Source organism: Sphingomonas sp. jy18 (genome assembly GCF_056931895.1).
Window position 1 is genome coordinate 56,681 of sequence record NZ_JBXPBT010000006.1, and the last position, 54,727, is coordinate 111,407.

General features: G+C 66.7%; 56 protein-coding genes, 2 tRNA genes and 1 pseudogene (1 of these 59 only partly in view). 24 read left to right on the forward strand and 35 right to left on the reverse strand.

What is annotated here, in order from left to right:
* Positions 1-27 precede the first annotated feature (27 nt).
* The 9 genes from AC0QC4_RS13880 to AC0QC4_RS13920 form a co-directional block, all read right to left on the reverse strand.
* The gene (locus AC0QC4_RS13880) at positions 28-459 is read right to left on the reverse strand and encodes a hypothetical protein (protein ID WP_483660503.1); all 432 of its coding nucleotides are present in this window, start codon (positions 457-459) and stop codon (positions 28-30) included.
* A 166-nt stretch (positions 460-625) separates the two neighbouring features.
* Positions 626-844, reverse strand: coding sequence for a helix-turn-helix transcriptional regulator (locus AC0QC4_RS13885; RefSeq protein WP_483660504.1), 219 nt, complete (start codon positions 842-844; stop codon positions 626-628).
* Positions 845-921: 77 nt separating this feature from the next.
* Positions 922-2,016: a hypothetical protein gene (locus AC0QC4_RS13890; RefSeq protein WP_483660505.1), complete on the reverse strand. Its 1,095-nt coding sequence runs from the start codon at positions 2,014-2,016 to the stop codon at positions 922-924.
* A gap of 265 nt (positions 2,017-2,281) precedes the next feature.
* A tRNA-Lys gene (locus tag AC0QC4_RS13895) sits at positions 2,282-2,357 on the reverse strand.
* 166 nt (positions 2,358-2,523) lie between these two features.
* A complete protein-coding gene (gene rodA, locus AC0QC4_RS13900; RefSeq protein ID WP_483660506.1) occupies positions 2,524-3,639 on the reverse strand; it encodes a rod shape-determining protein RodA in 1,116 nt (371 codons plus the stop codon).
* Positions 3,636-5,612 carry a penicillin-binding protein 2 gene (mrdA, locus tag AC0QC4_RS13905; RefSeq protein WP_483660507.1) on the reverse strand — a complete coding sequence of 659 codons (1,977 nt, stop codon included), beginning with the start codon at positions 5,610-5,612 and terminating at the stop codon, positions 3,636-3,638. Before mrdA ends, rodA begins: the two co-directional genes overlap by 4 nt.
* Positions 5,609-6,130 (reverse strand): rod shape-determining protein MreD, encoded by a 522-nt coding sequence (locus AC0QC4_RS13910; RefSeq protein WP_483660508.1) that lies wholly within the window; start codon positions 6,128-6,130, stop codon positions 5,609-5,611. The genes mrdA and AC0QC4_RS13910 overlap by 4 nt, the downstream gene beginning before the upstream one ends.
* The gene (mreC, locus tag AC0QC4_RS13915; RefSeq protein ID WP_483660509.1) at positions 6,127-7,035 is read right to left on the reverse strand and encodes a rod shape-determining protein MreC; all 909 of its coding nucleotides are present in this window, start codon (positions 7,033-7,035) and stop codon (positions 6,127-6,129) included. The genes AC0QC4_RS13910 and mreC overlap by 4 nt, the downstream gene beginning before the upstream one ends.
* Positions 7,036-7,055: 20 nt before the next feature.
* A complete protein-coding gene (locus AC0QC4_RS13920; protein WP_483660510.1) occupies positions 7,056-8,102 on the reverse strand; it encodes a rod shape-determining protein in 1,047 nt (348 codons plus the stop codon).
* 193 nt (positions 8,103-8,295) lie between these two features.
* Here AC0QC4_RS13920 and mutL point away from each other — a divergent pair, with 193 nt between their 5' ends.
* Both mutL and AC0QC4_RS13930 read left to right on the forward strand, forming a co-directional pair.
* Entirely contained in the window at positions 8,296-10,140 is a 1,845-nt protein-coding gene (gene mutL, locus AC0QC4_RS13925; protein WP_483660511.1) for a DNA mismatch repair endonuclease MutL, read from the forward strand.
* On the forward strand, positions 10,140-10,811 hold the full coding sequence (locus tag AC0QC4_RS13930) for a DsbA family oxidoreductase (protein ID WP_483660573.1): 672 nt from the start codon (positions 10,140-10,142) through the stop codon (positions 10,809-10,811). Before mutL ends, AC0QC4_RS13930 begins: the two co-directional genes overlap by 1 nt.
* Positions 10,812-10,922: 111 nt before the next feature.
* Here the strand turns inward: AC0QC4_RS13930 and AC0QC4_RS13935 are convergent, their stop codons facing one another.
* The 5 genes from AC0QC4_RS13935 to AC0QC4_RS13955 all read right to left on the reverse strand — a co-directional run bounded on the left by AC0QC4_RS13935 (position 10,923) and on the right by AC0QC4_RS13955 (position 17,154).
* A complete protein-coding gene (locus AC0QC4_RS13935) occupies positions 10,923-12,137 on the reverse strand; it encodes a cation:proton antiporter (RefSeq protein WP_483660512.1) in 1,215 nt (404 codons plus the stop codon).
* 209 nt (positions 12,138-12,346) lie between these two features.
* Complete coding sequence (locus AC0QC4_RS13940) at positions 12,347-12,826, reverse strand: MaoC family dehydratase (protein WP_483660513.1); 480 nt, start codon at positions 12,824-12,826, stop codon at positions 12,347-12,349.
* Between the two features lie 169 nt (positions 12,827-12,995).
* Entirely contained in the window at positions 12,996-14,567 is a 1,572-nt protein-coding gene (locus AC0QC4_RS13945; RefSeq protein ID WP_483660514.1) for an alkaline phosphatase D family protein, read from the reverse strand.
* A gap of 212 nt (positions 14,568-14,779) precedes the next feature.
* Complete coding sequence (locus AC0QC4_RS13950) at positions 14,780-15,775, reverse strand: aldo/keto reductase (protein ID WP_483660515.1); 996 nt, start codon at positions 15,773-15,775, stop codon at positions 14,780-14,782.
* Between the two features lie 83 nt (positions 15,776-15,858).
* Positions 15,859-17,154 carry a dicarboxylate/amino acid:cation symporter gene (locus tag AC0QC4_RS13955; protein ID WP_483660516.1) on the reverse strand — a complete coding sequence of 432 codons (1,296 nt, stop codon included), beginning with the start codon at positions 17,152-17,154 and terminating at the stop codon, positions 15,859-15,861.
* Between the two features lie 116 nt (positions 17,155-17,270).
* On the opposite strand from AC0QC4_RS13955, the gene AC0QC4_RS13960 reads away from it, so the two are divergent.
* Positions 17,271-18,851 (forward strand): long-chain-fatty-acid--CoA ligase, encoded by a 1,581-nt coding sequence (locus AC0QC4_RS13960; protein ID WP_483660517.1) that lies wholly within the window; start codon positions 17,271-17,273, stop codon positions 18,849-18,851.
* Between the two features lie 21 nt (positions 18,852-18,872).
* Here the strand turns inward: AC0QC4_RS13960 and AC0QC4_RS13965 are convergent, their stop codons facing one another.
* Positions 18,873-19,640: a sulfite exporter TauE/SafE family protein gene (locus AC0QC4_RS13965; protein WP_483660518.1), complete on the reverse strand. Its 768-nt coding sequence runs from the start codon at positions 19,638-19,640 to the stop codon at positions 18,873-18,875.
* 103 nt (positions 19,641-19,743) lie between these two features.
* The gene (locus AC0QC4_RS13970) at positions 19,744-20,676 is read right to left on the reverse strand and encodes a LysR family transcriptional regulator (protein ID WP_483660519.1); all 933 of its coding nucleotides are present in this window, start codon (positions 20,674-20,676) and stop codon (positions 19,744-19,746) included.
* Between the two features lie 107 nt (positions 20,677-20,783).
* Here AC0QC4_RS13970 and AC0QC4_RS13975 point away from each other — a divergent pair, with 107 nt between their 5' ends.
* From AC0QC4_RS13975 to AC0QC4_RS14025, 11 genes are all read left to right on the forward strand, one after another.
* Positions 20,784-21,125 carry a hypothetical protein gene (locus tag AC0QC4_RS13975; protein ID WP_483660520.1) on the forward strand — a complete coding sequence of 114 codons (342 nt, stop codon included), beginning with the start codon at positions 20,784-20,786 and terminating at the stop codon, positions 21,123-21,125.
* Between the two features lie 201 nt (positions 21,126-21,326).
* Positions 21,327-22,796, forward strand: coding sequence for a coniferyl aldehyde dehydrogenase (locus AC0QC4_RS13980; RefSeq protein ID WP_483660521.1), 1,470 nt, complete (start codon positions 21,327-21,329; stop codon positions 22,794-22,796).
* Between the two features lie 52 nt (positions 22,797-22,848).
* Positions 22,849-22,933, forward strand: a tRNA-Leu gene (locus tag AC0QC4_RS13985).
* A gap of 66 nt (positions 22,934-22,999) precedes the next feature.
* The gene (locus tag AC0QC4_RS13990; protein WP_483660522.1) at positions 23,000-23,632 is read left to right on the forward strand and encodes a hypothetical protein; all 633 of its coding nucleotides are present in this window, start codon (positions 23,000-23,002) and stop codon (positions 23,630-23,632) included.
* A 13-nt stretch (positions 23,633-23,645) separates the two neighbouring features.
* Positions 23,646-24,041: a hypothetical protein gene (locus AC0QC4_RS13995; RefSeq protein WP_483660523.1), complete on the forward strand. Its 396-nt coding sequence runs from the start codon at positions 23,646-23,648 to the stop codon at positions 24,039-24,041.
* A 155-nt stretch (positions 24,042-24,196) separates the two neighbouring features.
* Positions 24,197-24,403 (forward strand): 30S ribosomal protein S21, encoded by a 207-nt coding sequence (rpsU, locus tag AC0QC4_RS14000; protein WP_483660524.1) that lies wholly within the window; start codon positions 24,197-24,199, stop codon positions 24,401-24,403.
* A gap of 81 nt (positions 24,404-24,484) precedes the next feature.
* Complete coding sequence (locus AC0QC4_RS14005) at positions 24,485-25,288, forward strand: FKBP-type peptidyl-prolyl cis-trans isomerase (RefSeq protein ID WP_483660525.1); 804 nt, start codon at positions 24,485-24,487, stop codon at positions 25,286-25,288.
* 78 nt (positions 25,289-25,366) lie between these two features.
* Positions 25,367-25,924, forward strand: a complete 558-nt coding sequence (locus AC0QC4_RS14010; protein ID WP_483660526.1) for an FKBP-type peptidyl-prolyl cis-trans isomerase — start codon at positions 25,367-25,369, stop codon at positions 25,922-25,924.
* A gap of 10 nt (positions 25,925-25,934) precedes the next feature.
* Complete coding sequence (gene thiS, locus AC0QC4_RS14015) at positions 25,935-26,138, forward strand: sulfur carrier protein ThiS (RefSeq protein ID WP_483660527.1); 204 nt, start codon at positions 25,935-25,937, stop codon at positions 26,136-26,138.
* Positions 26,139-26,257: 119 nt separating this feature from the next.
* Complete coding sequence (locus AC0QC4_RS14020; protein WP_483660528.1) at positions 26,258-27,040, forward strand: thiazole synthase; 783 nt, start codon at positions 26,258-26,260, stop codon at positions 27,038-27,040.
* Positions 27,041-27,104: 64 nt separating this feature from the next.
* Positions 27,105-27,287, forward strand: a complete 183-nt coding sequence (locus AC0QC4_RS14025; RefSeq protein WP_483660529.1) for a CsbD family protein — start codon at positions 27,105-27,107, stop codon at positions 27,285-27,287.
* A 217-nt stretch (positions 27,288-27,504) separates the two neighbouring features.
* Here AC0QC4_RS14025 and yghU read toward each other — a convergent pair whose 3' ends face one another.
* Both yghU and AC0QC4_RS14035 read right to left on the reverse strand, forming a co-directional pair.
* Positions 27,505-28,380, reverse strand: coding sequence for a glutathione-dependent disulfide-bond oxidoreductase (gene yghU, locus AC0QC4_RS14030; RefSeq protein ID WP_483660530.1), 876 nt, complete (start codon positions 28,378-28,380; stop codon positions 27,505-27,507).
* 148 nt (positions 28,381-28,528) lie between these two features.
* Entirely contained in the window at positions 28,529-29,068 is a 540-nt protein-coding gene (locus AC0QC4_RS14035) for a (2Fe-2S)-binding protein (RefSeq protein WP_483660531.1), read from the reverse strand.
* Between the two features lie 342 nt (positions 29,069-29,410).
* On the opposite strand from AC0QC4_RS14035, the gene AC0QC4_RS14040 reads away from it, so the two are divergent.
* A complete protein-coding gene (locus AC0QC4_RS14040; protein ID WP_483660532.1) occupies positions 29,411-29,743 on the forward strand; it encodes an Mpo1-like protein in 333 nt (110 codons plus the stop codon).
* On the opposite strand, the gene AC0QC4_RS14045 is transcribed toward AC0QC4_RS14040, so the two are convergent.
* Complete coding sequence (locus tag AC0QC4_RS14045) at positions 29,740-30,306, reverse strand: chlorite dismutase family protein (protein WP_483660533.1); 567 nt, start codon at positions 30,304-30,306, stop codon at positions 29,740-29,742. The genes AC0QC4_RS14040 and AC0QC4_RS14045 overlap by 4 nt on opposite strands.
* Positions 30,307-30,359: 53 nt before the next feature.
* Positions 30,360-31,481: a beta-ketoacyl-ACP synthase III gene (locus AC0QC4_RS14050; protein ID WP_483660534.1), complete on the reverse strand. Its 1,122-nt coding sequence runs from the start codon at positions 31,479-31,481 to the stop codon at positions 30,360-30,362.
* 164 nt (positions 31,482-31,645) lie between these two features.
* On the opposite strand from AC0QC4_RS14050, the gene AC0QC4_RS14055 reads away from it, so the two are divergent.
* Positions 31,646-32,197, forward strand: a complete 552-nt coding sequence (locus tag AC0QC4_RS14055; protein WP_483660535.1) for a hypothetical protein — start codon at positions 31,646-31,648, stop codon at positions 32,195-32,197.
* Positions 32,198-32,222: 25 nt separating this feature from the next.
* Here the strand turns inward: AC0QC4_RS14055 and AC0QC4_RS14060 are convergent, their stop codons facing one another.
* The 7 genes from AC0QC4_RS14060 to hisG form a co-directional block, all read right to left on the reverse strand.
* On the reverse strand, positions 32,223-33,110 hold the full coding sequence (locus AC0QC4_RS14060) for a transcriptional regulator (RefSeq protein WP_483660536.1): 888 nt from the start codon (positions 33,108-33,110) through the stop codon (positions 32,223-32,225).
* Complete coding sequence (locus AC0QC4_RS14065; protein WP_483660537.1) at positions 33,107-34,342, reverse strand: GNAT family N-acetyltransferase; 1,236 nt, start codon at positions 34,340-34,342, stop codon at positions 33,107-33,109. Before AC0QC4_RS14065 ends, AC0QC4_RS14060 begins: the two co-directional genes overlap by 4 nt.
* Before the next feature lie 156 nt (positions 34,343-34,498).
* Positions 34,499-36,643, reverse strand: coding sequence for a sodium-translocating pyrophosphatase (locus AC0QC4_RS14070; protein ID WP_483660538.1), 2,145 nt, complete (start codon positions 36,641-36,643; stop codon positions 34,499-34,501).
* A gap of 378 nt (positions 36,644-37,021) precedes the next feature.
* Positions 37,022-37,909 carry a thiamine-phosphate kinase gene (gene thiL, locus AC0QC4_RS14075; protein WP_483660539.1) on the reverse strand — a complete coding sequence of 296 codons (888 nt, stop codon included), beginning with the start codon at positions 37,907-37,909 and terminating at the stop codon, positions 37,022-37,024.
* Positions 37,910-38,020: 111 nt separating this feature from the next.
* Positions 38,021-38,497 carry a transcription antitermination factor NusB gene (gene nusB / locus AC0QC4_RS14080; protein ID WP_483660540.1) on the reverse strand — a complete coding sequence of 159 codons (477 nt, stop codon included), beginning with the start codon at positions 38,495-38,497 and terminating at the stop codon, positions 38,021-38,023.
* A gap of 139 nt (positions 38,498-38,636) precedes the next feature.
* A complete protein-coding gene (gene hisD / locus AC0QC4_RS14085; RefSeq protein ID WP_483660541.1) occupies positions 38,637-39,920 on the reverse strand; it encodes a histidinol dehydrogenase in 1,284 nt (427 codons plus the stop codon).
* Positions 39,920-40,561: an ATP phosphoribosyltransferase gene (hisG, locus tag AC0QC4_RS14090; RefSeq protein ID WP_483660542.1), complete on the reverse strand. Its 642-nt coding sequence runs from the start codon at positions 40,559-40,561 to the stop codon at positions 39,920-39,922. Before hisG ends, hisD begins: the two co-directional genes overlap by 1 nt.
* Before the next feature lie 39 nt (positions 40,562-40,600).
* Here hisG and AC0QC4_RS14095 point away from each other — a divergent pair, with 39 nt between their 5' ends.
* A complete protein-coding gene (locus AC0QC4_RS14095; RefSeq protein WP_483660543.1) occupies positions 40,601-41,677 on the forward strand; it encodes a DUF2332 domain-containing protein in 1,077 nt (358 codons plus the stop codon).
* Positions 41,678-41,812: 135 nt separating this feature from the next.
* On the opposite strand, the gene AC0QC4_RS14100 is transcribed toward AC0QC4_RS14095, so the two are convergent.
* From AC0QC4_RS14100 to AC0QC4_RS14115, 4 genes and pseudogenes are all read right to left on the reverse strand, one after another.
* Positions 41,813-42,733, reverse strand: coding sequence for an alpha/beta fold hydrolase (locus AC0QC4_RS14100; RefSeq protein WP_483660544.1), 921 nt, complete (start codon positions 42,731-42,733; stop codon positions 41,813-41,815).
* Positions 42,730-43,098 carry a nuclear transport factor 2 family protein gene (locus AC0QC4_RS14105; RefSeq protein ID WP_483660545.1) on the reverse strand — a complete coding sequence of 123 codons (369 nt, stop codon included), beginning with the start codon at positions 43,096-43,098 and terminating at the stop codon, positions 42,730-42,732. The genes AC0QC4_RS14100 and AC0QC4_RS14105 overlap by 4 nt, the downstream gene beginning before the upstream one ends.
* Before the next feature lie 100 nt (positions 43,099-43,198).
* A complete protein-coding gene (locus AC0QC4_RS14110) occupies positions 43,199-44,533 on the reverse strand; it encodes an ABC1 kinase family protein (protein ID WP_483660546.1) in 1,335 nt (444 codons plus the stop codon).
* Between the two features lie 59 nt (positions 44,534-44,592).
* Positions 44,593-45,359: pseudogene (locus AC0QC4_RS14115) on the reverse strand (IS5 family transposase).
* 90 nt (positions 45,360-45,449) lie between these two features.
* On the opposite strand from AC0QC4_RS14115, the gene AC0QC4_RS14120 reads away from it, so the two are divergent.
* A complete protein-coding gene (locus AC0QC4_RS14120) occupies positions 45,450-45,731 on the forward strand; it encodes a hypothetical protein (protein WP_483660547.1) in 282 nt (93 codons plus the stop codon).
* A gap of 28 nt (positions 45,732-45,759) precedes the next feature.
* Here the strand turns inward: AC0QC4_RS14120 and AC0QC4_RS14125 are convergent, their stop codons facing one another.
* Genes AC0QC4_RS14125 through AC0QC4_RS14135 form a run of 3 tightly spaced genes read right to left on the reverse strand, consistent with a single transcriptional unit; the run spans position 45,760 to position 49,049 of the window.
* Complete coding sequence (locus tag AC0QC4_RS14125; protein ID WP_483660548.1) at positions 45,760-47,079, reverse strand: MFS transporter; 1,320 nt, start codon at positions 47,077-47,079, stop codon at positions 45,760-45,762.
* Between the two features lie 42 nt (positions 47,080-47,121).
* Positions 47,122-47,829, reverse strand: a complete 708-nt coding sequence (locus AC0QC4_RS14130; protein ID WP_483660549.1) for a hypothetical protein — start codon at positions 47,827-47,829, stop codon at positions 47,122-47,124.
* Positions 47,829-49,049, reverse strand: a complete 1,221-nt coding sequence (locus AC0QC4_RS14135; protein ID WP_483660550.1) for an NADP-dependent isocitrate dehydrogenase — start codon at positions 49,047-49,049, stop codon at positions 47,829-47,831. Before AC0QC4_RS14135 ends, AC0QC4_RS14130 begins: the two co-directional genes overlap by 1 nt.
* A 191-nt stretch (positions 49,050-49,240) precedes the next feature.
* Here AC0QC4_RS14135 and AC0QC4_RS14140 point away from each other — a divergent pair, with 191 nt between their 5' ends.
* On the forward strand, positions 49,241-50,029 hold the full coding sequence (locus AC0QC4_RS14140) for a phosphatidylserine decarboxylase (RefSeq protein ID WP_483660551.1): 789 nt from the start codon (positions 49,241-49,243) through the stop codon (positions 50,027-50,029).
* Positions 50,030-50,031: 2 nt separating this feature from the next.
* Entirely contained in the window at positions 50,032-50,877 is an 846-nt protein-coding gene (locus AC0QC4_RS14145; RefSeq protein ID WP_483660552.1) for a CDP-alcohol phosphatidyltransferase family protein, read from the forward strand.
* Here AC0QC4_RS14145 and AC0QC4_RS14150 read toward each other — a convergent pair.
* Positions 50,831-51,064: a hypothetical protein gene (locus tag AC0QC4_RS14150; RefSeq protein ID WP_483660553.1), complete on the reverse strand. Its 234-nt coding sequence runs from the start codon at positions 51,062-51,064 to the stop codon at positions 50,831-50,833. The genes AC0QC4_RS14145 and AC0QC4_RS14150 overlap by 47 nt on opposite strands.
* 255 nt (positions 51,065-51,319) lie before the next feature.
* Between AC0QC4_RS14150 and AC0QC4_RS14155 the strand changes: the two genes are divergently transcribed.
* From AC0QC4_RS14155 to pyrH, 4 genes are all read left to right on the forward strand, one after another.
* Positions 51,320-52,402, forward strand: a complete 1,083-nt coding sequence (locus AC0QC4_RS14155) for a 50S ribosomal protein L11 methyltransferase (protein WP_483660554.1) — start codon at positions 51,320-51,322, stop codon at positions 52,400-52,402.
* A gap of 147 nt (positions 52,403-52,549) precedes the next feature.
* Positions 52,550-53,365 carry a 30S ribosomal protein S2 gene (rpsB, locus tag AC0QC4_RS14160; protein WP_483660555.1) on the forward strand — a complete coding sequence of 272 codons (816 nt, stop codon included), beginning with the start codon at positions 52,550-52,552 and terminating at the stop codon, positions 53,363-53,365.
* A gap of 180 nt (positions 53,366-53,545) precedes the next feature.
* Positions 53,546-54,469, forward strand: coding sequence for a translation elongation factor Ts (gene tsf, locus AC0QC4_RS14165; protein WP_483660556.1), 924 nt, complete (start codon positions 53,546-53,548; stop codon positions 54,467-54,469).
* A gap of 169 nt (positions 54,470-54,638) precedes the next feature.
* Positions 54,639-54,727: the 5' portion of a UMP kinase gene (gene pyrH / locus AC0QC4_RS14170; RefSeq protein ID WP_483660557.1), read on the forward strand. Its footprint extends 643 nt past the window's final position; the window shows 89 of its 732 coding nt (coding positions 1-89); it begins with the start codon at positions 54,639-54,641; its stop codon lies beyond the right edge, outside the window.

Here is a 54,727-nt window from a genome sequence, read left to right on the forward strand (position 1 = left end):
TCCGATCCTGTTGTCTTCCCGGTAAAGCTATCCATGGCTGGCCTCGCTTTTCTGTGCGGACAGGCCCGCGGCGGCGGCCATCTGGCGAAGGGCAATCGGGTCGTCGATCTTGCGGTCGCGCTGCGGCCGTGTGGGTTCGGCCTCGCCAAGCAGGCCCTTCTGAATCAGCCACCGGAAGGCCGTCGCATCGATCACCTTGCGCAGTTCGGCATGCAGTTCGGCCGCTTCGACTGGCCCAAGACTGAGCCAACCTTTGGGGCTGACAATCATCTGCGCGCCCATCGGAAATGGCTGGCCGTCGATTTCGTAGACAGGGCCCTCCAGATAAATCCAGATATCGTCGCCCTTCAGAATAGCGGCGCGCGGACGCTCGCCCAGGAAGAAGGGACGGATCGCATACTGGAAGGCCGCGCCGTCGATGGTGTCGGCAAACAGCCGGTCCGCCAGCGGGACGAGCACATCGGCAAGGCATCGCGGTATCTGGACGGTATGCGAAATGTAGCGGTGGTGGTGGGTGGTCCGATTGAAAAAGGGCATGGGTCATCTCCGCCGGACAGACAGGTCCGGCGTGCTGGGGCATCAATGTGCCGATGAAACGGGAAGGGGAGGGGGCCTTGGCGGCTAGCTAGCCGCGCCGGTTGTACCGGGTCGGCAGCGCCTCGATGTAGCGCTGGACGTCCGAGGCCTTGAAGCGCACGCGACCACGCCGCACTCCGAACTGGCACGGCTGCGGAAAGTCGGGAACTTCGTCGATATATTTGTAGATGGTCGCGCGGCTGTTCACCGAGATGAGCGCCATCAAGGCCTTCATCGAGACCAGTCCGTCGGGTTCTGCAGGTGGCATGTCAGTTCTCCTTTCGCGGGATTGCGAAAGGTCAGGCTGACAGCCCGGTGCCGGTCACTCGAGATGCCTATCGAAGATTATTGCAATAACAGGCGATATTGTTCGTCGCCATGCTCCGCTGGGTCGTAGGAGATGTCGGTGAACGCGGTCTTCACATTGGCATATTCACCGGTGCCGCCTATCACCGATTTGATCCATTGGATGGAATTGGAAGAGTTCAGCCCGGCGTAGCCATCGGTATTGGATGCGACCTTTTCGCCAATAGCGGTTGCAACGTCGACGATCTCCATCTGCGGATCATCCAGCCAGATGCGTCGGGCCAACAGAATTGCGATGACGTATTTCTTGATCTGGTGCGATTTGACCGTAGGTCGGGCCTCGCACAGCGCCGTGTCCTCGAAAATGCGCAGGCGGATATCGAAGTCGGTGTCATCGAAGGCACATGGCCAACGCTCCGTCGAAGAGGAGCTGCCAATGGGCTCGCTCGCATTTGCGAGCGGTGAGGCGGCGACCGGGGAGACCTTCTCTCGTTGGTCGACATCCGCGTTGCCGTGATCCGGGTCCGTCGGGGCAGGGGGCGTGCCATGAGCCGGAGCTTCGCTCAAAACCTGTGATGACGATCTGCTGACCGTCAGCCATTCGGGATAACGCACCCGGATGCGACCCTTCGACCCACGTGTTGGCAGCTGCCGTATTTCCTCCCGTTCCGAGAATAACAGCACTGCCCAGGGGTTCTGCAGAAACTCTTTCTCAACTGCATTGCCGCCCTGATCGTGCAGCGGTTCAGGCATTCCTGATGCCCGATCGAGGTAATCCCGGAGCGGGCGCAGCTTCGGGTCATTCAACGGAGCGCGCGACGACCAATCGAGAATGCTTGCCTGGACCAACAAGGGTGCTCGCCGGAGAAGGATGAAGCCCCCTGCAAAGAACGCCGTCGTTGCAAGTGCCGGCCCATCGCTAAGGTCAGTTATGGCCGCGAGGCCTAGTGAAGCGACAGAAGCGGCGCCGGTCATCCAGCTTGCCTTGCTCAGCCATTCGATGTGCCGGTCAACCCATCGCTCGCAATCGGCAAGCGCGGCCCGGATTTGAGCGCGTCCCTGAAGGAGATCGTCAGGGCAAAGCTGATCCGCAAGATCGTCAAAGATGATCCAGGAATTCGCGAGCCCGGCCACGGTTCAGCGTCCGCGCCGCCTGGCTGGCCAAAACTGGCTGAAAGATAAGGGTTGGGTGCCTCGCTTCATGGCCCGAAGCTACCACGGTTCCCCGATCAGTAAAGTGTTCGTGATTCGCCTTTTGGTGGTCGCTGTTCAACCGCGTTCAGGGCTGTTTTTCAACGTCCAAGCGGGCGGGGTGGAACCTATACGGAACCTAGAGCCACCTTCCAGGTTCCACCCTGTCAGAGGGTATCTCGTAAAACCTTGGATTTTCAGGGATTTTTGGTGGACGCACTAGGGCTCGAACCTAGGACCCGCTGATTAAGAGTCAGCTGCTCTACCAACTGAGCTATGCGTCCCCGACCATGAACCGCGGGGCCCTTGGTGGGGCCCGGTCATTGAGAGAGCGGGCCGCTAGCATAGTCGCATGGGGGATGCAACTGCATGAGCTGGGCTTTTTTGCTGCCGGCTCGCCTTTGCACCGGATTGGCGCCGCCGGGCCGCGCGCGTCCGTTGCCGCACCGGTCAGCGCAGACCGCCGCCGCTCAGCTTGCTCTGCCGGTCGATGCCCATCAGCAGGCCGACGCAGATCATCACGGTCAGCATCGACGATCCGCCGTGGCTCATGAACGGCAGGGGGATGCCGACCACCGGGGCCAGCCCCATCACCATCAGCAGGTTGATGGCGATGTAGAAGAAGATGGTCATCGTCAGACCGCCGGCGGCGAGTCGGCCGAAGCGGCTCGGGCTGCGGTCGGCGACCCGCCAGCCCCAGCGCAGCAGCAGCATGAACCCGGCGATCAGCAGCAGCCCGCCGAGCAGACCCCATTCCTCCGCCATCGTCGCGAAGACGAAGTCGGTGTGGCCCTCGGGCAGATAGTCGAGATGGCTCTGCGTGCCGTTGAGGAAGCCTTTGCCGAACAGGCCGCCGGAGCCGATCGCGATCTTGGACTGGGTGATGTGATAGCCGGTGCCCAGCGGGTCGGCCTCCGGATTGAGGAAGATCAGCACCCGGTTGCGCTGGTAATCGTGCAGCAGCGAATAGAGCACTGGCAGGGCGGCGAGCCCGGCCAGCCCGGCCCCGACGAACAGGCGCATTGGCAGGCCGGCCAGGAAGCAGACGGTAACACCGCCGACCGCGATGGCGATGGCTGTACCGAGATCGGGCTGCAGCATGACGAGGGCGAACGGCAGGCCGATCAGCACAGCAGCCGGCCACAGCGCCTGCCAGCTGCGGATGTGGCCCGGCGGCAGCATCGCATAGAAATGGGCCAGCGCGATCACCACGCCGGGTTTCATGAATTCGGATGGCTGCAGGCGCATGAAGCCGAGTTCGAGCCAGCGCTGGCTGCCACCCTTGACCGCGCCGAGCAGTTCCACACCGAACAGCGCGACCAGAATCGCGATATAGCCGGGCAGGGCGAGCGGCCGCAGCAACTGTTCGGGCACGTAGGAAATGACGATCGCCATCGTCAGGAATATCAGGAAGCGGATGCCATGCTGCGCCGCCCAGGGGGAAAAGCTGCCCCCGGCGGCTGAATAGAGCACCAGCACGCCGAACCCGCAGATCAGGAACAACAGGCCGATCGGCTTCCACGGCAGCGCACCGGCGATGGCGGCGGGGACGAGCGTGCGGTTCATCGCGTTTCCCCGTCGGCGGCGGTGTCGGCGGGCGGAGTCGGCAGCGTCGAGACGCCTCGCGCCGCGGCCTGCACTGCGGCATAGCGGCGGGCGAGCCGCTCGCTCGGCGTGCCGCCCCAGCCGGCTTCCAGCTCGGTCAACGCCGCCAGGGCCTTCTCCCGGTCATAGAGGAAGGTGAAGACATCCTTGGCGACCGGGGCCGCGGCGCGTGCGCCGCCGACGCCATGCTCGATCACCACCGATGCGGCATAGCGCGGGTTGTCGACCGGGGCGAAGCAGACGAACAGGCCATGATCGCGCGAGCGCCACGCGCCGCCCTTGCCATTGCCGCGGTTGAGGCCGCGCACCTGCGCCGTTCCGGTCTTGCCGGCCAGCGCGACATTGGGGATCTCGAGACGGCTGCGGGTCGCGGTGCCCGCGCCATTGACCACCATGTCCATGCCCTGGCGGGCGACGGCGAGATGCTCGGCCGGAAACGGCAGCGGCGGGGCATTGTGTGCGGCCTCGCCCAGCAGCAGCCGGGGCTGCAGCATCCTGCCGCTGGCGATGCGCGCGCTCATCACCGCCAGTTGCAGCGGGCTGACCGAGACATAGCCTTGGCCGATGGTGGCATTGAGCGTGTCCGACTGCGACCATTCCTGGCTGAACCGCCGCTGCTTCCACGCGCTGTCGGGAATGGTGCCGTAGCGCTGGCTGGTGCCTGGCAGGTCGAACTCCTGGCCCAGACCCAGGGTCTTGGCGACCGGCGCAATGGCATCGAAACCGATGCGGCGGCCCATCGAGTAGAAATAGGTGTTGCAGCTCTTGGCGATGGCATGGGTCATGTTCATCGTGCCATGGCGGCCTAGGCAGCGGAAAAAGCGGTTGCCCAGCCGGTAGCCGCCGGGACAGAAGACCGTCTCCTCGGGGTCGATGCCGTGCGCTTGCAATGCCAGCACCACCATCGGCTTCAATGTCGACCCCGGCGGATAGAGGCCGCGCATCGCCTTGTTGAGCAGCGGGATGCGCTCATCCTCGTTGAGCATCGCCCACTCGAGCCGGCCGATGCCGTCGGTGAAGCTGTTGGGGTCGAACGCCGGCATCGAGACCAGCGCCATGATGCCGCCGGTCCAAGTGTCGATGACCACCATCGAGCCCGATTCCAGCCCGATGCGCCGCGCGGCAAAGTCCTGCAGGTCGGCATCGATGGTCAGTTGCAGCGTGCTGCCAGGCTGGTCGCCCTGCGTTTCGAGCTCGCGCACCAGCTTGCCACGGGCGGTCACCTCGGCACGGCGGGCCCCCGGGCGTCCGCGCAGCTCCGCCTCGAAATCCTTTTCGAGCCCGTCCTTGCCTACCTTGAAGCCCGGGGTCAGCATCAGCGGATCGCGCCGTTCGGCATATTCCTCGGCGCTCGCCGCGCCGACATAGCCGATCAGATGCGCGACCGACGGCCCTGCCGGATAGCTGCGCACGAACCCGCGCGCCGGCACCACGCCGGGCAGTTCGGGCAGGTTGACCGAGACAGCCGCGAACAGCGTTTCACTAAGGTCCGCCGCCACCTCGACCGGCTGCGCGCCGCCGCTCGCCTCGATATCACGGCGGATGCGGTCGACACGGTCGGGTTCGAGAGAGAGGATCGAGGACAGGCGGGAGAGCACCGCATCCTGATTTTCGAGCCGGTCGGGAATGATGTCGACCCTCAGCGCCACGCGATTGTCGGCGAGCGCCTTGCCATAGCGGTCGACGATCCAGCCGCGGCGCGGCGGAATCAGCGTCAGATTGACCCGGTTGCTCTCCGACAGCAGCGCATAACGCTTGTTGTCGACGATCGAAATGTAGCTCATCCGCGCCGCCAGCAGGCCGCCGACCCCAAGCTGCGCCCCGCCGATCAGCATCGCGCGGCGGCTGAACGACATGCGCTGCATGCCTTCGGTCATCAGCGGCAGCGCCTGCTGCGGCCGCCGCTTGGCGGAGCGGGAGAATGGCAGTTTCATCGCCGCAGCCGCCACCGGTCGAGCCGGCCGACCAGCAGCATCGCCGCTGGCAGGGTGAACCAGGCGATGACGACTTGCGGCATCACCAGCGGCAGTACGGCGGCGCCGCTGCCGGCCTGCGCCAGCGCCGCGCCGGCGAACAGGATCAGCGCTATCGCCAGCGCGCCGATCACCCAGTCGATTCGATAATCGCGCCAGACGATGCGCGCGTCGAGCGCGTCCATCGCCAGCAGCGCTATGGTCCACAGCGCCATCGCGCTGCCCGGCGGCTGGCCGGAGAAGAGATCGTCCCACAGGCCGAGCGGAATGCCGATCCACACCGGCCACAGGTCCGACCGCATCAGTCGCCAGGACAGCAGCATCAGCAGCCCGAACGGCGGCAACAGCGCGCTGTCCAGCATGAAGGGCAGGGCGGTCAGCATCGATGCCAGCGCTACCGATATCGTCGGCAGCCAGGCGATGGATGTCAGCGCAGCATCGGGCTGTTCGTCGCGGGTGGAGAGGCCGCGGCGATTCATGGGGCGCCTGCCGGCACCGTGGCCGGCGCCGCCTCGTCGCTCGGCGGGGGAAGCGCTTCGTCTATCCCCGATGCCGGTTCGACCAGCACGGCCACGGCCGATTCAGGTACCGCCAGCGGGCGGGCGAGCGCGCCGTCTGCGGTCAGCCGCACGACCTGGGCCACCGGCGTGCGCGGCTGGTAGAGACCGCCGCTGCCCGACGTGACGATGATGTCCCCCACTTTGAGCACCGATCCGGCGCTGTTGAGGGTGCGGATGTCGAGCAGATCGTCGCCGCGCCCATTGACCAGTACCGCCAGCCCATCGCGCGCCCGCCGTGCGGGCACGACATTGCGGCTGTCAGTGATCAGCAGCACGCGTGAGACGCTGGGTCCGACATCGAGCGTGCGCCCGATCAGACCGGAGCTGGAGCGCACCGGCTGCCCGACCCGGACTCCGTCGCCATGCCCGGCATCAAGCATGGCATAGCGCCGCGTGCTGCTGGCGCTGGTCGACAGCAGGCGCGCGGTCACCACCGGACGGACGTCGCCACGCGCCAGCCCGAGCAGCGCGCGAAGCTCCCTGTTCTCGGCCTGAAGCCCCTGCGCGCGGTTCAGTTGGGCGTTGGCGCGGTCGAGCCGGGCCCTGAGCTCTGCATTCTGCGATCCTGCTCGCCACCAGTTGCCCAGCCAGTTGCCGCTGTCCTGCGTGACGGCGGCCCCGCCATTGATCACCCGACCGGCCGGCGCGACCGTCTCCTGCGCCAGCACCCGCAGATTGCCGAAGCCGACCGGATCGACGACCCAGATGACAGCCATCAGCAGACCGACCAGGATGCCGGTCAGCGCAATCAGGTTGGCGGCGAACGCACCATATTGTGCGCGCCGTGCGTAGCTGCTTCGGCGCCCGCTGGAGGGTGACGCCATGGTCGCCAGGCTCCCTTGGATCAGGCGGAGAGGAGGACGCCGCGGTACACCGGATCCTCCATCGCCCGGCCCGTGCCGATGGCGACGCAGGTCAGCGGGTTTTCGGCGATGATCACCGGCAGGCCGGTCTCGCGGCTGAGCACGGTGTCGAGATCGTGCACCAGCGCCCCACCGCCGGTCAGCACGATGCCCTGATCGACGATGTCGGCGGCGAGTTCGGGCGGGATGTTTTCGAGCACGTTGCGCACGCCGGCGACGATCTGGCTGATCGGTTCGGCCAGCGCATCGGCAATCTGGCCCTGGTTGATCTCGATTTCCTTGGGCACGCCGTTGACGAGGTCGCGGCCCTTGATGTGGATAATCTGGCCCTTGCCGTCATCGGGTCGGCGCGCGACCCCGAAGTCCTTCTTGATGCGCTCGGCAGTCGATTCGCCGATCAGCAGATTGTGGTGGCGGCGGACGTAGGAGACGATCGCTTCGTCCATCTTGTCGCCGCCGACGCGGACCGAGCTGGTGTAGGCAAGGCCGCGCAGCGAGAGCACAGCGACCTCGGTGGTGCCGCCGCCGATGTCGACGACCATTGAGCCGACCGGCTCGGTCACCGGCATGTTCGCGCCGATCGCGGCTGCCATCGGTTCCTCGATCAGGAAAACCTGGCGCGCACCGGCATTCAGCGCCGCGTCGCGGATGGCGCGCCGTTCGACGCTGGTCGATCCCGACGGCACGCAGATCACGATTTCAGGGTAGCTCCACGGGCGCGGATTGCCGCCGGACACCTTGCGGATGAATTCCTTGATCATCTTTTCTGCAACGTCGATGTCGGCGATCACGCCGTCGCGCAGCGGGCGGATGGCTTCGATGCTTTCCGGGGTCTTGCCCATCATCATCTTCGCGTCGTTGCCGACCGCGCGCGTCGTGCGGATGCCGTTGATGGTTTCGACCGCCACCACCGAGGGTTCGTCGAGCACGATGCCCTTGCCGCGGACATAGACCAGCGTGTTGGCCGTGCCCAAGTCGATCGCCATGTCGTTGGACGAGAATTTGAAGAGATTCGAAAACAGACCCATCAGCAATTCCAATTCGTCGAAAACAGCGCTTTTGCCCGAGACCGCGTGGCAGCAGCTGTTTCATCCTGGCAACGATTTCAGCCCGGCCATCGCAGCGCGTCGCTGACCGGATTCCGTAGGGGCGGGAATCGGGCCTTAAAACACGTGGACAGACGGGTCGCAGTGGCGCTGCGACTGCGCTAGGAGGGGCAGCATGTCAATACGCCGCCTCCCGGAAAAGCTGGTGAATCGTATCGCTGCCGGTGAAGTGGTAGAACGACCGGCCAGTGCGCTGAAAGAATTGGTCGAAAATGCCGTCGATGCCGGTGCCAGTCGCATTTCGATCGAGCTGTCCGACGGGGGAATCGCGGGAATCACCGTGACCGACGATGGCTGCGGGATACCGGTGGAGGAGCTGCCGCTGGCGTTCGAGCGACACGCCACGTCGAAACTGCCGGAAAGCCTGATCGGGGAAGACGCCATCGAACGCGTCGCCACGCTCGGTTTTCGCGGCGAAGCGCTGCCCTCGATCGCCTCGGTGGCGCGCGTGCGGTTCGAAAGCCGGGTGGCCGGTGCCGACGGCTGGTCGCTGAGCGTGGACAATGGCCGTATGGCTGCACCTGTGCCCGCGGCCATTCCACCCGGTTCGCGTGTCGCCGTTGCGGGCCTGTTCGATGCGGTGCCGGCGCGGCGCAAGTTCCTGCGCTCGCCTCGCTCCGAATATGCCGCCTGCATCGATGTGCTGCGGCGGCTGGCGATGGCCAATCCTTCGGTCGGTTTCACGCTCGATCATGACGGCCGAACGACCCTGTCCGTGCCGCCGGGGCAGGACCGGCCGTCGCGCGTCGCGGCGCTGACCGACCGGGCGCTGGCTGCCAATTGCGTGATCGTGGAGCTGGAGCGCGAAGGCGTGCAACTGGGCGGCATCGCCGGCCTGCCCACCTTTCACCGCGGCATTGCCGACCATCAATATCTGTTCGTCAACGGACGGCCGGTGAAGGACAGGCTGCTGGTCGGTGCCGTGCGCGGTGCCTATGCCGACCTGATGGCGCGGGACCGGCATGCGGTGGTGGCGCTGTTCATCGACCTCCCGGGCGAGCAGGTGGATGTCAACGTCCACCCGGCCAAGACCGAGGTGCGCTTCCGCGATCCGCAACTGGTGCGCGGCATGATCGTCTCCGGGCTGCGCCGTGCCATCGATGCCGCCGGCCATCGCAGCGCGCAGAGCGCTGATGCGGCGGCGATGCGGCTGTGGCAGCGGGAAGGGGACCTCGCCCCCTTGTCGCAATCCGGGCGCGCGGCTGCGGAAACCGGCTATCGGCCCGCTGCCGTGCCTGGCGTCTGGCCGCGCCATGACGATGCCGCCAGCACCAGGCCCGAACCGCACGTCGGCGATGCGACCCGGCGCTTTGCGGGCTTTGCCGATATCGCTCCGCCAGCGGCCCGCGCCGAACTGGCGGTCGCCGCTGTCCCTGCCGAATCGCCGCTCGGCGTCGCGCGCGGGCAGGTGGCGGCAACCTATATCGTCGCAGAAGCCGCCGATGGCCTGGTGCTGGTCGATCAGCACGCGGCGCACGAGCGGCTGGTGCTGGAACGGATCCGCGCCGGGGCGACCGATGGCGGCGTTTCCGCGCAGCGCCTGCTGCTGCCCGATGTCGTCGAGCTCGACGAAGTGGCTTGCGACCGGCTGGAAGGCCGTGCTGCCGAACTCGCTGCCTTCGGCCTCGACATCGAACGCTTCGGCCCGGCGGCGATGCTGGTGCGTGCGACCCCGGCGCTGCTCGGTACGGTCGACACGGCCCGCCTGCTCACCGACATCGCCGACGATCTTGCCTTGCATGATACCCCGCTCAGCCTACCCGAGCGCATCGATCATGTCGCGGCGACCATGGCCTGCCATGGCAGCGTGCGCGCCGGTCGGGTGCTGAGCGTCGCCGAGATGAACGCGCTGCTGCGCGAAATGGAGGCCACCCCCCATTCCGGCCAATGCAACCACGGCCGTCCGACCTGGGTCAAGCTGGGCCATGGCGATATCGAGAAACTGTTCGGGAGACGATGATGACTGTGCGCCTGTCGATCGATTTCATTTCCGACGTGGTCTGCCCGTGGTGCGTGATCGGGCTCGGCGGCCTCGACGAGGCGCTGCGGCAACTGGACGGACAGGTGGAGGCGGATATCCGGTTCCACCCGTTCGAACTGAATCCCGACATGCCGCCGGAAGGCGAAGACATCGCCGGGCATGTCGCGCGCAAATATGGCGCGACGCCGGAGCAATCCGCTGGCTCGCGCAACATGATCCGCGCGCGTGCGGCCGATGTCGGCTTCACCATCAACGGTGGGCCGGACAGCCGCATCTGGAACACGTTCGACGCGCATCGCCTGCTGCACTGGGCCGGGCTGACCGGCGCGGCGGAGCAGCGGGCGCTGAAGATGGCGCTGTTCACGGCGCATTTCACCGACGGGCGCAACATCTCCGATCATGGCGTGCTGCTGGAAGTGGTGGAGTTGGCCGGCCTCGACGCGGATGACGCGGCCGCGGTGCTCGGGTCGGACCGCTATGGAGAGGCCGTGCGGATTGCCGAGGCAACCTGGCGCCAGAATGGCATCGGCGCGGTGCCGACGCTGATCGTCGAGGGGCGCTATGTCATCTCGGGCGGGCAGACCGGAGAAGTGTTTGCCAAGGCATTGGGTCGGATAGCGGCGGAGAAGGCGGGGGCCACCGCAAACTGACCTGTCCCCCGCTCATGTCGAGCGGAGTCGAGACATCGTCCGACAAGCGCCGTGCCGATGGTGTCTCGACTTCGCTCGACATGAGCGGAAGGGCGAGACCGGCGTGCTGCCTCACCCCCCCTTGGCAATAACCTCCCGCATCCGCGCCAGCTTCGGCTGCACCATCGGCGTGGTCAGCATCGTGCTGGCGACGGCCATTAAGAGCAGCGCGGTGAAGGTGGCGCTGGTGATGATGCCGCGATCGAGCAGGACGTTGGCAAAGATGATCATGATCAGCGCTTTGGTCTGAAGCAGCCAGCCGATCAGTGAGGCTTCACCCTTGGCCCAGCCAAGAATGCGGCCGGCGAGAGCGATGCCGACGAGCTTGCCGCTGACCGAGGCGGCAAGCAGCAGCGCGGCGGCGGCGAAGACGGCGATGCCGCCCATTTCCCATGTCGTCCTGAGCCCGGTCGACAGGAAGAACACCGGCATTACCGCCAGCAATATGGTGTTGCGGAACCGGTCGAGGCTCTCCCGGTCGAACCATTTGGGATCGAGGATGGCGCCGGCGAGGAATGCGCCGACCATGTAATGCAGCCCCGCCCAGTCGGCGACCAGCCCGCACAGCGCCAGCCAGATCAGCCCGACATACCAGCGGTCCCGCTGCGGCACGCGGGCCATGATCGCGCGTACGGCATAGCTGGCAGCAGCGAAGAACAGCAGGAAGCCGCCCTGCCGCCCGATCCGCTCCCAATCGAGCAGGATCAGCGCCAGCACGCCCCAGATGGCGATATCGTCGAGGCTGGCGTAGCGCAGGATGCGCTGGCCGATCGGCTGGCGCAGGATCTCCAGCTTTTCCATCAGCAGCACGAGGATGGGCAGCGCGGTGACGGCTGAGGCCATGCCTATGCCCAGCACCACCTGCCAGTCGGTGCCCTGCGGCCCGATCCACTGGCGGCTGTAGGCGAGCATGGCACTCCCCGCCGCCGCGCCGAACAGCAGCGGGACGATCAATGCCAGGCTGGCGGTAACGCCGGTTTCGCCACGGCGCTTCCAGGCGTCCTCAAGGTCGAGCTCGATACCCGCCAGCCAGACAAACAGCATCACCGCCCACCAGGCGATGCCGTTCAGTGCCTGGATCACCTCCGGGCGAAAGATGAAGCCGTAAGCGTCGGGGAAGGCCGCGCCGAGCACCCCGGGACCGAGCAATATCCCGCCGACGATCTGCACCACCACCAGCGGCGCCCAATAATCGGTGCGAAACACGCGCCAGACCAGCCAGGGCAGGGTGAAGATGATCAGCATCGCCGCTAGAAACAGTTCGGTGATGGTGATGGGATGGTTCATGCGTTTTGATGCCTCGGCAAAGCGCGGTTTATGCGGCTGCGTGGCCGCTGTTTATGGGGTGGCGCAAAGCGGTGCAACGGAGGTGCGCGCGGGCCGTCACCGTCGGCCCGTGCCTAGCACGGCGATTGGCTTGCTCCCCATGCACAAGCAAAGCTCAGCCCCGATAAGTCCGGGGCGACGATGGTTCGCGACGTCAGCGCTGGGAGACGTTAGCCGTCGGTCAGTTCATTTGCCATGCCGACACCCGGCTCCCGCACCCGGACCAGTCCGTTGGCGATGACGCTCAGCACCGCTTCGTCATGCTGGTTGTAGAGGATGGTGCGCGATTTGGTGATGCCCATGTCGGGGCGGTTTTTCGAGCGGCGCTTTTCGAGCAGTTCGCTTTCGACGCGCAGCGTGTCGCCGGGATAGACGGGTTTGAGCCAGCGCAGTTCGTCGATGCCGGGGGAGCCCAGCGAGGCGACGGGGTCGGCCTGCATATGCTCGACCATCATCGCCATCATCATCGCGCCGCTGTGCCAGCCGGAGGCGGAGAGGCGGCCGAAATAGGTTTGCGCGGCGGCTTCGTCCGAGAGGTGGAAGGGCTGGGGGTCGTATTTGCTGGCGAACTCGATCACTTCCTCGCGCGTGACGGGGTAGTGGCCGTAGCGGGCGATGGTGCCGGGTATGAGGTCTTCGTAATATTTCATGGGGGTCTTTCCTCAGAACCTCCCCGGCACGGGGAGGTGGCGAGCGGAGCGAGACGGAGGGGTGGCGAGCGCAGCGAGCTCCCGAGCTGTCGGATGGCGCCGAGGCTCGCTGCGCTCGATACCCCTCCACCACCCTTCGGGCGGTCCCCCTCCCCGGTCCGGGGAGGTCCTAGCTTATCCTTACCCCCGGTGTGCCGTGGGCGACTTCGGCGGTGGCGCGCTTGCTGAGGGTGCTGTCCCGCGTGCTGACCTTGTCGACGACCATGTAGTTGGTCTTCCACGCCTCTGCTGTCACCTCGCAGGTCAAATAGCCGCGCTGGTCGTTGACGAATTTGAGCTCGGGGTTGAACGCCATGAACTGTTCGCTGCCGGGGCGCAGATCGCTGCCGTCGCCGCCGCTCGAGATGGAGGTGGCGACGAATTCGGTAGCGACCACGCTGTCACCCGAGACCAGATCCCCCGCGAAATTCTGATGCTCGTCGCCAGTGAGGACGACGACGTTGTTAAGGCCGCGCATGCGGGCGAGCAGGCGCTGGCGGGGGACTTCATAGGCGGCCCAGCTGTCCATATTCTTGATGACTGCGGGTTCCTCGCGGCGGCGGCGGCGGTCGAGGCTCATCATCATGATCTGCTGGGCCATGCAGTTCCACTGCGCGGTGCCGCGGGTCATGTTGCGGGTGAGCCAGGCTTCCTGCTCTGCACCGAGGACCTGCGCGGCGGAATCCGACACGCCATCGCACACCGGCTTGAAGCCATCGCCGCAGGGCTGGTCGGAACGGAACAAGCGTGTGTCGAGCAGGTCGATCTCCGCCAGCGTGCCGAAGCGGGCCGAGCGGTAGCTGTTCGCGATGGTGCCGTTGCGCGGGAGCATCGAGCGGCGGACGGGCATATGTTCGTACCAGGCCTGTAGCGCAGCGGCGCGGCGCAGCGCGAAGATGTCGGACGGTGCGCCGCCCTCCGGCAGGCCGTCGATGTCCGCCACCCAGTTGTTGGTGATCTCATGATCGTCATAGGTGGAGAAAAAGCTGTGCGCGGCGTGGGCGCGCTGCAGATCGGTGTCGGTCTTGGTCTGGGCGTAGCGCTGGCGATAATCGGACAGGCTGAAACAGGTCTGGCCGACATGTTCACGCACCGGCACGGAGAGCCCCCCGCTGAAATAGGAGGCGCGGGTCGGGCTGCCGCGATACTCGTAGATATAGTCGCCATAATGATAGACGAATGCGAGGTCCTCCCGCGCCATGTGGCGGTAGGCGTTGTAGAGGCCGTCCTCGTAATTCTGGCAGCCGGCGACCGCGAACTTGAGTTGCGCCGGGGTGGCGGTGGCGAGGGGAAGCGTGCGTGCCCGCCCGGTGAAGCTGCGCTCTCCACCAGCGGTAAAGCGGTACCAATAGGGCCGGTCCGGCTGGAGGCCGGTGACCTCGACATGGACGCTGTGCGCCAGTTCGGGGCGGGCCAGTTCCTCGCCCTGCGCGACGATGGTGGAGAAGCGGTCGTCGCTGCCGACTTCCCATTGCACCGCCATGGGCGACATCGGCATGCCGCCGTCGGAGGCCAGCGGATCGGGCGCGAGTCGCGTCCACAGCACGAACCCGTCGGGCGCAGGCTCGCCGGAGGCGATGCCCAGGCTGAAGGGAAAATCGCGCCAGATGCTGGCCTGCGCGCGCAGGATGGCGGGCGCGGTAGCGGCGGTGGCGATGGTTCCGGCGAGGAACAGGCGGCGTGAGACATTGGCCTGGGTCATGGGCGTGGGTGGCTCCGGGTGACAGTTGGCGCAGTCGTAGCGATGTCGTGTTGCGGCGCAATGGCATGCGCAAACTGATTTGCCTATGTTCCCCTGCGAAGGACGGTTCCATCACCAGCCGTTGCGTTTCGCCCGGTCCGTTCGTGCTGGCCGCATCTTCGGGTGATGGGCCCCTGCCTTCGCAGGGGCACACAGGGCTGCCGGGCTAGCGGTTAGATCCGCACCATCCGCATGCCTGACTCGCCATAGCGCGGGCCAGCGGTCGCGCCCTTGGGGCTGGCAGCGTCGAGTGCGGCAAGGTCCTCGGCGGTCAGTACCAGATCGGCAGCGCGAACGCTGTCTTCCATCGTCATGCGGCGCTTGGTGCCGGGGATGGGGACGATGTCCGGCCCCTGCGCCAGCAGCCAGGCGAGCGCGACCTGCGCGGCGCTGGCGTTATGGGCGGCGGCGATGCCCTCGACCACTGCCACCACCTTGAAGTTGGTGGCGAAGTTCGCCTCGCTCCAGCGCGGATCGTTGCGCCGCCAATCGTCTTCGGGGATGGCATCGAAGCTGCGGATCTGCCCGGCGAGGAAACCACGACCCAGCGGGGAGTAGGGGACGAAGCCGATGCCGAGCTCGCGGCAGGTGGTCAGGATCTCGTCCTCGACATCGCGCTCCCACAGCGAATATTCGCTCTGCAGCGCCGCGACCTGATGCACGGCATTGGCGGCACGCAGGCGGGCGGGTGCGGCTTCGCTGAGGCCGATATGCTTGATCTTGCCTTCGCGCACCAGGTCGGACAGCGCGCCCATCGTCTCCTCGATCGGCACATTGGGGTCCATGCGATGCTGGTAGTAGAGGTCGATGCAGTCGATTCCGAGCCGCTTCAGCGATCCTTCGACCGAGGCGCGGGCATTGGCCGGGGAGCCGTCGATGCCGGTGATCTTGAGGCCATCGAACTTGAAGCCGAACTTGGTGGCGATGACGAGGCCTTCACGCTTGCCCTTGATTGCTTCGCCGACCAGCTCCTCATTCTGATAGGGGCCATAGATCTGGGCGGTGTCGAAGAAGGTGACGCCCATGTCGATCGCCTGGTGGATCGTCTTGATCGCCTCATCCGGATCGGCCTGTTCGCCGTAGGTGATGTTGCCGCCGCGGATCATCGGCATGCAGCCGATGCCAATGGCCGAGACGGTCAGCCCGTCGCCGAGGGTACGCATGTGCATGGTCTCTCTCCTTATGGCCCAACCCGTAGCCTTGAACGTGTCGAAGGGCGTTCCCTGTTACTGCGATGCGCCTTTCGACCAGCTCAGGGCTGCAGGCCTGATCCTTTCTCCAGCGATTCTGTCGCATCGCTGCCCGCCCGCGCATCCACGGTAGCGACGGCTGCGACATCATTTGTGACATTGCCGAGCGTGCGGACGATGTCCGGCAACTGTTCGACCGCGAGCAGCAGCACCAGCGGCTCGATCGGCACGCCCATGGCGAAACAGATCGGCGCGATGGCGGAGATGAAGCTGATCGATCCGGGCAACGATACCGAGCCAAGCGTGGTGGTCGATGCCACGACCACCCCGAAGAACAGGGCCAGCGGTGTGAGTTCGGTGCCGGTCAGCCACGCGACATAGATGGCAACGGCCAGGTTCATCGCCGGGCCGGTGGAACGGAACAGCGCGACTGCCAGCGGCAGGGTGACGTCAGCGGTGGTCTCCCGCACGCCCAGCGTCTTGGCGCCGCGCAGCATGGCGGGCAGTGAGGCCAGCGAGCTTTGCGTCGAGATCGCCACGGCCTGCGCGGGCAGCACGGCGCGGGCGAAGTCGCCGAGGCGCCGTTTGCCGCCGATCAGCGCGATCGGATAACCCGCAGTCCAGACGATGGCACCGACCGCCGAGACGATCAGGATATAGTGGAGGAAGACGCCGATCGCCTCCACGCCGACCCGCGCGGCGACCACGAAGGCAAGCGCTGCGACGCCGATGGGGGCGAGCATCAGCACCCAGCCGATGACGATGAGCATGGCATTGCCCAGCGCCGCGAAAAATCCGGAAAGCAGCGCACGTTGCGGCTCTGCCAGCCGGGTGATGGCGAGCGCGAAGATCACGACGAACACGATCATCGGCAGGAAGGCGTCATTGGCGGCGGCGAAAATAGGGTTGGTCGGCACCATCTGCTTGATGATGTCGGCAATCGACGGGACGGTGCCGGTGTCGGCGCTTTGCGTCAGGCTGCCGGTCAGGGCAGCGGCCGCTTCGGCAGGGATGGGGAAGCTTTGGAGCAGCAGCGGGGTGACGATGGCGGCCATGATCGCGCCGCCCCACAGCACGGTCAGGAAAAATCCGATCGACCATCCCGCGATGCGCCCTGCGCTGGCCGCGGCGACGGCGGTGACGATGCCGGTGACCAGCAGAGCGGCCACCAGGGGGACGATGGTCATCTGCAGCGCCCGCAGCCACAGCGTGCCCAGAATGTCGGGCACATAGACCCAGCTTTCGACACTGGCCGGCGCGAAGCTGGAGACAGCGATGCCGCAGCCCAGGCCCCCGACCAGGGCAATGAGGATGAACAGCGGCGAGATGCGGGGCATCGGCGGAGCGGAAGAAGCCATGGCTGCGACGATGCCCGCTGGCGCGTCTGCGGGCAAGGGGGGCATCGCCCCCTTTACACCCCGCGCCTTCCCGTTCACGTTAACGTCAAACGCCACAGAGCGGTGGGAGAAGTGCGATGACCGAACGTCCGGAGACCTTTGGCGCTGCCTTGCGCAAATGGGCGGCGGAGACACCCAGCCAGAAGGCAACGACCTTCGAAGGCGTGACCATCGATTTCGCCGAACTCGACCGCCGCGCCAGCCAGGTGGCGCGGGCGCTGGTCGCCGAAGGGCTGGGGAAGGGCGACCGCATCGCCTATCTCGGCAAGAACAGCGCCGCGGTGGTGGAACTGACCTGCGGCGCGGCACGCGCCGGGGTGGTGCTGGTGCCGATCATCTGGCGGCTGACCGGCGAAGAGATCGCCTATATCCTGGGGGACAGCACCGCCAGACTGCTTTTCGTCGGCGATGCGCTGGAAGACAGCGCACTCGCGGCGATGGCGGCATCGGGTGTCGCCGTACCCGTGATCGGTATGGACCTTTCCGCGCCGCAACCGGGCTGGCGCGATTTCGCAGCCTGGCGCAGCGCGCAGGACGGCAGCGATCCGGGCCTTCCGGTCAGCGCCGGGGATCCGGTGATCCAGCTCTATACCTCGGGCACCACCGGCAAGCCCAAGGGCGCAGTGCTGACCCACGCCAATGGCACCACACTGCGCTGGCACATCGAGGATGGCGGCCTTGGCTGGATGCTGGCCGAACCGGGTGAAAGCGTGCTCAACTGCATGCCTTTTGCGCATATTGCCGGGATCGGCACGGTGCTTGGTGCGGTCTATTCGGGGCAGGAACTGGTCATCACCCGCGAATTCGACCCGGGCACGACCCTCGACATCATCCAGGATTTCAAGCTGGGGCGCCTGTTCCTGGTGCCGGCGGCGCTGGGCATCCTGCTGCAGCATCCCAAGGCGGCGAGCACCGACTTCTCGTCGATCAAGACCTTCTCCTATGGCGCCAGCCCCATCCCGCTCGACCTGCTCAAGCGCGGCGTGGAGGTGCTGCAGTGCGATTTTGCGCAGATGTACGGCATGACCGAAACCTGGGGCACGGTGGTGATGCTGCCGCCCGAGGACCACACTGAGGCGCGCGTCGACAAGATGAGCGCGGCGGGCAAGGCGCTGCCGGGGGTCGAGCTTGCCGTATTGGCCGAGGATGGCAGCCATCTGCCCGCAGGCGAAATCGGCGAGGTGGCGATCAGGTCCCCGACCATCATGCAGGGCTATTGGAACCGGCCGGAGGAAACCGCCAAGACCCTGATCGGCAATGGCTGGCTGCGCACCGGCGACGTCGGGCTGCTCGACGATGAGGGCTATCTGTTCCTTAAGGACCGGATGAAGGACATGATCATCACCGGCGGCGAAAATGTCTATCCGGCGGAAGTGGAAAGCGCGCTCTACGCGCATCCGATGATCGCCGATGTCGCGGTGATCGGCGTGCCGGACGAGCGCTGGGGCGAGGCGGTAAAGGCGGTGGTGGTGCCGGCGCCTGGCAGCGAACCCAATCCGGCGGAAATCATCGCCTGGGCGCGCGAGCGGATCGCCGCGTTCAAATGCCCCAAGAGCATCGATTTCGTCGATGCGCTGCCGCGCAACCCGTCAGGCAAGATCCTGCGCCGCTCGCTGCGCGAACCCTATTGGGCGGACAAGGGGCGGATGGTGAACTGACCGCGCCTTTGACGGCAGGCTCTAGGCGAGCGCGCGATAGATGCCGTAGGCGCTGGTCAGGGTCAGCACGGTGCCGACGAAGATCATCAGCTTGGCCGGCGGAATGCGCTTGGCGAGGATCGCGCCGAGCGGTGCGGCGATGACGCCGCCGATGAGCAGGCCGACGACCGACAGCGAGAATTGCTTGAGGCCGAGCTGGGTCACGAACACTGCCGAGATGGTGAGTGTGACAAAGAATTCGACCGAGTTGACCGTGCCGATCACCTTGCGCGGCTCGGCGCCCTGGATCAGCAGGTTGGAGGTCACCACCGGCCCCCAGCCGCCGCCGCCCGCCGCATCGAGAAAGCCGCCAGCGAGGCCGAGCGGGGCGATCACCTTGGGGTCGCGCAGGTGGATGCGGTGATTGAGCCCGCGCCAAAGGATCCACAGACCAATGATTGCCAGATAGGTCAGCACGAACGGCTTGACGAGATCGCCGTCGATGCCTGTCAGAAAATAGGCCCCGGCTGCGCCACCGATCATGCCGGGAATGACCAGCCGCAGGAACCATCGCAGGTCGATATTGCGATGCCACAGGTGATTGATGCCGGAGACGCCGGTGGTGAAGATTTCCACCGTATGCGTCTTGGCGCTGGCCAGCGCCGGGGGCACGCCCAGCACGCCGACCAGCAGGGTCGAGGTGATCACGCCGAAGGCCATGCCAAGCGCGCCGTCGATCAGCTGCGCCGCAAAACCGACGAGGATGAACGGCAACAGTGCCGACAGGTCGATGGCAGAAAGATCGATCATGAATGCAGCACAGGTCCCCGCAATATCGCGATGCCATAGACCGGGCCACCTGTCCTGCTCCACAGCCTTTGCCTTGGGCGGGGACAAGCAATGCTTTGGGCCATCAGCGCCGCGCCATCGTCGCCGGGTCGAGGTTGGCGCGGACATAATCGATGAAGGCGCGCAGCTTGGGCATCACCTGCCTGCGGCTGGGATAATAGAGAAACAGGCCGCCGCTCGATGCACCATAGCCTTGCAATACCACTTCGAGCTTGCCGGTCTCTATCTGTTTCTTGACATTGGGTTCGGCCATGTAGGCGATGCCGACCCCGGTTTCGACTGCCATGACGAGGGCTGCGAAGTCGTTGACGATCACCGGCCCTGAGACGTCGACATTGATCTGGCGATTGCCGTCGATGAAGCCCCAATCCATGAAATTGCCGGTGGCTAGGCGGACGCGGATGCATTTGTGGTCGCGCAGGTCGGCCGGCTTTTGCGGGCGGCCGTGCCGGTCGAGATAGTCCGGCGTCGCGACGACGGTGAAGCCGAACGGATCGGACAGGCGCACCGCGACCATGTCTGCCGCGAGCGATTCTCCAAGGCGGACGCCTGCGTCATACCCGCCCTCGGTTACGTCGACGAAGCCGTCCTCGGCACAGATTTCCAGCTCGATCTCGGGATAAGCGGCGCAGAAACCCGCCAGGATCGGCTGGAACAGATGCTGCACCACCGCGCGCGGCAGGTTGATGCGCAGCCGTCCCGCCGGGCGCTCGCTGAGGGTGCGGGCGGCCTCGAAGGCATCGCCCAGCCCGTCGAAGGCGGGGCGCGCGCGATCCAGGAACATCTCGCCCGCCTGGGTCAGGCCGACGCTGCGGGTGGTGCGCATCAGCAGCGGGACGCCCACCCGCTCTTCCAGCGCGCGGATTGTCTGGCTGACAGCGGAGGCGGAAATGCCGAGATCGATCGCGGCTGCGGAAAAGCTGCGGCGCTCCGCGACGCGCAGGAACGCCTCCACGCCATCGAGCGCGCCGCGGGTGATTGATAAGCCCTGCTTCATGACATGTGCAGATTAGACGCTCTTATCATTTCGGCAAGCGGCCCCTAAATAGGTTGCACAAAGAAACCAAAAAATTCCGGCTCTCCACTCACGAAAGGTCCAGTCCCATGCGCTCTCCCCTTCTCCCCGCCCTGCTCGGTTTCGCTGTCACCGGCGCCGTGATGTTCGCAACCGCTCCGGCTTCGGCCCAGGCCGCTACCGACTATCGCTGCACCGCGCTGGTCGATCAGGCCCGCACCGCTGCTGCCAACAGCACCGATGCTGCCAAGGCCCAGCGCGCCCGCCAGTTCATCGCCACTGGCCTTGCGCTGTGCGAAGCCCGCAGCGAAGGCCCGGCCGCCCGCCAGTTCCGCTCGGCGCTGCGCGTGCTCGGCGTCCAGGAAATCCGCAATGCCGCTCCGGCCGAGATCGCCAACCAGGCGACGCCGGTCCCGGCTGGCGGCAACTGAGTTCCTTCCGGCCCGGTCGTCTCCACGCCGGGCCACTCTCCCCCCTGAAAATGGGCGGCGGTGCCATCCCGCCGCCCTTTTTTTGCGCGCTCCGGCCTGCGCTGCCGACCAGTTTCCTCTTGCAACCTTGTCTCCGGCATGATGGATTGCCGGTGGTATCGCACGCGCAACGGCGCGGCGCTTTTTCAGGAGAGTCGCGTCATGGCCACTGTTGCCGAACATCCCGTCCAGACCAGCCCCGCCAGCCACACCGCAGCATCGATGCGCGCACTGCTCGACGCCGCCCGCGCCGATTTCACCGCCAGCCTGCCGGTGCCGATCGAGGTGCGGCGTGACCGGCTGGACCGCGCCATCGCCATGATGATCGACCATGCCGATGCCTGGGCCGCGGCGACCAGCGAGGATTTCGGCCATCGCCCGCGCGAGTTGACGATGATCAGCGACGTGCTCGCCAGCAGCGGCGCGCTCAAGCATGCCAAGAAAAATCTGGCGAAATGGATGCGCGCCGAAAAGCGCTCGCCGATGTTCCCGCTCGGCCTGCTCGGGGCGAGCGCGCGGGTGGAATATCAGCCCAAGGGCGTCGTCGGCATCATCGCGCCGTGGAATTTCCCGATCGGGATGGTGATGACCCCGCTCGCCGGCATCTTTGCCGCAGGCAACCGCGCCATCGCCAAGCCGAGCGAATTCACGCCGGCGACCTCGGCCCTCTTCGAGAAGCTGGTGCCGCAATATTTCGCGCCCGAGGAATTCGCCATCGTCACCGGTGGTCCCGAAGTGGGCAAGGCGTTCAGCGAACTGCCGTTCGACCATATCATCTTCACCGGCGCGACCAGCATCGGCCGCCACATCATGCGCGCGGCGGCGGAAAATCTGGTGCCGGTGACGCTGGAACTGGGCGGCAAGTCCCCGGTGATTGTCGGCCAGAGCGCCGATCTTGCCGAGGTCGCGGGCAAGGTCGCGCAGGGCAAGCTGATGAATGCGGGGCAGATCTGCCTCGCCCCCGATTATGTGCTGATCGACGGCGCGCGCGAGCAGAAACTGGTCGACGAGCTGGTCGCCAGCGCCAGCGCGATGTACCCGACCATCCTCGACAACGACGATTATACCTCGGTGGTCAACGACCGGCACCATGCCCGGCTGACCGGCCTCGTCGAGGACGCCAAGGCCAAGGGCGCGGAGGTGACGGTGGTCAATCCGGCGGGCGAGGATTTCGCATCCGCCAACGGCCGCAAGATGCCGATGCACATCATCCGCAACGTCAGCGATGACATGAAGGTGATGCAGGAAGAGATTTTCGGCCCGCTGCTCCCGATCAAGCGGGTGCGCAGCACCGAGGAAGCGGTGGCGCACGTCAATGCCAACGATCGTCCGCTCGGCCTCTATTATTTCGGCAAGGATGCCGCCGAGGAAGCGCGCGTGCTCGACCGGACGATTTCGGGCGGCGTGACCGTCAATGACGTGATCTTCCATGTCGCGCAGGAAGATCTGCCGTTCGGCGGCGTCGGCCCCAGCGGCATGGGCAATTACCATGGTTATGACGGGTTCAAGACCTTCAGCCACGCCAAGTCGGTGTACCGGCAGGCGAAGGTGGATGTCGCCAAGCTGGCCGGGCTCAAGCCGCCGTTCGGCGCGGCGACCGCCAAGACGATTGCCCGCGACCTCAAGAAGTAGGTTGCGCGGGTCGGGCGGGGGAGGCTAAGCGCCTCGCTCGACCCACGGACATGCCCCTGTGGTGAAATTGGTAGACGCGTCCGACTCAAAATCGGATGCCGCAAGGCGTGCTGGTTCGAGTCCGGCCAGGGGCACCAATCCGGGTCAAGCCGCTGCAGGGCAGGCGGCTTTTCCTCCACGGCACTTTGCGCGATGGTGCGGCGATGCCGGCACCGACTCGCCCCCTCGTCTCAGACCCGCGCCGCGCGCGCGACCCCGGCCTTAGGCGCAGCCAGTTCGGGCGGGTGGTGTGGATCGAGTGCCCGCAATGCGACGGGCCGGCAACCAACAGCGGCCGTGGCGCCCACTGCCGCCGTTGTGGCTATATGACTGTCCAGCGGCGCGGCTGCGAAAGCGCGTCGTGGGGGCGCATCGCACTCGACAATCCGCTGTGCAGCCATTGCCGGGGCCCGCTGCCGCAGCGGGCGATGCCGACCGCGCGCATGGTCGATGGCAAGATGAAGTTGCGCGTCCGCTGCCCCGCCTGTGGCAAGACCGTAGACTATCCCGCCAGATATGCCTTCCCGCCGGAGGGCCCGGGCGGCGGCCTGATCTGGCGGCCGCTCTATCTGCGCACGCAGGTCAGCGGGCATGAGTTGGCGGTCGACAATCTCGCGCATCTCGACGCGCTCGAAGCGTGGCTCGGCGCATCGCTGCGGGAGCGCGGGCCGGTCGCCGGGCTGACGATGATGGCGCGCCTGCCCCGCTGGATGAAGACGGCCACGATGCGGCCCAAGATCATACGGGCGCTGCGCCATTTGCGAGCGCGGGCGCAGCAGGCGGGTATCGAAGAATGAACGGAGCCAGCCGATGACGCTCGATACGCTGTTGCGCGCGGCCTATGGCGCCAACATCCTGATCCTGCTGCCGGTGGTCGCGACGCTGGCGCGCGCCGACAGCACGGCAACTATCTTCGGGCCGGCGGTGCCGGAATCGCCGGGGCTGCGCTTGCTGGTCGCTGCCTTGTGGTGCGGCATCATGGTCGCCTCCGCGCTAGGCCTGTTCGCGCCGCGCGCCTTTGCCGGCGTGCTGGTGCTGCAGGTGGTCTACAAGGCGCTGTGGCTCGGCCTGTTCATCGTGCCGCTGTGGCGCGCTGAGGGCGCGGCGGCGGTGCCGTGGGGCCCGGTCGTGCCCTTTGCCCTGATCGTTCTGCTATGGCCGCTGCTCATCGCGGCACTGTGGCGCGCAGGCCACTGGTCCGCGTGAATGCGTGCCGAAATGCTTGAAGTTCCGGGCGGAGCTTGCTAACGGCCCGGTAGCGACGCGAAGGGATTCGCGGCGAACCATGGATTATTGCCGGTGCTGTTGAGCTGCCGGATGGCGGCTCCGGCCTTCAACAGACAAGGATAAGTGGCGGTTTTATGCAGATTGTCGTTCGCGAAAACAACGTAGACCAGGCGCTGCGGGCCCTGAAGAAGAAGCTGCAGCGTGAAGGCGTCTATCGCGAGATGAAGCTGCGTCGCCACTATGAAAAGCCCAGCGAAAAGCGCGCGCGTGAGCACGCCGCCGCCGTGCGCCGCGCCCGCAAGATGGAGCGCAAGCGCCTGGAGCGTGACGGCGTCCGCTAAGGATTGCGCAAAACCCGAATTTGGCGAAGGGCGGTTGTCGAAAGGCAGCCGCCCTTTCCTTTGGTTGCTGGAGTCGAAGCGATGCGCATGTTTTCTATTTGTCTGACGCTGCTGGCAGTGGCGCTGTCGGCCCCGACCAGCGCGCAGGACGCGCCTCCGTCCAGCCCCGCACCCACCGCGGCCGCGGCGCCATCGATAACGCTGGAGACGCTGACTCCTGGCACCGGCGCCACGCCGGGCGATAACGATGTGGTGCTGGTCAATTATCGCGGCACGCTGAGTGACGGGACGATGTTCGATGAAGCGCAGCGGACGATACTGCCGGTCGGGCGGTTGATTCCCGGCTTCACGCAGGGGCTCAAGCAGATGCGGGTGGGCGGATCCTACCGGCTGACCATTCCCGCGGAGCTGGGCTATGGACCGGCCGGTGCCGGGCCCATCCCCGGCAACAGCACGCTGGTCTTCACCGTCGATCTGCTCGATGCCGGGCCGCCGGAGCGTGCGCGCGCGATGGCCGGCCTGCCGTCGGTCGAGGTGCAGGCGATCGTGCCCGGCACGGGTCGGGTGCCGACCGCGGAGGAACTGGTGCTGGTCAACTACACCGGCCGGCTGCCCGATGGCACGGTGTTCGATAGCGGGCAGAGCGCGATCTTCTTCGTCAACCAGCTGGTGCCCGGATTCACGCAGGGGCTGCTGCAGATGCGCAGCGGCGGCCGCTATCGCCTGTTCATCCCCGCCGATCTTGCCTATGGCGCGCAGGGTGCCGGGCCGATCCCGCCCAACAGCGACCTGGTGTTCGAGGTAGAGCTGATCGCCACCAACCGCCTTGCCGAAATCGCCGGGATGATGCGACGGGCGGCGGCGGAAGCGAACGCCGCCCCATAGCCGCAGCGCTTGCGCCATCGGGCAGCTAGGCTATAGCCGCCGTCATCCCGTGCGACCGCCCGAGGGGGGAATGATCCTATGTCCGATGTTACCGCCGTTCCGCTTCGTCCCGTCAGCAAATCCGGCATCGCCGTGCTGTGGGTGGGGGTGTTGTTGCTGGTGATCGGCGCCGCTGCCTGGGCGATGACGCTGTCGCGCCAGCCGCAGATCGAGCTGACGGTGGTGCGTGCCGGGTCGGGGGCGATGGTGAGCGCCGACGATGTGGTGCTGATCAAATATGAAGGCCGTCTGCCCGATGGCACGGTGTTCGATTCGGCCGATCAGGCGCCGCTCGATGCCGGCAGCGTGGTGCCAGGCTTCTCGCAGGGGCTGCAGCGCATGCAGGTGGGCGGCAAATACACGCTCTTCATCCCGTCCGAGCTTGGCTACGGTTCGACCGGCGCTGGCGGCGTGATCCCGCCGGATACGGACATCACCTTCGATGTCGAAGTGCTCGACAAGCGCTCGCGCGCCGAAATCCAGGCGATGCAGCAGATGATGCAGCAAATGGGCGCAGGCGGTCCGGGCGGCCCCGGCGGCGCGCCGGGCGGTGCCCCGGGGGCGGCTGCTCCGGGTGGTCCGCCGACCGGCCCGTGAGCGGCTGACGATGCTATCGATCACCCTAAACGGGGACCCGCGCAGCATCGCCGAAGGCACCAGCATCGCTGCGCTCGTGGCCGATATCGGGCTCAATCCGGCAAAGGTCGCAGTGGAGCGCAATCGGGAAATCGTGCCCCGCTCGACGCTGGCCGACGTGCTGCTGGCCGATGGCGATGTGCTGGAAATCGTGCATTTCGTCGGCGGGGGGTAACCAGAAACATTGCCTGTTTCGTCATTGCGAGCGCAGCGAAGCAATCCAGGGCGGCGCCGCGCGACTCTGGATTGCTTCGCGTTGCTCGCAATGACGGGCAAAACTCAAGGACTGTTACGATGCCCACCCCCTCCCCGGACACATGGACCGTCGCCGGTCGCACCTTCACCAGCCGCCTGATCGTCGGCACCGGCAAGTACAAGGATTTCGCGCAGAATGCCGCAGCGGTGGAAGCCGCGGGCGCGGAGATCGTCACCGTCGCGGTGCGGCGCGTCAACGTCTCCGATCCGGCCGCGCCGATGCTCACCGACTTCATCGATCCGAAGAAGGTCACCTATCTGCCCAACACCGCCGGCTGCTTCGATGCCGACAGCGCGATCCGCACGCTCCGGCTGGCGCGCGAGGCGGGCGGCTGGGACCTGGTCAAGCTGGAGGTGCTGGGCGAGGCAAAGACGCTCTACCCCAATATGCGCGAGACGCTGCACGCCACCGAGGTGCTGGCCAAGGAAGGGTTCCTGCCGATGGTCTATTGCGTCGATGACCCCATCGCCGCGAAGCAGCTGGAGGATGCGGGCGCCGTGGCGATCATGCCCCTCGGCGCGCCGATCGGTTCGGGGCTGGGCATCCAGAACCGCGTCACCATCCGGCTGATCGTCGAGGGCGCGCGCGTGCCGGTGCTGGTCGACGCCGGCGTCGGTACCGCCAGCGATGCGGCGGTGGCGATGGAACTGGGCTGCGACGGCGTCCTCATGAATACCGCGATTGCCGAGGCGAAGGCCCCGATACTGATGGCGCAAGCGATGAAATCGGCGGTCGAGGCCGGCCGGATGGCCTATCTTGCCGGACGCATGAGCACCCGCAAATATGCCGATCCCAGCAGCCCGCTCGCCGGGCTGATCTGACCATATCGGGAACGATCGTAGCCCTCGGTTGTTTATTGCAAGTATCAACCGAAAGGACACGATCATGGGTGAATTCACCGACAAGGCCAAGGGCCTCGCCAACGAAGCCGCTGGCAACGTCAAGCAGGCCGCTGGCAAAGCCACCAACGACGCCGACCTGCACGCACGCGGTGTCGCTCAGGAACGCAAGGGCGAAGCCCAGAACGTCAAGGGCAGCGTCAAGGGCGCGCTCGGCGACAAGGTCTGACGCCTGACACAGCCCAATGAAGAGGCCGCCGGAGCGATCCGGCGGCCTTTTTGCTGCACAAGGTGGCCCGACATAACTGGCAGAGCGCATCCTCCCCTTCAGGGGAGGTGGCCGCGAAGCGGTCGGAGGGGCCGGCGCGGCGTTCCGAGCGGCTCAGAACGCCGCTCCGGCCCCTCCGTCTCGCCTGCGGCGATCCACCTCCCCTGCGGGGAGGCTGTTATCCCGCGGTCTCGATCTTATCCTGCGTCCTCAGCTCGAAATCGCTCGCATCGTGCCGTTCGTGGAGCTGGCTTGCCGGATCGCCCATCGTGCGGTTGACCATGCGGCCGCGCTTGACCGCGGGACGCTCGGCGATCTGGTCGGTCCACCGCATTACATTGGTATATTCGTGGACGGAGAGGAACTCCGCCGCACCATAGACCAGGCCCTTCACCAGCGCGCCATACCAGGGCCAGATCGCCATGTCGGCAATGCTGTAATCCGCGCCGGCGACATATTCCGACTCGCCCAGCCGGATATCGAGCACCGAGAGCTGGCGCTTCACCTCCATCGCATAACGGTCGATCGGATATTCGAGCTTCACCGGTGCATAGGCATAGAAATGGCCGAAGCCGCCGCCGAGGATCGGGGTCGCGCCCATCTGCCACATCAGCCAGTTGAACACCTCGGTCCGCGCCGGGCCCGAGGCAGGGAGGAAGGCGCCGAACTTCTCGGCGAGATAGACGAGGATCGACCCGCTCTCGAACACCCGCACAGGTTCCGGCCCGCTGCGGTCGCACAGCGCGGGGATCTTGCTGTTGGGGTTGATGTCGACGAAGCCCGAACCGAACTGGTCGCCATTCATGATATTGATCAGCCAGGCGTCATATTCCGCGCCGCTATGCCCCAGCGCCAGCAGCTCCTCGAGCATCACCGTCACCTTGACGCCGTTGGGTGTACCCAGCGAGTAGAGCTGCAACGGATGCTTGCCGACCGGCAATTCCTTGTCCGCCGTCGGCCCGGCGATAGGCCGGTTGATGCTCGCGAAGCGGTGGGTGGCGTCGCGGTTCCATGTCCAGACGGCGGGCGGGGTGTAGTCGGCGGCGTCGGTCATGGATTCGCTCCCTTCATGCTATGCCTTCTCCCAATACCCGACCACCCTGAGCTTGTCGAAGGGCTGTCCTTCGCTTGTGCGAGGTAGCAAGCAAGAAGGGCAATCCTTTGACAAGCTCAGGATGGTCGGAGCCAGGAATTGCGACGTTCTACCGCTTCGGCACCAACGCCGGAACCTCGCGCGCCGCATCCGCCGGCCTGATCCCCGGCGGCGGGGCGGCGTCGCCGCGTTCCTCGCCGTCGCGGATGCGGATGGCGCGGCGGATGGCGGGTTTGACGCGGGGGTAGATGCCGCAGCGGCAGATGTTGGTGATCGCCGCCTCGATCTCGGCATCGCTCGGGTCGGGGGTTTTCTTGAGGAGGACGCTGATCGCCATGATCATGCCCGGCTCGCAAAAGCCGCACTGGGTCACCTGCTCGGCGACCCATGCCTGCTGCACCGGGTGGCTGCGGTCGGGGGAGAGCGCCTCGATGGTGGTAACGAACCGCCCCTCGCAATCGGCGATGCTGATCTGGCAACTGGCCAGCGCCTCGCCATCGACATCGACAATGCAGGCCCCGCATTCGCCGGTGCCGCAGCCATATTTGGTCCCCGTCAGGTTGGATGCATCGCGCAGCGCCCACAGCAGCGGCGTCGCCGGGTCCATGCGGTAGCGCACCGGGCGGCCGTTGACGGTGAAGGCGGTCATGGCACGATCCCTAGGGTCAGAACCCACTAAATGCGCGTTCGAGGCGGTGAAATGGCGAAGATATCGGGTTCAGGTGGCCGCCGCGGGTGGTGGTTCCACCTGCAAGGCCGCTTGGAGCCGAGATCGAAGCCATTTCGCCGCCCCGCAGGGGTTCGACCCATTTTGTCCATGGCTGCGTCGGCAAGTCTTGAAATATCGACATATTCCTTCGCTTTGCCTCCTCGCCCTGAACAAAATGGCCTCGAACCTCGAGCGCGCATTTAGTGGGTTCTGACCCTAGCGGCGGACTGGCGCGTTGCCAACCGGCGCCGCGACGCTACGATAGCGGGGAAGGAGGACGGCATGGCCGATCGCACCATTTCCAGCTTCGCCGAATTCTGGCCCTATTATCTGCGCGAGCATGGCAAGCCGCTGACGCGCGGCCTGCATTATGCGGGGACCAGCCTGCTCGTCGCCATCGCGCTGTATGCGCTGGCAACGCAGCGCTGGGGGCTGCTGATGCTGCTGCCGGTCGCGGGCTATGGCTTTGCCTGGGCTGCGCATTTTCTGGTCGAGCGCAACCGCCCAGCGACCTTCACCTATCCGCTGTGGAGCCTCGCCGGCGATTTTCGCATGTGGGCGCTGTGGCTGACCGGGCGGCTGGGGCCGCATCTGGAGCGGGCCGGACTGCGCTAGGGCTCCTGACCCTGGCTGTCGCTGCGAACCAGCCGGATGTCGACTTCCCGCGAGACGTAGCGCCACTCCTCGCTCGCGCGCAGGCGGACCAGCAGCTTGTCGAACGCCGTCTCATGCTCGGGCGCATATTCGAACCAGGTGAGGAAATCGAAGGTCTCGCCCAGATCGCGGCCATGGTGCAGGCGGCGGGCGATTTCGGGCAGATACTCCATGCCGATCGGCGTGTGCTGCGCGGCGCGGTAGATCGCCAGCCGCTCGTCCTGTGCCAGATCCCACCAGTCTTGCGACTTGGAAATGGGGATCAGCGCGGCGTGGCGCGCCTCGCTGCGCCCCAGGCCGGACTGGCTGGCGCGCAGATCGGCCCGCTCGCCCGCAGTGGTGTAGCGCAGGTTGCTGATCGCACCGGCCAGGTCCCAGGCGGCATCGGGCACCGGCGCGGCGCCGATCCGTACCGCCATGTGGCTCGCCGCGGGCAGGCTGTCCCCGGTCACCGCCGTGATGCTGCGCACCGCCCATTCGCCGCTGTCGCCGCCGGTGAAGCGGATGATGTTCTCGCTCGCCATGCCCAGTCGCTAGCGCAGGCCGGGCAGCCGGTCTTGCGCGATGTTGCCTTGGCTCAGCCGACCTTGCGCACGAATACGCAGCCCGCCGAATAGCCCGCTCCGAACGAGCAGATCAGTCCGGTATCGCCGCTTTCGAGATCCGCATTATGCTGGTGGAAGGCGATGATCGACCCGGCGCTGCTGGTGTTGGCATAGCTGTCGAGCACCGTCGGGCTCTCGTCCTCGCTCGCCTCATGGCCGAACACCTTGCCGGCGATCAGCCGGTTCATGTTGGCATTGGCCTGGTGCAGCCAGGTGCGCCGGATGCTGCCGTGCGGCAGGCCCAGCTTCTCCATCTCGGCGAGGATCATGGCCGAGACCATCGGCACCACTTCCTTGAACACCTTGCGGCCTTCCTGGACGAACAGCTTGTCCGCGTCGTCGCGGCCTTCGGGCGCGGTGCGGTTGAGGAAGCCGAAATTGTTGCGGATATTGTTGGAAAAGACGGTCTTCAGCTTGGTGCCGACGATGTCCCAGTGCTGCGCGGGGGCGATGTCGACGCTTTCGACCAGGATGGCAGTGGCGACATCCCCGAAGATGAAGTGGCTGTCCCGGTCGCGCCAGTTGAGGTGGCCGGAGGTGATCTCCGGATTGACCACCAGCACGCTTCTGGCGTGGCCCGCACGGATGAAATCGGCGGCGGTCTGGATACCGAAGGTGGCGGAGGAGCAGGCGACATTCATGTCGAAGCCAAAGCCCTCGATGCCCAGCGCATCCTGAATTTCCACGGCTACTGCGGGATAGGCGCGCTGCAGGTTGGAACAGGCACACAGCACCGCATCGACATCGGCCGGGTCGCGCCCGGCGCGCTCCAGCGCCTGCAGACAGGCCTTGACGCCGATTTCGGCGAGGATGGCCAGCTGGTCATTGGGTCGTTCCAGATCGCGCGGACGCATCACGGCGGGGTCGAGCACCCCGGCCTTGTCCATCACGTGCCGCGCCTTGATACCGCTCGCCTTCTCGATGAACTCGACCGAGCTCGGCTCCAGCGCCTGGACGGTTCCGGCTGCGATCGCCTCGGCATGCTCGGCATTGTGCTGCGCCACATAGGCGTTGAAACTCGCGACCAGCTCCTCGTTCGAAATGCTGTCGGGCGGGGTGTAGAGGCCGGTGGCCGAGATGACGGGGTGCGACATGCGCCGCTGATTAGCGGCAAGGCGGGGTCAGGGCAAACCACATCGTTGCAGCCGCAGCAGATGCGACGAAGCGCAAACAGGGTTAATTGCCGGGAAAGACTTTCCGTGCAATCTTGGCCTCGGGGATGGGAAAGGACGACACAGGTACAGACGAGGGGCAAGGTATGACCATCGGCAACCAGCGTAAACCCGGCGACATGGCGATTGCGGAGATGCGGGAATTCGCCAGCTTCCCGTCGCGCACGCAGCGGTATATCCGCCGCAGCCTCGATATCGGGCTGCAACGCGGCGATGCGGTGGCGCTCTGGTCGCGCGATGTCGTCGAGGAAGCGGGCATCCGCGTGCAGGCCAAGATCTACGAGCGCCTGCCCGATGTGCGTGAGGCGATCCCCGACGACAGCGGGCTTGACCATGTCGAGCCGTTCATGGGCGGTCTCGTCCGCCTGTCCGCCTTCGATCTGGGGCAGGACCGGCTGCACAGCTTTTCCGCCTATCGCTTCCTCTATGAGCGGCTGCTGGGTGCGGGCGCGCGTCCGTGGTTGCCGGGTGCCTTCTGCGCGGCGGCGGCCCTGCCGCACATCCACCCGTCCAAGCGCAAGGATCTGCTGCAGTCGATCGGCGAAAGCGCGGCAACCGCAGCGGGCTGGTCGGCGCGAGAGCCTGCCTTCTATCCGGCGTGGGTCGACAAGATCGACGACAGCCGCCCCGCGAACTGATCGCGGGGACAGGCCCGGCCGCCACCTATCCGACCAGCCCGAGTTTGCGCGCCGCACGCCACGCCAGCGTCTTGGCGCGGGCGTGGCGCGGCCAGCGCGGCGGTGCCTTGGGGCTGAAACCGCGTGCGCGCAGCCAGCGGTTGGCGCCATGCGCCTCGCTCTCGCGATAGCTCCATTCCGAACGCCAGGTGATCGACAGCGAAATCGACGGCTCCGGCCCGTTCCTGACATAATGCGGCGCCATCACCGGCATCAGCACCGCCTTGCCCGGGGTCAGATGCGCGACAAATTCCTGCCCGTCGAACGCATCCGACCAGGGCAGGCCGCGGTGGCCGCCGGCATGATAGCGCTCATGTTCGGGCTGCGGGGCAAAGCGCGGATCGGCGGCGGGCCAGACGTGCATGTCCTTGGTGCCCTGCAACTGCAGCAGGATGTTGTGCTCCGGGTCGAAATGATAGGGCGTCATCGATCCGGGGCTGGAAATGAAGATATAGCCCTGCAGCGTCAGCATTGGCCCGGTGCGCGGCGCGACGGTATCGTCGAGCTCGGCGAGCAGATCGCGGATCAGCGCGGCATAGGCTGGCACCGCCTCGACATTCTTCAGCACCGCCCAGCTCCGGTTTTCGGCGATGGTGCGGATGGTGTCGCCGATGCCGAGCCCGTTGGCCGGGGCATCGTCGGGCATGGTGCCGACGCCGATATCGGCACGATTATACTCGATCGAAGTCGCCGGCAGCGCCTCGCCCAGTTGCGCCAGCGCCTCCAGCGTCAGCAGCGGATGGTCGCGCAGGCCATGGTCGAGGATGGCCGGATCGTTGGGATAGGCGGCGGCGATCGTGGCGCGCGCATCGGGGCCGAAGCAGGGCAGGGCGCTGCCTCCGGCAAAGCTGGCGGCGGAATGCGGGGCGGTCATGCGTCGTCTTCCTCTCGGGCAATCGGTGGCGCCTTGCTGGCCGTGCGCCGGGCCTTGACGCTGCGCCACGCCGCGGCGGCGGTCTGGGCGGCCTGCCACAGCAGCCGGTTGGCCGCACCGGGCAGCGGCATCGACAGGCTGACGATGGTGCGGCGCTCGCGCCACAGGCTGTCGATCATCGGATGGTCCTCGGCCGCGCAACTGTCGATGAAGGCGAGCTTGCGGCTGGTCAGCAGCGCCAGGCTTTCCCGCTGCAACAGCACGCCGGGGGAGAAACGCGCGAAACGCTCGTCGAAGGCCGTCTTGAACGAAAAGCCGGCCCGACCCGAAACCAGCGTGATCAGCATGGCAATCGCGCGTCCGTCGATCCTGAGCGCGGTGAGCAGCACCTTGCCCTCGGCCCAGCCGGCCGCCATCGCCTCGCTGAAGAAGGCGCGGGTATCGGCGTTGCTCGCCAGCGCCGAGCCATTGGCGCCTTTCCAGCCACTGGCTTCGAGCGCGAGAAACTCGGCGATCCAGCCGGACGGATCGCCGCCGCCGTCGCGCTGCTCGACGCTCAGCGTGCCTTCCTCGCCCAGCCGCGCCCATTGGCGGCGCAACTCCTTGCGCTTCTTGGCGCGCACCGCGGCATCCCAATAGGCGTCGGCATCGAGATCGGTCGCCAGCATCGCGCGCACCGTGCGCGCCTCGACCATCGTCGGCAGACCCAGCGCTGCGGCAGCGGCGATCAGGCCGGCATGCAGTGCGCTGCCCTCCACCAGCCCGTCGGCCATCAGCGCCCGGCTGGCCGGGAACAGCGACGGCGCCTGTGTCAGCACGCCCTGCCACATCGCCTGCTCCTGGCCCGCGGCTGCGGACGCCGGCGACAGAAAGCTGTTGGGGTGCGACCAGGTGGCCAGCGTCGGCAGCGGCAGCCGCCCCAGCTTCGGCTGGGCGATCAGCGGCACCAGCCCGACAGGCGCGCCGTCGTGCCCGAGCACCTGCGCGACCTTGACCACCCGCCCGGCATCGCAATGGCGCAGCCCGGGTCCGAGCAGCCACGGCTCTGCGAAGACATTGGCATCGTGGCCCGGTGCGATGGGCGACCACGCCGCACGCGCGGCCATCTCGGCCCCCGCGAGAAGGGTCAGCGCCGCTGCCGGCTGGTCTGCCTCCGCAGGACCAGGGCACGGCGCCACCGGCACCGCCGCGTCATCGTCGACGCCCAGAGACATGGTAACGCTGCCGTCCATGCCAGCGCCATAGCGCGGCGCGGTGAACAATTCATTCCCGACGTACTGGCGTTGCGCAGGGGCACAGGACAGAAAAAACCCCGGCGGATTGCTCCGCCGGGGTAATGTATATTGATCGATGAGAGCGACCGGCACCATCGGCGCCGGCGGTCCGGATCAGCCGTGCGCCAGTGCCGCGAGCAGCAGGATGGCGACGATGTTGGTGATCTTGATCATCGGGTTCACGGCAGGGCCGGCGGTGTCCTTGTAGGGATCGCCCACGGTATCGCCGGTCACGGCGGCCTTGTGGGCTTCGCTGCCCTTGCCGCCGTGGTTGCCGTCCTCGATATACTTCTTGGCATTGTCCCACGCGCCGCCGCCCGAGGTCATCGAGAGCGCGACGAACAGGCCGCCGACGATCACGCCCAGCAGCAGGGCACCGAGCGCGGCGAAGCCTTCGGCCGGCGATGCCACTTGGGCGATGATGAAATAGACCGCGATCGGCGCCAGCACCGGCAGCAGCGAGGGGATGATCATTTCCTTGATCGCTGCCTTGGTGACGAGGTCGACGGTGCGGGCATAGTTGGGCTTCGACGCGCCGGTCATGATGCCGCTGTCGTTGGCAAACTGGTCACGGACGTCCTTGACCACCTCACCCGCAGCGCGGCCGACCGCCGTCATGCCCATTGCCCCGAACAGATAGGGCAGCAGTGCGCCGAGCAGCAGCCCGACGATGACATAGGGGTTGGACAGGCTGAAATCGACCGCAGCCGTGCCATCGACATTGGTGCCAAGGCCGAGACGTCCGGCGAAGGCGTTGAGGTCGGTGGTGTAGGCGGCGAACAGCACCAGCGCGGCGAGGCCGGCCGAACCGATGGCATAGCCCTTGGTCACGGCCTTGGTGGTGTTGCCCACCGCGTCGAGCGCGTCGGTCTTTTCACGGACCGAATCGTCGAGACCGGCCATTTCGGCAATGCCGCCGGCATTGTCCGTCACCGGGCCATAGGCATCGAGCGCGACGACCATGCCGGCCAGCGCCAGCATGGCGGTGGCCGCGAAGGCGATGCCGATCAGGCCGGCGATCTGGAAGGTGGCGACGATGCCGATGACGATCACCAGCGTCGGCAGGGCGGTCGCCTCGAGGCTGATCGCCAGACCCTGGATGACGTTGGTGCCGTGGCCGGTTTCGGACGCCTTGGCGATCGAGCGGACCGGGCGGTAGTTGGTGCCGGTGTAATATTCGGTGATCCACACGATCAGGCCGGTGATGACCAGACCGATCATCATGCACCAGAACAGGCCCATGCCGGTGAAGCCCTTGGCACCGCTGATGTCGTCGGCACCGATCACGGCGTTCATGTCCCCCAGCGCATAGCCGGTCGCCCACCAGATGGCAGGGATGGACAGGACTGCGGTGAGCAGGAAGCCCTTGTACATCGCGCCCATGATGTTGGTGCCGCCGCCCAGACGCACGGCATAGGTGCCGATGATCGAGGTGATGATGCAGACGCCGCCGACCAGCAGCGGCAGGCTCATCAGCGGGACCAGCAGCGCGCCGAGCGAGGCACCGAGCAGCAGCGCGACGAGGACCATGGTCGCACCGATGGTGACGACATAGGTTTCGAACAGGTCGGCGGCCATGCCTGCGCAGTCGCCGACATTGTCGCCGACGTTGTCGGCGATCACGGCGGGGTTGCGGGGATCGTCTTCCGGAATGCCGGCTTCGACCTTGCCGACGAGGTCGGCGCCGACGTCCGCGGCCTTGGTGAAGATGCCGCCGCCCAGACGCGCGAAGATGGAGATCAGCGAGGCACCGAAGGCCAGCGCGACGAGGCCGTCGACGACGATACGGTCATTGGCGGCGTTGCCCGCCACCTCGACCAGATACCAGAAGAAGCCGGCGATCGCGAGCAGCGCCAGGCCGGCGACCAGCATGCCGGTGATGGCACCGGCGCGGAACGCCATGGTCAGGCCCGACTGCAGACCCGTCTGCGCCGCTGCAGCGGTGCGAACGTTGGCGCGGACGGAGATGTTCATGCCGATGAAGCCGGTCGCGCCGGACAGCACCGCGCCGAGCACGAAGCCGATGGCGGAGGTCAGGCCGAGCGGCGAGATGGCGAGGACGACCGCGGTGACCACGCCGACGATGGCGATGGTGCGATACTGACGGCCGAGATAGGCCTGGGCGCCTTCCTGGATGGCGGCGGCGATTTCCTGCATTTTGGCATTACCGGCCGGGGCGCGGAGCACCTGCTGGCTGGTAATGATGCCATAGAGCACGGCGACAAGGCCGAGCGCGATGGCGATCAAAGCGATAGACATGGGACCCAATTTCCTCCCGTTGATTTTGCGGTGCGTTCCGCGGGAAGGGTCTGTCGGGCGGGGGGCGCAAGCGCCCGCGTCCCGCACCGCGCCCCCTTGCGCGGATGCATCGGAGGCGGGCCTAAGGGGTTAAACCGGCAAGGGCAAGCAAAAGCGCGGATTTTGCGGATCGCGGCGAACGCCCATTGTTCCCTGCCCTTGCAGGAGAGCGACTCGTTTGCCGCCTGGAATCGAGGTCCGCATAAACACAACCGTCGCCCCGCACGTGATGCGGGGCTTGGCTTCCCTGGCAACGGCGCCAGACAAAGCCTTGCCCCCTATCAGGCCCGGGGCGACGAGATGGGGTAGGGCAATGCAGCGAACATCGCTTCCAGCTTGCTAATGCTGATAGCCCAACGCCTGTCCGCCCGGTGGCGCCATGCCATCGACCAGCAGGGGTGAGCGCTGCTGCGCCAGGACCGTGCCGATGCGCGTCGCCTCCACCGGCGGGCGGATGCCCGCGGGCAGGGTGAACAGCAGCTCGTAATCGTCGCCCCAGCGCATCGCGTCGCCGCGTAGCGCATCCGGCAGACCGGCGGCCACGGGCACCGCTGCGCTGTCGATGGCGATGGTCTTCGCACTCGCCTCGGCCATGCGCAGCGCGTCGAGCAGCAGTCCGTCGGACACGTCCATCATCGCCGTGACGTGGCGGGCCAGCGCGATGCCCTCGGCGACGCGCGGCACCGGGCGGCGAAAGCGGGCGAGCGCGGCGGCGGGCGCAGCGTCGCCGTCACGGTCCGCCTGATAGCCCAGCATTGCCGCGCCGATGCAGCCGGTGACCCACAGCGCATCATCCACGCGCGCGCCGCTGCGCGCCGGCACCGGGACATGGCTGGCGCGGCCGATGGCGGTCAGCCCGATGGCGCGCGTGGTGCTGGCGGCCGGCGCGCGCACCGTGTCCCCGCCCCATAGTGCGGCACCATGATGGTCGAGCGCCGCCACCAGCGCCTCGGCAAAGCGGCGGTCCCAGGCATCCTCGCCCAGCATGTGGCCCAGCAGCACGCCCAGCGGGCGTGCGCCTTTGGCGGCGAGGTCGGACAGATTGACCCCCACCAGCTTCCAGGCGACGTCGGCAGGGTCTGCGGTCAGCGGGAAATGCGTTCCGGCGACCATCATGTCATGGGTCAGCACCAGATCGCCCAGCACCGCGCAATCGTCCGCCAGCCCGCGTGCTTCGGGGGAGCAGGCGGCGGCGCGCAAGGCGGCGATGAAATCGGATTCGGTCATCGTACGCTGCCATTAATCGGGGACAGTCCCCGATTATGCCACCCACATCTTGTCCGAAGACTCATCGCTCGCCGTAATCGGGGACTGTCCCCGATTAATGGCATTTCGGCCTCAGCGCCCGGCATCCTTGGCCACCGCGTCGAGCAGGCCGTTGACGAACCCTGCATCCTTCTGGTCGTGGAAAGCCTTGGTCACGTCGACATATTCGCTGATCGCGGCAGCGGCCGGCACATCGGGCCGCGCGATCAGTTCATAGGCGCCGACGCGCAGCACCGCCTTCATCGACTTGTCGAGCCGCGGCAGCGACCATTTGGCGCTGAGCTTGGCAGCGATGGCGGCATCGACATCGGTCAGACGGGCGATGGTGCCGCGCACCAGATCGTCGAAGAAATCGACCTCGGCGGGCGGATATTCGGCCGCGTCGAAATCATCCTCGTCGATGGTGGTGCCCAGCCGGTGCTGATGGAATTCGTGCAGCAGTTGCGCGACCGGGGTCGCTTCCATGTCATGCTGGTACAGCGCCTGCACGGCGGCAAGGCGCGCGGCCGATCGGGCGGTGGAACGGGTGGCTTTGGCGGGGGAAGTCATGGCGGGGCCTTAGTGCGGGTTGGACAACGGGGCAATGCGGGACGTGTCCAGCCCGTAGCCCTGAGCTTGTCGAAGGGCGCCTTGCCGGATTGAGACGCGCCCTTCGACAAGCTCAGGGCTACGGACGAGACAGTTCGCGTTACAGCCTGAGCGCCACGCTCAATCCGTGCGCCGGCAGCCCCTCGGCCTTGGCCAGCGCCACCGCCGCCGGCCCGATCGCGTCCAGCGCGGCGCGGTCGAGCTTGAGGAAGCTGGTGCGCTTCATGAAATCGAGCACCGACAGGCCCGAGGCGAAGCGCGCACGCCTGCCGGTTGGCAGCACATGGTTGGGTCCGGCGACATAATCGCCGATCGCCTCCGGGGTCAGCCGCCCCAGGAAGACCGACCCGGCGTGCCGCACGTCGGCAAACAGGGCTTCGGCGTCCTCCACCGCCAGTTCGAGATGCTCGGCCGCCAGCCGGTTCACCAGCGGCATCGCCTCCGCAAAATCGCGCACGACGATGATCGCGCCGTTCGCATCCCATGCCGCACGCGCAACGGCGGCGGTCGCCAGCGTCGGGATGTGGCGTTCCACCGCCGCCGCCACCGCATCGGCAAAGGCCGCATCGTCGGTGAACAGGATCGACTGGCTGGTCGGGTCATGCTCGGACTGGCTCAGCAGGTCGGCGGCGATGATCGACGGGTCGTTGGCCGCATCGGCGACGACGACGATCTCGCTCGGCCCCGCCACCATGTCGATGCCGACCACGCCGTACAGCTGGCGCTTGGCTTCCGCGACCCAGGCATTGCCGGGGCCGGTGATCACGTCGACGGCACGGATGCGCTCCGTTCCATGCGCCAGCGCGGCAATGGCGTGCGCGCCACCGACACGCCAGATCTCGTCGACACCGGCGATGTCGGCAGCGGCGAGCACCAGCGGATTGACCTCGCCGTTCGGCGTCGGCGTCACCATCACCAGCCGCCCGACGCCCGCGACCCGGGCGGGAATCGCGTTCATCAGCACCGATGACATGTAAGCAGCGCGACCGCCGGGCACATAGACGCCTGCGGCATCGACCGCGCTCCAGCGGCTGCCCAGCGTCGCTCCGGCGGCATCGGTGAAGCGCTTGTCCTCGGGCTTCTGTCCGGCATGGAAGGCCGCGATCCGCTCGGCGGCGAGTTCGAGCGCGCTGCGCAGTTCCGGGTCGAGCGCCGCCCGCGCTGCCGCGCAAGCCTCGCGCGAGATGGTCCAGCCGGTCGCGTCGAGATCGAACCGGTCGAACTTCGCGGTCAGTTCCGCCAGCGCCGCATCGCCGCGCGCACGGACATCGGCGATGATCGCCGCGACATCGCTGGCGACCCCGGCATCGCTTTCGCGCCGGTCATCGACCAGCGCGTCGAACGCGGCGGCGAAACCGGCATCGGAGGTGGAGAGACGGAGCATCACGCCACCGCCGCCCGGAAGGCTTCGACCATCGCCGGAATGGCAGGGTTGAGCTTGAACGCCGCGCGGTTGACGATCAGCCGGGCGGAAACCTGGGCGATCACCTCGCGCTCCTCAAGGCCGTTTTCGATCAGCGTCCGTCCGGTCGAAACCAGATCGACGATGTGCGGGGCAAGGCCGAGCAGCGGCGCCAGTTCCATCGCGCCGTTGAGCTTGATGCATTCCGCCTGGATGCCGCGGCTGGCGAACCAGGCCCGGCTGATCGACGGATATTTGGTGGCGACGCGCACATGGCTGGCGCTGCCGTCGAAGGGCGCGGCATCTTTGGGGCTGGCCAGCGACAGGCGGCACAGGCCGATCTTGAGGTCGACCGGCGCATAGAGTTCCGAAAAGTCGAACTCGTCGATCACGTCCGAACCGACGATGCCGATGTGCGCCGCGCCATGCGCCACGAAGCTGGCGACATCGAAGGCGCGCACGCGGATGATGGCCATGTCCTCGCGCGTGGTATCGAACATCAGCGCCCGGCTCTTGGGATCGAAGAAGTCGTCGCCGGGGTGGACGCCGCCGGCGCGCAGCAACGGCAGCGCTTCGTCGAGGATTCGTCCCTTGGGGATGGCAAAAATCAGGCGGTCTGGCATGGTGCCGTGCACCTAGGGCGTGGGCAGGGAAACGGCAAGATGAGCGATCCGATGACAGCCGGTGCGATTCTCGATGACGGGCGCGTCGCGCTGGGCATCAATCTGCAGGCCGAACATTGCCGGCGCAACGATGCCCCGGTCACCGCGCGCATTGTCCAGGCCCAGATCGCGCTGATGGACAGCGACACCCGGTGCGGCGCGCGGCTGCGGGCATGGCCCGGCCTGCCGCTGGAGGATGCGCTGCCGTTGCGGCTGGCGGGCGGTTTCCATCACCTGCTGCTGACCGGCGCGGATGCACGGCTGGAGCAGGTCTATCGCGGAGAGGTGACCGATCAGGCGGCGATCGACGCAATCGTGCTGGCGGTCACCGCAGATCATGACGAACGGCTGCTCGGCTGGTTCGACAGCCCGCCGCAGACCAACGAGGCCGGCCGCTCGGCCAGCTTCATGGCCGGGCTGCTGTGGTTGTCGGGCCGCATCGGCCCGCGCTTCGAGCTCAACGAGCTAGGGGCAAGCGCAGGCATCAACACCATGATGGAGCGCTACGCCTATAACCTCGGCGGCGTCAGGGCAGGGCCGCCCGGGTCGCCGATGCAGATAACGCCCGAATGGCGCGGTGCGCCGCCGCCTGAGCATCCCGTCGAGATCATGGCGATCGAAGGCTGCGATCAGGCACCCATCGACCTTTCCGATCCCGCAGCGGCGCTCCGGGTCAAATCCTATGTCTGGCCAGAAAATGCGGAGCGTCTCGTCCGCATGGATGCGGCCATCGCGCTCGCTGCGCAACAGGCGCCGCGGCTGACACAGGCCGATGCCGCCGACTGGGTCGAGCAGCGACTCGCCGCGCCGCAGCCGGCCGGCGTGACCCGCGTCTTTCATCACAGCATCGTCTGGCAATATATTCCGGCCGACCGGCGGGAGCGTATCGCCGCGGCCATCGCTGCTGCCGGCGCGCAGGCCAGCGACGCGCGCCCGCTTGCCTGGATGATGCTCGAAACCAACCGCGAGACCTTCCGCCACGAACTGCGCATCCGCTTCTGGTCCGGCGCGGGCGACAGCGGCTGGCAGCTCCTCGGCGAAGCGCAGGCGCACGGCGCCTGGGTGGCGTGGTTCTAGAGGGTTCTAGCCCCAGAGCCTGTTCCTGATCGAGTTGAATCGTAACCGTAGCCCTGAGCTTGTCGAAGGGCGTTTATCGGCGAGGCGTGCTTCGACAAGCTCAGCACTACGGTTCGAACAGAAGAAGGACAGGCTCTAGTTGCTGTGACGTGCCGCACCGCGCGCCAGCCACCGCTCCATTGCTGCATTGACCGCATCCGGCGCTTGCCAGGGGACGAAGTGCCCGCAGTCGGCGACCGGCGCGACGGTCAGATCCTCGACCAGCGCGTCGAGCCCGTCGAGGTTGCAGGGCGGCAGCGCCAGATCGTCCATCGCCCAGATGACCAGCGTCGGGATGGTAAGGACGGGGAAGGGCCCTGCGGCAAAGGCCGGCATCGCCGCCGCCTCGTCGGGCGCCGGGACCAGCATCTGCGAGGCGCGATACCAGTTGAGCATCGCCTGCGCCGCGCCGGGCACCCGCCAGTCGGCCAGTTGGCGCGCACGCTCCTCCGCCTCCATCAGATCGCCGGCCTCCCACGCGACCGTGCGGGCCAGGAACCCCTCCAGTCCCAGCGCATCGACCAGCGCGACATTCTGCGGGTCGCGGAAGGCCCGCATATATTGACTGGCGGCGCGCTGGGCGGGGTCGTCGACCAGCTTGCGCTGAAAGATCACCGGGTGCGGCGCGTTGGCGATGATCGCCCGCTCCACCCGCCCGTTGCGCATGCCGTTGAGCGCGACGCTCCATGCAATCGCGCCGCCCCAATCATGGCCGACGATGGTGAAGCGCTCGATGCCCAGCGCGGTCGCCAGCGCGAAAATGTCGGCGGTCAGCTTGTCGGCGCTATAGCTGTCGACGCCCGCAGGCTTGTCCGACCGCGCATAGCCGCGCTGGTCGGGCGCGATGCAGCGATAGCGATCCGAAAAATGGCCAAGCTGGTGCCGCCAGGTGCGGTGCGATTCGGGAAAGCCGTGGAGGAAGATCAGCGCCTCCCCCTGCCGCGGCCCGATGTCGACCGTGTCGAGGCTGACGCCGGTCGCAAGGGCGACGCGCTGGAAAGGGAAATCCTGGCTCATTCGATGGGCAACCCGTGCATTTTGAGGAACGACAGCCGGTCCCAATAGCCGCGCTGGAACACGATCTGACCGCCACGCACGGTAAAAAATCCGCAACCCCTGAGGCCGACCGGGTCGCGCCACTCGAGCGCGCAGACGTCGCCTGCCTCGTGGATGGCCTCGACGATGCACACCATCGTCGCGCTCGCGAATTCGCGCTCGAACATCGCCTGGATCGCTGCCCGGCCGATCAATGGCTCCCAGATGACCTGATGATTGACCGCATCGTCCGCATAAAGCGCAGCGAGGCCGTCCGCGTCTGCGGCATTGAACCGCTCGACCCAGCGCTCCACGATGACCCTGGGGGTAATGTTTGTGCTATCCATGGCCGCCTGCTGGTCCCTCCCCTGCCGAGCCGACGCTGCCGTATGTCGCGGATCAGTGCAATGGCATCCGGCGCTCAGACGTGGTGCTCAGACGTCGCGCTCAGGCATGGCGCTCCAGCAAGGCGCGTACATCCACGCGCGCCTTCAGCCGGCTGGCCAGCAGGTAGATGCCGCCCAGCTTGCGCTGCACGAACAAGAGGTCGGCGGCGGGAGCGTGCCAGGCCTCGCGGTCGGTCGCGATGCGCATGCCCTGCTCGCGCATCGCGGCGACGAAGTCGGGTGCACCGAAATCGAACGGCCCGTCGCTGGCAAAGGGGGTGAGTGCGCCCGCAATCATCGCGTCGATGGCGGGGCGATGACGCGCCATCGCGGCGCTGCCGAACATGCCGTTGGCGAGCGCGGCTTCGCGTACCGCGACGACGTCCCCGGTCAGTGCGGCGGCGAACAGGCGGCGATACCCGTCACGCAGCGCCTCGGGGATGGCGCGCGCCGCGCCGAAATCGAGCAGCACGATCCGCCCGTCGCCGCCATCGGCCGCCGGCTGATAGCGATAGTTGGCAAAATTGGGGTCGGTCTGCATCACGCGGAAATCGAACAGTTCGCGCAAGGTCAGTGCGCACAGCAGGCTGACCACCCGGTCGCGGACCGCCTGCTCGGCATCGGTCAGGCTCTCGATCGGCCGCCCTTCGATGAAGCGCATCGCCAGGACATCGGGCCCGCTCAGCTCGGCATGCAGGGCAGGGACGATGAAATCCGCGTCGCCCGCCAGCAATTCGCCGAACAGGCGCAGGTACAGCCCCTCGCGCGCATAATCGGCCTCGTCGTGCAACTGCCGCTTCGCCTCCGCGAGCAAGGGGGCGATGTCGAGCGAAGGCGGCAGCAGGCGCGATGCACGCAGCAGTGTCGCGACATTGTCGACATCGCTGTCGATGCTCGCCTTGACGCCGGGATATTGCACCTTGATCGCCAGCCGCGTACCATCGGGCAGGGTGGCGCGATGCACCTGACCGATCGAGGCGGCGGCAAAGGCGCGTGCCTCGAACCGCAGGAAGCGCTTGCGCCAGCCCTTGCCCCAGTGCCGGTCGAGCACTTTCATCAACTGCTCGGGGGGCATGTGCTGCGCTTCGGCGCGCAGCCGGGCAAGGATGTCGGTCAACTCGCGCGGCAGGAACTCCCCGGCGTCGAGCGACAGCATCTGCCCCAGCTTCATCGCCGCGCCGCGCAGATGCGCGAGCTGGTCGGTGACACGGCGCGCGTTGGCCGGGGTCAGGATCAGGTCGTCGAGCCGTGGCCGCTCGCCATCCGCCAGCCGCCGCACCCCTTCCGCCACCATGCCCGCACCGATGCCCGCCGCCATGCCGCCGAACCGGGCAAGGCGGGAGAGGCGGCCGGACGGAACGGCGCGACCGGGCGAAGCGGGTGGGGAGGATGTCATCCTGCCTATATAGGGTGCCGCCACCGCCCCTGCTTAGCTGGACCTTGGCCCTATGGCGCCTAGGCTGTAGACTCATAAACGCGCAGCCACAGTCGTATCGAGGCGAGTTGGACCATGGCAAGGAAGTTGTCGGCCAGCTTGTCGTAACGGGTTGCCACCCTGCGGAAGTGCTTCAGCTTGGAGAAGAAGCGCTCGATCAGGTTGCGCTCACGGTACAGCCAGGTGCTGAAGTACGGTTTTGACCGGCGGTTCGACTTGGGCGGGATATTGGCGAACGCCCCTTTTTGACGGAGAGATGCTCGGATGCGGTCGGCGTCGTAAGCCTTGTCTGCAAGTACGATTGTTCCAGCACCGACAAGGTCAAGCAGATCGTCAGCCACTTGCCCGTCGTGGCTTTGCCCAGCGGTCAGTCTAAGCCGGATTGGGAGACCTTGCCCGTCGACGACCGCATGGATTTTGGTCGTGAGCCCGCCTCGGGAACGACCGAGACAATGATCTCGATCCCCCTTTTTGCCGTCGCGGCCTGTTGGTGGGCGCGAACGGAAGTGCTGTCGATCATCTGAATGTCGCCATTGTGTGCGGCGGTGATGGCATCCATCATCCGGTCCCATACCCCGGCTTTTCGCCATCACACGAAGCGATTATAGCAAGTCGTGCGTGGGCCATAGCGTTCCGGTAAATCGCGCCACGGCGCACCGGATCGCAACACCCAAAAAATACCGTTCAGCACACGACGATCATTGACGCGCGGCACGCCTCTGGGTTTGTTGGGCAGCAGCGGCTCGATCACGCGCCACTCGAAGTCGGTCAGATCATATCGGCTCATATGGCCGCTGAATCAGAAACCTCCGCAAAAGAAAAGACAGAGCATTCCTGACTGAGATTGGTATGCTGCGACAACGCCATGGATCACTCGATGCTGCCCGAACCTCTCAACACAGAACTCGCCAATCTGATGGATGAGTTGCTACGTCCCCCGAGCGGCGACGAACTTGCTGGCGGATGGCAACCGGCGCTGAAAATACGATGGGCAGACTGGTTTATCGTATTCCGCACCAACCTTGAGACGGGAGAAGAAACGCCTCCAGGGTGGGGTATTCTGCGAGCCATGGACTTCGATGGTGTATCAGATACCCCGCTGGCAAAGCGCGCAAGTCGGATTGGACGCCTCGTCGACGAATGGAAAAGCGCGAGGTAGCAGACCCATCAGTTTATGAGTTCACGGCCTAATCTTCCCACACCGGCGCCGCCCTGCGCCGGGGATCGCGGACGCGCAGCAGCAACAGCGTCATGGCAGAGAAGGTCAGCGCCGCCGCCGCGCCGAGCAGCAGATCGCTGCTCGCCCACAGCAGGATCAGCCCGCCGGCGAGCGGTGCCAGCGCGGAGACCCCGCCTTCGACCATCGTCGACAGCGCGATCCGCATCGGCAGATCTTCCCGGTCGCCGAATTCGAGCACCATCGTCTGCGCGCTGAGGCCATAGCCGGCGCTGCCGATGCCGAAGGCGGCAAAGGCCGCCACCACCATCCATGGCGCCGTGCCGAATTCGAGCAAGGCCAGCCCGGCCAACGTGATCGCAAGGCTGGCGATCATCGTCGCGCGATACCCCACCTTGTCGCCCATCACCCCCCAGGCGAGGTTGGACAGCGTGTCCGCGCCAAGGAAAGCAAAGCTGAGCAGGCCGATCGTCGCGCCATCCAGCGTCATCGCCGATCCGCTGCCACCTGCCGCACTGGTGGCGATCAGGATATAGAATGGCGCGGCAATCCGCCCGGCCATCGCCAACGCCTGCGCGACCATGAACCAGCGATAGTCATGGTCGGCGAGCAGCGCCGGCACGTCGCGCAGCCGCTCGCGCACCCCGGTTTCGGGCCGCACCGCCGGCGCATCGGGCTCGACCACGCCGAACTGCAGCGCGGCCAGCCCCAGGGAGGTCAGCACGAAGGCGAACAGGAAGGTGGTGGCATAGCCATTGCCGAGCGCATTGGCATCGATCAGATATTTGCCCGCGACATAGGACAGCGCCGCCGCCACCGCCCCGCCCATCAGGTTGCGCGCGCCCTGCAGCCGCCCGCGCCGGTCGGTCGGGATCAGCTTGGAAATCACCATCTGGAAGGCGACGCGCTGCATGCCGTTGAACAGGCCCAGCGCCAGCAGGCACAGCAACGTCGTCGCCACCAGCATCCACCCGCCCAGCAGATAGCCGGACACCGCCACCCCCAGCACGGCAAGCCGCATGCAGGTGCCATAGCGGATCGCGGCAGGCAGGATGCGCTTGCGATGTTCGAGCGCAGCGGCGCTCCACAAGGGCGAGGCGACCAGCCCCAACTGGATCAGCGCCTGCCCCAGCCCGACGATGAAGGCGCTGCCGGAGATGAGCTGCAGATAGGCGGGCAGCAGCGTCGGCGCATAGATGATGCGAAAGCCCGTCATGCCCAGCATGCCGTGGGTGAAGTTGGCGATCATGTTGCGCCTGAGATTCGCCTCCACCTCGGCGGCAAATTGCGCTTCGCGTGCGGCGCGGGAAGGCGGGGCGGCATCGGCCATGCGCGCAGCCATGGCCGCGCTGCTCAATCGACGCAAGTTGCCCTAGCGAAAGGTCACGACAACCGGCACATCGTTGCCGATCGCGCTATCGTGCAGCAGCGGCCGGTAGGCCGAGCCGTCCGGTCGCACGGCAAACGCCGTCGCCCCGGCGGTGGCCGTGGCGACCGGCTGCTCGCTGCGATACCAGATCGCCACCCGGCGGCTGCCGCATCCACCCACCGCACCGAAGGCCATCCGCTGGAACAGGCTGAACTGGTTGTTGGCGAACGCCCAGAACACCCGGCACAGCAGACGCGCATCGCCCATCCGGTAGCGGCTGTCCCCGCCGCCAGGGGAAAAGGTCAGCGGCCGGATCCGGATCTGGCGTCGCCCGGCATTGGTCTGCAGCCGCCAGTCGCCGGACAGGATGGTCTCCGCCGGCAAGCTGAACTCGCCGGCAGCATTGACGGGTATGTCGATCCGCTGGTCGCCGCTCGCCAGCCGCACGGTCAGGCCTTCCGCCGCAGACGCCGGAATGACTCGCCACCGCAGGGTGGCATCGGGCGCGAATTCGCCACGATGCTGCGCAAAGGCCCGCACCGCGTCGCGCAGTTGATCCGCCGTCAGCCGATAGCCGGTCGCCCCCATCCCGGTGACGACAATGTCTTCGCCGTCCGCCACATCGGCTGCCTGCTCGGCCTGCCCGGACGGTTGCGCGTCCGCGATGGCCGGCATCGTCAGCGCCGCCAGCAGCAGGGCGGCAGCCCGCATTACTGCCAGCTGCCCATCTCGGCTTCGAGGTTGACGCGGATGCTCTCGAAGAACTGCTCGGTGGTCTGCCACTTCTGGTCGGGGCCGATCAGGATGGCGAGGTCCTTGGTCATGTCGCCATTCTCGACCGTCTTGATGCACACCCGCTCCAGCGTCTCGGCAAAGCGCACCACGTCGGGCGTCTCGTCGAACTTGCCGCGATAGGAAAGGCCCTGCGTCCAGGCGAAGATCGAGGCGATCGGGTTGGTGCTGGTCGCCTTGCCCTGCTGGTGCATGCGATAGTGGCGGGTGACTGTGCCGTGTGCGGCCTCGGCTTCCACCGTCCTGCCGTCGGGGCTCAGCAGCACCGAGGTCATCAGGCCCAGCGAGCCGAAGCCCTGCGCCACCGTATCCGACTGCACGTCGCCGTCGTAATTCTTGCAGGCCCACACGAACTTGCCGTTCCACTTCAGCGCGGAAGCGACCATGTCGTCGATCAGTCGATGCTCGTAGACAGTGCCGGCTGCGGCGAACTTGTCCTTGAATTCATTGTCGAACACTTCCTGGAACAGGTCCTTGAAGCGGCCGTCATAGGCCTTGAGGATGGTGTTCTTGGTCGACAGGTACAGCGGCCAGCCGCGCCCCGACGCATAGTTCATGCAGGCGCGGGCAAAATCGGCGATCGAATCGTCGAGGTTGTACATGCCCATCGCCACGCCGGCGCTGGGGAACTGGAACACCTCTTCATCGATGGTCGTGCCGTCGTCGCCTTCGAACACCAGCCGCAGCTTGCCGGGGCCGGGCACGCGGAAATCGGTGGCCTTGTACTGGTCGCCGAACGCATGGCGGCCGACCACGATCGGGTCGGTCCAGCCGGGCACCAGGCGGGGCACATTCTTGATGACGATCGGCTCGCGGAAGACGACGCCGCCCAGGATGTTGCGGATGGTGCCGTTCGGCGATTTCCACATCTTCTTGAGGCTGAATTCCTCGACGCGGGCTTCGTCCGGGGTGATGGTCGCGCACTTCACGCCGACGCCATGTTCCCTGATGGCGTTGGCGGAATCGACCGTCACCTTGTCGTTGGTGGCATCGCGGTGCTCGATCGACAGGTCGTAATACTTCAGGTCGATGTCGAGATAGGGCAGGATCAGGCGCTCGCGGATCCATTCCCAGATGATCCGCGTCATTTCGTCGCCGTCGAGCTCGACGACCGGATTTTTCACCTTGATCTTCGCCATAGCGTCTGTGCCTTCTCGATTGTCCCCGGGGAGGGGCCCCTGTGCCGGGGCAATTGACTGATGGTGCTGTGGCCGGGCCTTAGGCAAAGCGCAGGCCAAGTGCAACCGGCGCGCCCGCCTGCATCGGCGGTTGTGCAGGCCACTCCCCGGCCTTAGGGTGGAGCCAAATACGGCTCGCACAGAGAGATAATATGTCCAGAACTCCCAATGATGCCATTCCGGAGGTGGCCGGCGCGCCAGGCAGCAGCGCGGTCGCACGGGCCAGCAACCTTCCCGGCGCGCGCGCCAAATGGTCCTGGCCCGCCATCCACCCCGAAGGCCGCAAGTTCATCCTCATCTCCGCAGTGGTGACGCTGGTCTTCGCCTTGCTCGCCTGGGAAACGCTGGCCTGGCCTATGGCCGGCATAACCATCTGGGTCGCGGCTTTCTTTCGTGATCCTGTGCGTGTCACGCCGCAGGGCGATCATCTCATCATCTCGCCCGCCGACGGGTTGATCACCCAGATCGACGAGGTGCCGCCGCCGCCGGAACTCGCGCAGGCGGATGCGCTGGGCACCGGCCGCGTCACCCGCGTATCGATCTTCATGAATGTGTTCGACGTGCACATCAACCGCGCGCCGATTGCCGGAACCGTGACCCACCGCCATTATATCGCCGGTGCCTTCGTCAATGCCGATCTCGACAAGGCGAGCGAGGACAATGAGCGGCAGCATTTCCTGATCGAGCGACATGACGGGCTGAAGGTCGGCTTCACCCAGATCGCCGGGCTGGTCGCACGCCGCATCGTCGCGCACGTCAAGCCGGGAGATATCGTCGCCGCCGGCCAGCGCATCGGCCTGATCCGCTTCGGCAGCCGCGTCGATGTCTATCTGCCGGCCGGCACGCGTCCGCGCGTGCTGTCCGGCCAGCGCACCGTCGCCGGGGAAACGGTGATCGCCGAAGTCGGCGATGGCGTGGAGCGGATCGGCGTGGGGCAATAGTCATGGAGGCCGAACAGCAGCAGCCGCCCGCCCAGTATCGGCGGGTGGGCGGAATCCCGCTCCGCGCCTTCGTGCCCAATGCCATCACCGCGCTGGCGCTGTGTTGCGGCCTGTCCGCCGTGCGCGCGGCGCTGGAGGCGACCACGGTCGAACAGACGCTGCTGACCGGCGGCACCGCCGTTGCGGCCTGGTCGATCGCGGTGTTGCTGATTGTCGGGGCAGGGGTGCTCGACGGGATCGACGGGCGCATCGCCCGCCTGCTCAAGGCCAACACCCGCTTCGGCGCCGAGCTCGATTCGCTGTCGGACGTGATCGCCTTCGGGGTCGCACCCGCGACCATCCTCTATCTGTGGTCGCTGACCGACGCGCCCAAGTTCGGCTGGACGGCGGCCCTGTCGCTCACCGTATGCTGCGCGCTGCGCCTCGCCCGCTTCAACGCCAATATCGATGTGGCCGATCAACCGCACAAATCCGCCGGATTCAACACCGGCGTACCGGCGCCGGCGGGGGCCGGCCTTGCCCTGCTGCCGCTTTATCTGTGGCTGGTCACCGAAGCCGATCTGTTCCGGCAATGGTGGGTGGTGATGCCGTGGGTGCTGTTCGTGGCGGCGTTGATGATCTCCAACATCGCCACCTTCAACTGGTCCAGCCTCAGGATGCGGCGCGAATGGCGGCTGTTCGGCATCGCGCTGGTCGGCCTGTTCGGCGCCGCCGCCGTCTCCGCGCCCTTCCAGACCCTGATCGGCATCTGCGCCGTCTATCTGGCGCTGATCCCGTTCAGCCTGCTGAGCTATGCCAGGGTCAAGCGGCAGCGGACCATGGCGCAGCCGACGACTGCCGCGCCGTAGCCACGATATCGCGCCGCAGCCGGCGATCGGTCAGGTCGACCGGCCGGGCAGCGGGCTGGGCCACGACACCGCCGAACCCGCTCTGCAGCCACGGCTGCTGCAGCGGACGGGTCAGTTCGTGCGCCAGCACGCGGACCGCCACGACGGCGAGGGCGAGGAACGCGAGCGAAAACAGCAGCTGAGCCATGTGACCGATCCTGTCCTTGGCGCCGCCCGCCTTGTGCTGGCGGCGGCATGATGAGCGGGGGAACGCCGCGATTCGATTGTCGTTCCGTGTTCAATAAATGTTCCATATGCGTTCGCATCCGTCAACCCTTTTCATTCAGTGTTTGTTCTTTTTTGTTCCGCTTGCGGTGGCGCCGCTCCCGCATGCCGCTGCTTGCCCGCCGGGGCGCTTTGTGCGACCCGCGTCGCCAGGAACGGCAGGGAGCGGATGAGGCGCGTGGACCAAGGCAGCAAGGACTCGGCGCTGGCGGCCAAGGCATGGCAGGGCATGGTCGGTGCCGCCGCTGGCCGGCCGCAGGCCCTCGCGCTGCTCGCGTTCAGGGGGCTGGGGCTGGGGCAGGATGCGCTGGCCCGGCAGGCGGCAGAGCAGGCGCTGGCGCTCGCCCCGCATGATCCGGAGGTTGTCGCCCATTGCCGCGCCGTGCTCGCGGCGGGCGTGCCCGCCTGGCATTTCCCGATGATGCGCGATGCGCCCCGCAACCTTGCCTTCCAGCAGGCGATAGAACGGGCGGTGCGGCCCGGCATGCGGGTGCTCGACGTCGGCTCGGGCTCGGGGCTGCTGGCGATGATGGCGGCGCGCGCCGGGGCGGCGTCGGTGGTGAGCTGCGAGCGCAGCCTCGCCATTGCAGAGGTGGCGCAGGATATCGTCGCGCGCAACGGATTTGCCGATCGCGTCACCGTGCTGCACCGCGATTCGCTCGCGCTCGATGTCGATGCCGATCTCGGCGGCCCGGTCGATCTCGTCATCTCCGAAATCATCGGCAAGGATGTGGTCTGCGAAAAGGTGCTGCCCAGCCTGGTGGATGTCGCGCGGCGCCTGCTCAAGCCCGGCGGGCAGATGCTGCCGGCAGCAGCGGAGGCGCGGGTGGCGCTGGCGCACTGGACCGGCCATGTCGATGTCGCGGCGCGGGAGGATCAGTGCGGGTTCGATCTCACCCCGTTCAATCGCCTTGCCAAGCAGCGATGGAGCGTGCCGGTCGGAGACCGCCGCCTCGCGCTGCGCAGCCCTGCCGATAGCGTATTGCGCTTCGATCTCGCCGCGACCGCCGGTCATCCGCTGTCCGGGTCGGTCACGCTGCACGCCGATGGCGAGCCGTTCAACGGTGTCGTGCAGTGGGTGGGCTTGCAGCTCGACGAGGCCGGCTGGTTCGAGAATGCGCCCGCGCCTGGCGCCACCTCGTCCTGGGCCTGCCTGTTCACCCCCTTTGCCGAGACGCGCTGCCCCGCCCCCGGCACCCCCGTCACCATCGGTGCGCGCGTCCTCTCCGACCGGCTGATCCTGTGGCAGGCGGCGGCATGAGACATTGCTCCGCCGCCAACCCGCTTGCCAATCGCCGCGTCCGGCGCTAAGGGCCGCGCCTTCACTCCACATGGTGGGCGCACATACCGGTGCCGGGGCTTCCCTGGTTCTTGCCTGCCAGAGGATCAACCGGAAAGGAACTGACCTATGGCGGCACCTGTCGTCACTCTGCAGCAATTGATCGAAGCCGGCGCGCATTTCGGCCACCAGACCCACCGCTGGAACCCGCGCATGAAGCCCTATATCTTCGGGCAGCGCAACGGCATCCACATCCTCGACCTGTCGCAGACCGTGCCGCTGTTCCAGCGCGCGCTCGATTTCGTCAGCCAGACTGCGGCTGCCGGTGGCAAGGTGCTGTTCGTCGGCACCAAGCGCCAGGCGCAGCAGGCGGTTGCCGATGCGGCCCGCGCCTCGGGCCAGCATTTCGTCAACCATCGCTGGCTCGGCGGCATGCTGACCAACTGGAAGACCATCGCCAACTCGATCAAGCGTCTGAAGACGCTCGAAGAGATGCTGTCGGGCGGCGGCGTCGGCATCACCAAGAAGGAAGTGCTGAACCTGACGCGCGAGCGCGACAAGCTGGAAGCCAGCCTCGGCGGCATCCGCGACATGGGCGGCATCCCCGACGTGATGTTCGTGATCGACGCCAACAAGGAAATGCTGGCGATCAAGGAAGCCAACACGCTCGGCATCCCGGTCGTCGCCATCCTCGATTCCAACGTCTCGCCGGACGGCATCGCCTTCCCGGTTCCCGCCAACGATGACGCCAGCCGCGCCATCCGCCTCTATTGCGAAGCCATCGCCGCCGCCGCCACCCGCGGTGGTCAGCGCGCCGCCGCCGATCGCGGTGTCGATCTGGGCGCGATGGAGGAAGCCCCCGTCGAGGAAGCGCTGGTCGTGACCGAAGACGAGGCTGTTCCTGCCGAGGCTGCTGCCGAAACCGAAGTGCAGAGCGACGCGTAAGCGCATTGCGGTGCTGTCACGGCACCGTCGCTTTTGAACGATAGCGGGCCGCCGACTGGCTGACCGCTTTGACCAGATCGTCGCCCCGGGCTCGTCCCGGGGCCGTTCGCAAACCCGGCGCCCAGGCGCCAGCGGCCCCGGACCACCCCGGGGCGACGCATGACTGATAAGGACATATCCATGGCTGAAATCACTGCCGCCACCGTCAAGGATCTGCGCGAGCGCACCGGCGCTGGCATGATGGACTGCAAGAAGGCGCTGGCCGAAACCAATGGCGACGTCGAAGCCGCCGTCGACTGGCTGCGCGCCAAGGGCCTCGCCGCCGCTGCCAAGAAGGCCAGCCGCGTCGCTGCCGAAGGACTGGTCGGCGCCGCCACCCGCGGCACCCGCGGCGCGCTGGTCGAGGTCAATTCGGAAACCGACTTCGTCGCCAAGAACGAGCAGTTCCAGGATTTCGTCCGCGCCGTCACCGACATCGCGCTCGCCAAGGGCGAGAGCGACGTCGAGGCGCTGAAGGCCGCGCCGATGGGCGATGCCACCGTCGGCGACGTGCTGACCAACAACATCGCCACCATCGGCGAGAACCAGAATCTGCGCCGCGCCGCGATCGTCGAGGTCAAGCAGGGCGCCGTGGTCAGCTACATCCACAATGCCGCGACCGCCGGCATGGGCAAGATCGGCGTGCTGATCGCGCTGGAAAGCTCGGCCGACGAAGCCGCGCTGACCGCGCTCGGCAAGCAGCTTGCCATGCACGTCGCCGCGTCGAACCCGATCGCGCTGACCGGCGATGCGCTCGATGCCGAGCTGGTCGCGCGCGAGCGCGCCATCGCCGAGGAAAAGGCCGCCGAAAGCGGCAAGCCCGCCGACATCATCGCCAAGATGGTCGACGGCGCGATGGCCAAGTTCCGCAAGGAAAACGCGCTGCTCAGCCAGCCGTTCGTGATGGACGGCAAGACCCCGGTCGCCGAGGTGATCGCCGCTGCCGGCAAGGATGCCGGTGCGACCATCACCCTGACCCAGTTCGTCCGCATGCAGCTGGGCGAAGGCATCGAAAAGCAGGAAAGCGATTTCGCTGCCGAAGTCGCCGCTGCTGCCGGCGTCTGACGTCTGAAATCATCGTCGCCCCGGGCTCGACCCGGGGCCGCTATCGGCAAGGCGCGACTTTGCCAGCGGCCCCGGATCAAGTCCGGGGCGACGTGTATGTATGCTTCACAAGCCCGCACCCCGCCGCTAGGGTCCGCGCGCCCGATCCCCGCCAGCGAAGAGTATCGTCATGTCCAGCCTGCCGCTTCGCCGCATCCTCCTCAAACTCTCGGGAGAGGTGCTGATGGGGGATACACCCTTCGGCATCGATACCGCGAC

What these genes read in the sequence shown, in the direction of transcription:
- AC0QC4_RS13955 (WP_483660516.1), bottom strand. Translation starts at nt 17,154, where the DNA reads ATGGCTTCTTCCGCTCCGCCGATGCCCCGCATCTCGCCGCTGTTCATC.
- hisD (WP_483660541.1), bottom strand. Translation starts at nt 39,920, where the DNA reads ATGCTCCGTCTCTCCACCTCCGATGCCGGTTTCGCCGCCGCGTTCGAC.
- AC0QC4_RS13935 (WP_483660512.1), bottom strand. Translation starts at nt 12,137, where the DNA reads ATGAACCATCCCATCACCATCACCGAACTGTTTCTAGCGGCGATGCTG.
- hisG (WP_483660542.1), bottom strand. Translation starts at nt 40,561, where the DNA reads ATGCCAGACCGCCTGATTTTTGCCATCCCCAAGGGACGAATCCTCGAC.
- AC0QC4_RS14035 (WP_483660531.1), bottom strand. Translation starts at nt 29,068, where the DNA reads ATGACCGCCTTCACCGTCAACGGCCGCCCGGTGCGCTACCGCATGGAC.
- AC0QC4_RS13965 (WP_483660518.1), bottom strand. Translation starts at nt 19,640, where the DNA reads ATGATCGATCTTTCTGCCATCGACCTGTCGGCACTGTTGCCGTTCATC.
- rpsB (WP_483660555.1), top strand. Translation starts at nt 52,550, where the DNA reads ATGGCGGCACCTGTCGTCACTCTGCAGCAATTGATCGAAGCCGGCGCG.
- nusB (WP_483660540.1), bottom strand. Translation starts at nt 38,497, where the DNA reads ATGACTTCCCCCGCCAAAGCCACCCGTTCCACCGCCCGATCGGCCGCG.
- AC0QC4_RS13970 (WP_483660519.1), bottom strand. Translation starts at nt 20,676, where the DNA reads ATGAAGCAGGGCTTATCAATCACCCGCGGCGCGCTCGATGGCGTGGAG.
- AC0QC4_RS13930 (WP_483660573.1), top strand. Translation starts at nt 10,140, where the DNA reads ATGACTGTGCGCCTGTCGATCGATTTCATTTCCGACGTGGTCTGCCCG.
- AC0QC4_RS14125 (WP_483660548.1), bottom strand. Translation starts at nt 47,079, where the DNA reads ATGGCCGATGCCGCCCCGCCTTCCCGCGCCGCACGCGAAGCGCAATTT.
- AC0QC4_RS14150 (WP_483660553.1), bottom strand. Translation starts at nt 51,064, where the DNA reads ATGGCTCAGCTGCTGTTTTCGCTCGCGTTCCTCGCCCTCGCCGTCGTG.
- AC0QC4_RS14060 (WP_483660536.1), bottom strand. Translation starts at nt 33,110, where the DNA reads ATGACCGCCCCGCATTCCGCCGCCAGCTTTGCCGGAGGCAGCGCCCTG.
- AC0QC4_RS14140 (WP_483660551.1), top strand. Translation starts at nt 49,241, where the DNA reads ATGTCCAGAACTCCCAATGATGCCATTCCGGAGGTGGCCGGCGCGCCA.
- thiS (WP_483660527.1), top strand. Translation starts at nt 25,935, where the DNA reads ATGCTATCGATCACCCTAAACGGGGACCCGCGCAGCATCGCCGAAGGC.
- AC0QC4_RS14135 (WP_483660550.1), bottom strand. Translation starts at nt 49,049, where the DNA reads ATGGCGAAGATCAAGGTGAAAAATCCGGTCGTCGAGCTCGACGGCGAC.
- AC0QC4_RS14110 (WP_483660546.1), bottom strand. Translation starts at nt 44,533, where the DNA reads ATGACATCCTCCCCACCCGCTTCGCCCGGTCGCGCCGTTCCGTCCGGC.
- AC0QC4_RS14105 (WP_483660545.1), bottom strand. Translation starts at nt 43,098, where the DNA reads ATGGATAGCACAAACATTACCCCCAGGGTCATCGTGGAGCGCTGGGTC.
- AC0QC4_RS14095 (WP_483660543.1), top strand. Translation starts at nt 40,601, where the DNA reads ATGAGCGATCCGATGACAGCCGGTGCGATTCTCGATGACGGGCGCGTC.
- yghU (WP_483660530.1), bottom strand. Translation starts at nt 28,380, where the DNA reads ATGACCGACGCCGCCGACTACACCCCGCCCGCCGTCTGGACATGGAAC.
- mutL (WP_483660511.1), top strand. Translation starts at nt 8,296, where the DNA reads ATGTCAATACGCCGCCTCCCGGAAAAGCTGGTGAATCGTATCGCTGCC.
- AC0QC4_RS14045 (WP_483660533.1), bottom strand. Translation starts at nt 30,306, where the DNA reads ATGGCGAGCGAGAACATCATCCGCTTCACCGGCGGCGACAGCGGCGAA.
- AC0QC4_RS13990 (WP_483660522.1), top strand. Translation starts at nt 23,000, where the DNA reads ATGCCGGCACCGACTCGCCCCCTCGTCTCAGACCCGCGCCGCGCGCGC.
- AC0QC4_RS14130 (WP_483660549.1), bottom strand. Translation starts at nt 47,829, where the DNA reads ATGCGGGCTGCCGCCCTGCTGCTGGCGGCGCTGACGATGCCGGCCATC.
- rpsU (WP_483660524.1), top strand. Translation starts at nt 24,197, where the DNA reads ATGCAGATTGTCGTTCGCGAAAACAACGTAGACCAGGCGCTGCGGGCC.
- tsf (WP_483660556.1), top strand. Translation starts at nt 53,546, where the DNA reads ATGGCTGAAATCACTGCCGCCACCGTCAAGGATCTGCGCGAGCGCACC.
- rodA (WP_483660506.1), bottom strand. Translation starts at nt 3,639, where the DNA reads ATGAACCGCACGCTCGTCCCCGCCGCCATCGCCGGTGCGCTGCCGTGG.
- AC0QC4_RS14025 (WP_483660529.1), top strand. Translation starts at nt 27,105, where the DNA reads ATGGGTGAATTCACCGACAAGGCCAAGGGCCTCGCCAACGAAGCCGCT.
- AC0QC4_RS13910 (WP_483660508.1), bottom strand. Translation starts at nt 6,130, where the DNA reads ATGAATCGCCGCGGCCTCTCCACCCGCGACGAACAGCCCGATGCTGCG.
- mreC (WP_483660509.1), bottom strand. Translation starts at nt 7,035, where the DNA reads ATGGCGTCACCCTCCAGCGGGCGCCGAAGCAGCTACGCACGGCGCGCA.
- AC0QC4_RS13975 (WP_483660520.1), top strand. Translation starts at nt 20,784, where the DNA reads ATGCGCTCTCCCCTTCTCCCCGCCCTGCTCGGTTTCGCTGTCACCGGC.
- mrdA (WP_483660507.1), bottom strand. Translation starts at nt 5,612, where the DNA reads ATGAAACTGCCATTCTCCCGCTCCGCCAAGCGGCGGCCGCAGCAGGCG.
- AC0QC4_RS13920 (WP_483660510.1), bottom strand. Translation starts at nt 8,102, where the DNA reads ATGGGTCTGTTTTCGAATCTCTTCAAATTCTCGTCCAACGACATGGCG.
- AC0QC4_RS14040 (WP_483660532.1), top strand. Translation starts at nt 29,411, where the DNA reads ATGGCCGATCGCACCATTTCCAGCTTCGCCGAATTCTGGCCCTATTAT.
- AC0QC4_RS13980 (WP_483660521.1), top strand. Translation starts at nt 21,327, where the DNA reads ATGGCCACTGTTGCCGAACATCCCGTCCAGACCAGCCCCGCCAGCCAC.
- AC0QC4_RS14020 (WP_483660528.1), top strand. Translation starts at nt 26,258, where the DNA reads ATGCCCACCCCCTCCCCGGACACATGGACCGTCGCCGGTCGCACCTTC.
- AC0QC4_RS14055 (WP_483660535.1), top strand. Translation starts at nt 31,646, where the DNA reads ATGACCATCGGCAACCAGCGTAAACCCGGCGACATGGCGATTGCGGAG.
- AC0QC4_RS13940 (WP_483660513.1), bottom strand. Translation starts at nt 12,826, where the DNA reads ATGAAATATTACGAAGACCTCATACCCGGCACCATCGCCCGCTACGGC.
- thiL (WP_483660539.1), bottom strand. Translation starts at nt 37,909, where the DNA reads ATGACCGAATCCGATTTCATCGCCGCCTTGCGCGCCGCCGCCTGCTCC.
- AC0QC4_RS14010 (WP_483660526.1), top strand. Translation starts at nt 25,367, where the DNA reads ATGTCCGATGTTACCGCCGTTCCGCTTCGTCCCGTCAGCAAATCCGGC.
- AC0QC4_RS13885 (WP_483660504.1), bottom strand. Translation starts at nt 844, where the DNA reads ATGCCACCTGCAGAACCCGACGGACTGGTCTCGATGAAGGCCTTGATG.
- AC0QC4_RS13950 (WP_483660515.1), bottom strand. Translation starts at nt 15,775, where the DNA reads ATGCACATGCGTACCCTCGGCGACGGGCTGACCGTCTCGGCCATTGGC.
- AC0QC4_RS13995 (WP_483660523.1), top strand. Translation starts at nt 23,646, where the DNA reads ATGACGCTCGATACGCTGTTGCGCGCGGCCTATGGCGCCAACATCCTG.
- AC0QC4_RS14120 (WP_483660547.1), top strand. Translation starts at nt 45,450, where the DNA reads ATGCTGCCCGAACCTCTCAACACAGAACTCGCCAATCTGATGGATGAG.
- AC0QC4_RS14050 (WP_483660534.1), bottom strand. Translation starts at nt 31,481, where the DNA reads ATGTCGCACCCCGTCATCTCGGCCACCGGCCTCTACACCCCGCCCGAC.
- AC0QC4_RS13945 (WP_483660514.1), bottom strand. Translation starts at nt 14,567, where the DNA reads ATGACCCAGGCCAATGTCTCACGCCGCCTGTTCCTCGCCGGAACCATC.
- AC0QC4_RS14070 (WP_483660538.1), bottom strand. Translation starts at nt 36,643, where the DNA reads ATGTCTATCGCTTTGATCGCCATCGCGCTCGGCCTTGTCGCCGTGCTC.
- AC0QC4_RS14005 (WP_483660525.1), top strand. Translation starts at nt 24,485, where the DNA reads ATGCGCATGTTTTCTATTTGTCTGACGCTGCTGGCAGTGGCGCTGTCG.
- AC0QC4_RS14065 (WP_483660537.1), bottom strand. Translation starts at nt 34,342, where the DNA reads ATGGACGGCAGCGTTACCATGTCTCTGGGCGTCGACGATGACGCGGCG.
- AC0QC4_RS13960 (WP_483660517.1), top strand. Translation starts at nt 17,271, where the DNA reads ATGACCGAACGTCCGGAGACCTTTGGCGCTGCCTTGCGCAAATGGGCG.
- AC0QC4_RS14145 (WP_483660552.1), top strand. Translation starts at nt 50,032, where the DNA reads ATGGAGGCCGAACAGCAGCAGCCGCCCGCCCAGTATCGGCGGGTGGGC.
- AC0QC4_RS14100 (WP_483660544.1), bottom strand. Translation starts at nt 42,733, where the DNA reads ATGAGCCAGGATTTCCCTTTCCAGCGCGTCGCCCTTGCGACCGGCGTC.